Here is a 56,486-nt window from a genome sequence, read left to right on the forward strand (position 1 = left end):
CGAGCCGGGCGGTCCGGCGGCGGTGGCCTAGTCGCCGTCGTAGCGTTGTTCCTGCCACGGGTCTCCGTAGTTGTGGTAGCCGAGCTGTTCCCAGAACCCGGGCTCGTCGTCGGGCAGCAGCTCCAGGCCGCTGACCCACTTGGCGGACTTCCAGAAGTACAGGTGCGGCACGAGCAGCCGCGCGGGCCCGCCGTGCACCGGTTCGAGGGGCTCGCCGTCGAACTCGTACGCGATCCACGCCTTGCCGTCGAGCAGGTCTTCCAGCGGGAGGTTCGTGGTGTAGCCGCCGGAACTGTGCACCATCGCGTAGTCGGCGGCGGTCTCGACGTCGGCCAGCAGCACGTCGAGCGACACGCCACGCCAGGTCGTGCCGAGCTTCGACCAGCGGGTCACGCAGTGGATGTCGACCGTCGGTTCCTCGGCGGGCAGCGCCATCAGGTCGGCCCAGCTCCACGACGTCCGCACGCCGGCTTCCGTGGTGACCGTGAACGACCAGTCGTCGGCGGTCACCGGCGGGGTCGGGCCCGCCGAGAGGACGGGGAAGTCGTCGGTCAGGTACTGACCCGGCGGGAGGTCGGCGTCGCGCTCGCGCCGCCCCTGGAACCCCCGGCTGAACACGGCCAAGGCACTCCCCTCTCGTCGGGCGCCCACCTTAACCCGCTGCCGGCCCGCCAGGGGTGTCAGCCTGATTTATAGTTCGACCGTGGCGAGGCACTCCGCGGTCCACCTGGCGAACCTGGACCTCAACCTGATGGTGGTCCTCCGCGAGCTGCTCGGCGAGCGGAACGTCACCCGCGCGGCGGCCCGGCTCGGGGTCACGCAGCCCGCGGCCAGTGCCGCGCTCGCCCGGTTGCGGCGGCACTTCGGCGACGAGCTGCTCGTGCGGTCCGGGAACGGTTACGTGCTGTCCGCGCTGGCCACGCAGCTGGCCGACCAGGTCGAAGCGGTGTGCGCCGGCGCGGAACGGCTCTTCGGCACCGGGCACGACTTCGACCCCGGCGCGTCCGCCCGCGAGTTCACGCTGGTCATGGCGGACTACACGATCGAGGTACTGGGGTCACGGCTGTCCGCCTTGCTCGCCGACCAGGCACCGGACGTCCGGCTGCACGTCCGGCTGGTCCGGGAGGCCTTCGCCAGCGACATCACCGACACGATCCGGCTGATCGACGGGATGGTCGCGCCCCCGGTCAGCCGGTTCGAGCTGCCCGACGTGCGGTCCGTCGCGTTGTTCACCGACCGCTGGGTCTGCGTCGTCGACGCGGCGAACCCGGCCGTGCGGGGCGACGAGCTCAGCCTCGAGCAGCTCGCCGCGCTGCCGTGGGTCGCGCCGTTCCAGCCGGACCGCGGGTTCCCGCCCGCCGCCCCGATGGGCCGCCAGCTCGCGCTCTTCGGCATCCAGCCGCGCATCCGGGTCCGCGTCGAGAGCTACCAGGCCGTGCCCCACTTCGTCGCGGGCACCGACCGCGTCGCGCTGCTGCAGGAACGCCTCGCCACGCGCGTCGCCGACCGGCTCGGCCTGCGGATCCTGCCGTGTCCCGGCGATCCGGAGCCGATCGTCGAACGGTTCTGGTGGCACTTCGGCCACGACGGCGACCCGGCCCACCGCTGGTTCCGGACCGTGCTGACCGACCTCGCGCGGCAGGTATAACTCGCGCTGATACTCCCGCAGCGCGATTCTCTATTTCCGGGGGCGCGGGCGCCCGACCTAGCGTGTGAGCCATGCCGCACCCCCTCACCGAGCTGAAGGTCCGCACCGTCCGCAAGCCCGCCGGCTCCGCCGCCCACCAGGTCTCCGCCGACGTCTGCGTCGTCGGTGCCGGGATCGCCGGGCTGTCCGCGGCCGTCGAGTCCGCCCGGCTCGGCCGCGACGTCGTGCTCGTCGACGCGCTGCCGGTACTCGGCGGCCAGATGGTCAATTCCCTGATCGGGTTGTTCTGCGGGGTCTTCGGCAACGCGCCGGAGTACCGCCAGCTGACGCACGGGATCTTCGACGACATCTTCCGCGACCTGGGCGCCACGGGCGACCTGTTCCGCCAGCGGCGGCACACGCTCACCGTCGGCTACGACGAAGTGGTGCTCGGCCGGTGGGTCGAAGACACCGTGCGCGAGCACGGCATCCGGGTGATCACCGGCGCGGCGATCACCGGCGTCGTCCGGAGCGGCGACCGCGTCGAGTCGGTCACCTTCGCCACCCGCTACGGCGCCGTGGACGTCGACGCCACCGGGTTCGTCGACGCGAGCGGCGACGCTTCCCTGATCTGGGAAGCAGGTTTGCCGTGCCGCCTGCCGGAGCGCGAGATCTACGGCTCGCAGCAGCTCGTCGTCGAGCACGTCGCCGAAGAAGCCGCGCCCGAGCCGGACGAGCTGGCCGAGCGCGTCGGTGCGAAAGCCGCCGAGTACGGCCTGCGCCGTCATGACGGGCTCGCCTTCCACTTCCCCGGCCGGGGAACGGCGGTGCTCAACATGACGCACATCGAGGCGCCGCTCGAGCCGATCGCCGCGGCCCGAGCCCAGCTCGAAGGCAAGGCCCAGGCCGACCGGGTGGTGACGTTCCTGCGCGCGGAGTTTCCCGAAGCGTTCGGGACCATCCGCGTCCGGGCCTACGGGCTGCCCGGCCGGCGGCAAACCCGCTGGGCGCAGGGAGTTCACCAGCTGACCATCGACGAGGTGCGCGCCGGCACCCGCTTCCCCGACGCCGTCGCGCGCACCGCCTGGCCGGTGGAACTGCACGACAGCCCCGAAGGCTACGTGTGGGAGACGTTCGGGCCCGACCACGTGCACTACGTCCCGCTGCGTTCGATGACTCCCCCGGACGTCCACAACGTCCTGGTCGCCGGCCGGTGTATCGACGGCGACGCGGCCGCGCTGTCGAGCGTGCGCGTCATGGGCCCGTGCGGGGCGATGGGCATGGCCGCCGCGCACGCGCTGGACCTGGCCGGGAAGGACAGCGTGCACGACGTCGACCACGGCGAGCTCGCCACCCGTCTGGTCCGCAACCTCGAGTCCTGAACGGAGGAAAGTCATGGTCCGCAGCGACTTCCCGCCCGGCACGGTCCGCTGGGCCACCCGGCGCGCCCAGTGGCGGGCACTCGGGCTCACCGACGAAGACCTCCGCAAGCCGAAGATCGCGGTCGTCAACTCCTCGTCGGACCTGGCGATCTGCTTCAGCCACCTCGACCCGATCGCGGCCAGGATCAAGCAGGGGATCGCCGCCGCGGGCGGGCTGGCGTTCGAGGTGCGCACCACCGCGCCGAGCGACTTCATCCACTCTGCCGGGCACGGCGGCGGGTACATCCTCTCGGCGCGCGACCTCATCGTGAACGACATCGAGGTCGGCGTCGAGGGTGCGCAGCTGGACGGGATGGTGTGCCTGGCCAGCTGCGACAAGACCGCGCCGGCCCAGCTGATGGCCGCCGGGCGGCTGAATCTCCCGACCCTGCTCCTCGCCTGCGGCTACCAGCCCAGCGGCTGCTTCCGCGGCGGTCACTGCGACATCGAGGACGTCTTCCTCCACGCCTGCGGTACGTCCACTGTGGACGAACTCGCCGAGATGAGCGACAGCGCCGTCGGCGGCCCCGGCGTGTGCCCGGGCATGGGCACGGCCAACTCGATGCACGTCGTCGCCGAAGCACTCGGCATGGCGCTGCCGGGCACCACCCCCGTCGCGGCGAACTCGCCGTCGATGTGGGCCGCGGCCGACGCCGCCGCGACACGCGTCGTGGAGATGGTGGCCGAGGACTTGCGCCCGCGCCGCATCATGACGGCGGCCGCGTTCCGCAACGCCGTCCGCGTCGCCCTGGCGGTGGGCGCCTCGATCAACACGATCAAGCACCTCCAGGCGGTGGCCGAAGAGTCCGATGTGGACGTCGACGTTCTCGGCCTGTACGCCGAGCTCGGCCGGGACACCCCGGTCGTGTCGGCGGTCCGGCCGAACGGGCCGTACCTCATCGAGCAGTTCGAGGCCGCGGGCGGCGCGCGAGCGGTGCTGAAACAGCTCGGCGACCTGATCGACCCGACACCGATGACGGTCAGCGGCTCCGCAGTGGGCGACAACCTGTCCTCGGCCGAAGTCGCGGACCCCGAAGTCATCCGCCCGGCCGACCGTCCCTTCGCGACAGAGCCGCTGATCGTGGTCCTGCGCGGGTCACTCACTCCCGAGGGCGGCATCGTCAAGCTCGCGGTCGGCGACGAGCGCCCGGCCGCGTTCACCGGCCCGGCCCGCTGCTTCGAGAACCAGGAGGCCGCGGTCGCCGCCCTGGCGGACGGCGGCATCACCGCCGGCGACGTCGTGGTCGTCCGCGGGCTCGGGCCGCGCGGCCGGCCCGGCATGGGGATGGCGTCGCAGATCGTCTTCGCCCTCGACCGCGCCGGGCTCACCGGCGAAGTCGCGGTGGTCACCGACGGCCAGCTGTCCGGGCTCGTCAACCGCGGCATCGTCGTCGGCGAGGTCCGCCCCGAAGCCGCCGACGGCGGTCCCCTGTCCCTCGTCCGCGACGGCGACACCGTCCACATCGACCTGCCCGGGCGGGTGTGCGAACTGCGCGTCGACCCGGCCGAACTCGGGGCGAGGCAGCCGGTGCCCGCCGAAGACCACCACGAAACCGGCTGGCTGTCGGTCTACCGGCGCACCGTGCGCCCCCTCGGCCACGGCGCCGTGCTCCGCCCCTAGCGCGGAGGCGGAGCTTTCACGTGAAAGCTCCGCCTCCGCGCTAGGGGCGGAGCACGGCGCCGTGGCCGAGGGGGCGCACGGTGCGCCGGTAGACCGACAGCCAGCCGGTTTCGTGGTGGTCTTCGGCGGGCACCGGCTGCCTCGCCCCGAGTTCGGCCGGGTCGACGCGCAGTTCGCACACCCGCCCGGGCAGGTCGATGTGGACGGTGTCGCCGTCGCGGACGAGGGACAGGGNCGTCATCACCGAGGCCGACGAACGGCGCTCCGCCCGCGGTGGCGCGTTCTCGATGTTCGTCGACAGCTTCGACGTCTATCTCCCGGCGCTCGTGCTGCCGGCCGCCATGGCGTACTTCATGCCCGCGAACCTGTCGCCGACGATCCGCGCGACCTTCACCACGCTGCTGTTCACGGTCGGGCTGCTGGCGCGGCCGATCGGCAGCGTGATCTTCGGCAACCTGTCCGACCGGATCGGGCGCAAGCCCGTCACCATGATCAGCGGCTGGGGCTTCACGATCGTCACCCTGCTGATCGGCCTGCTGCCCGGCTTCGCGACCTGGAACTACGGCGCGATCGCCGTGTTCGCCGTGCTGCGGCTGATCGGCGGGATCTTCCTCGCCGGCGGGTATGCCGCTCCGATGCCGCTCGCGCTGGAACAGGCGAAACCCGCGCGGCGCGGCCGGGTCGGCGGGCTCATCGGCGTCGGCGCGCCCGGCTCGTTCCTGGTGATCAACCTGCTCCTGCTCGGCCTGCTCGACGTGCTGCCCCACGGCGGTTTCCTGGCCTGGGGCTGGCGGATCCCGTTCTTCCTCGGGTTCGTGCTCGGCCTGGTGTACCTGTGGCACTACCGCGGCGTGAAGGAGGACGACTCGGTGTTCCGGCGGCGCCGCACGGGACGGCAGCCGGTCGCGGAGCTGTTCACCACCCACCGCGCGCTGTTCTTCAGCGTCTTCCTGTTCACCTGCGGGTACTGGTTCGCCACCCAGATGTCGGTGTCGTTCCTGCCGACCCTGCTGGTGCAGGTGCTGGACCAGAGCCCGCGGCTGTCGTCCACGGTGGAGATCATCAGTTCCGTCCTGACGATCGTGCTGATCCTGGTGCTCGCCGCGGTCGGCCAGCGGATCGGCCGGCGCGCGCTGCTGATGCGCTGGGCGCTCGTGCTCACGTTCGTGGTGGGCGGCGCGTTCGCGGTGCTCGCGGTGGCCGGCCGGGCCGGGGCGCCCGCGTGGCTGATCGGGCTGATCGCCGTGGTGGCGAAGGTCCTGCCGTCCGCGCCGCTCGGCGTCATCCTCGTGTACCTCAACGAGCGGTTCCCGGCGTCCGTGCGGGCGAGCGGGTACGGCATCGGCTACATGTTCGGGCTGATCCTGCCCGGGCTCTACACCTTCTGGCTGCTGGCGCTCAGCTCGATCATGCCCTACGAGTTCACGCCGATCGCGCTGATCGTCTTCGGCGGCCTGCTGATGTTCGAGGCCGTGCGCCGGGGCCCGGAGACCAACGGCGTCGCCGATCCGGTCCCGGCGGTCTCCCGGCAGGAGGTCGCGCGGTGATCCTCACCGACGACGAGAAGGCGATGCGCGACGGCGCCGACGGGCCGGCCGTGGCGGCGGCCATGGACCTGCTCGTCCGCTACGGCGAGGCCCTGGGCGCGGAACACCTGTGCGACACCCGCAACGTCGCCGGGACGAGCACCCAGCCGTCGCCGGTGAAGGCGAAGCTGGTGGCCGAAGGCGGCTGGAACAAGGCGTTCGCGGTGCTCAACCTCGACTGCGACGACGTCGTCGAGATCCCCGACATGCGAGTGCCGACGTGCCAGCTGCAGCAGGGCTTCGGCCCGGACTCGGTCGGCACCGTGCCCTACCCGAAGGAGTTCGTCGAGCTGCAGAGCGACGCCGAAGCGTTCTACGGGCGGCGCGGGGTGAACATCCTCGCCACCTGCACGCCGTACCAGGTCGGCAACCTGCCGGTCCGCGGCGAGCACTGCGCGTGGATGGAGTCCTCCGCGGTCGTGTACGCCAACTCCGTGCTCGGCGCCCGGACCAACTGCGAAGGCGGGACTTCGACCGGCGCGGCGTCGCTGACCGGGAAGATCCCGTGCTGGGGCAACCACCTGCCCGAGAACCGCTTCGGCACGCACCTCGTCGAAGTCGACGCGGGCGTCCGCGACTTCATGGACTGGGGCATGCTCGGCTACTTCGCGGGCGGGCTGGTCCAGGACGAGCGCCCGGTGGTCACCGGCGCGTACCCGCGTCCCGACCTCGTCGACCTCAAGCACTTCGGCGCGGCCGCCGCGTCTTCCGGCGGCGTCGAGCTGTACCACCTGCCGGGAATCACGCCGGAGGCGCCGACGGTCGAAGCCGCCTTCCGCAGCCGCCCGCCCGCCGCCGTCCACTATGGACTTCGGGAACGGCGCGAGGTCTACGAGACGCTGAACGACCAGGGCCGCTCGACCGACGTCGACTTCGTGCTGCTGGGCTGCCCGCACGCATCGATCGACCAGATCCGCGCCGCCGCCCGCGCCCTGGACGGCAAGCGGCTGCACTCGGGCACGCAGCTGTGGATCATGGCGCCTCGGGCGCTCAAGGCGGTCGCGGACCGCAGCGGCTACACGGCCGTGATCGAGGCCGCGGGCGGGCGGCTGCTCGCCGACTCGTGCCCGGCGATGTCCCGCGTCGCCCCGCCGGGCACCCGCGTGTTCGCCACCGACTCGGCGAAGCAGGCGCACTACCTGCCCGCGATCCTCGGGATCGAGGCGTGGTTCGGTTCCCTGGAGGACTGCGTGGACGCCGCCGTCACCGGGCGCTGGCGAGGTGACCTGCGGTGACGATCCTGCACGGGCGGACGATCGTCCCCGGTGTCGTCGAGGGCGAAGCGCTGGTGTCCCACGAGACGATCTCGGGCTGGGGCGGCATCGACCCGGCCACCGGCACGATCATCGAGCGCCGCCACGAACTGCACGGCGTGTGCTTCACCGGGAAGATCCTCGTCTTCCCGGGCGCGAAGGGGTCGTCCGGCTGGTCGGGGTTCTTCCAGTCGACCCGCCTGCTCGGCACCGCGCCGCTGGGCATGATCTTCACGGTGGTGACGACCAAGGTGGCACTCGGCGCGGTGGTGACCCGGGTGCCCGCGCTGAGCGACTTCGACCGCGACCCGGTCGAGCTGATCCACACCGGCGACCGGCTCCGCCTCGACGCCGGCCAGGGGTTCGTGGAGATCGTCGAGCGGGCCGCGGCACAGCGGACGCCCTCGGCGCTCAGGACCTGAAGGCGAACGCGTTGTCGCGCGCCCAATCGGCGAAGGTGCGGGCGGGCCGGCCCAGGAGGTCTTCCACCGTTGTGGTTGTCGGACCCGGACGATCGCTGTAGTCGGCCAGGGAACCGAGCAGGCGGGCCGGGACTTCCTCGGGCAGTCCCTGCGCGAGCATCCCGGCGCGCACCTGCTCCGGCGGAAGCTCCCGGAACGACAGCGTCCGGCCGACGGCCTCGCCGATCAACCGCACCTTCTCCCCTTGGTCCAGGGACTGCGGCCCGGTCAGGGTGTGGACCGCCCCGGCCCCGCTCCGGAGGGCGCGCACGGCCACCTCGGCGATGTCGGCCTCGTGGATCGGCGAGGTGGCAGCCTTGGCATACGCGCCGCGGACCACGTCGCCCGCCTTGAGCTGCGGTGCCCAGGCCAGCGAATTGGCGGCGAAGTCGGCCAGGCGCAGGACCGTCCACTCCAGACCGGACTGGACGACGAGGTCCTCGGCGAGCTTGAACTGGGCGGCGAAGCGCGCCTCCCCCGCCGGGAACTCCACCGTGGTGGCCGACAGCAGCACCACGCGCCGCACGCCCTGCCCGGCCGCCAGTTTCAGCAGCTCGCCCAGGCCGGGACCCGTTGCGCGCGGACTGATCTGGATCGCCTCGAACCCTTCCAGGTCAAGCCACTGTGGACGGAACAGGTCTCCATTGAGGACTCTCGCGCCGTCGGGAAACTCCGGCTTGCCGAGGCCGCGAGTGACCGCGGCGACGGCAGCGCCTTCGCGCAGGAGCAGGTTCACGACCTGGCGTCCGACGACGCCGTTGGCTCCGGTGATCAGCATCATGATGGTCTCTCCTCAGCTCGACGGGTCACGCGGAAACCGCGACGGGCACCGGATCGATGTGCCGGCGACGCACCGGCACCATCGACGTCGGGTGGGCGACGCTCCACGCCGCGGCCCGGCAGATCATCTCCTTGATCCGCGCGGCCGTCCGGCCGGTCACCGCCGACGGCTTGGGCCGGTCGTCCGGCGTCACCCACTGCACGATCGCGTCGCGGCGGCCGAGGCTGATGCACTGCCCGGTGTAGCCGATCTTGTTCTCCGGCAGCCCGCCCCCGGTCAGGCGGGCGGCGATCGCGTCCGCCGCCTGGTAGGCCGTCGGGACCCCCGAGGCGCAGGACATCCGCAGCGGCGCGCCGCTCGCGCCCGGGGCGAACGCGGCGTCCCCGACCGCGTAGACGTCCGCGTGCGAGACCGACCGCATCGTTTCGTCGACGACGATCTGGCCCGTCGCGGAAACTTCCAGCGTCGAAGCCGCGGCGATGGGGTGCACGGCGAACCCGGCCGTCCAGACCGTCACCCGCGCCGGGAGCACGCGGCCGTCCGCGGTCACCGCGCCGTCCGCCTCGACACCCGCGATGTCCGTGTGCTCGTGCACGGTGATCCCGAGCCGGTCGAACGCCTTGCGCAGGTGGCGCTGGGCCTTCTCGCTCAGCCAGTCGCCGAGGCCGCCGCGGGCGGCGAGGGCGACCTCGAGGTCCGGGCGGGCTTCGGCGATCTCGGTGACGGCTTCGATCCCCGTGAGACCACCGCCGACGACGAGCACCGCTTCGCCCGCGGCAAGGCCGGCCAGCCGCGCCCGCAGCCGCAGCGCCTGCTGTTTGCCCGCGACGAAGTGGGCGTGCTCGGCGACGCCGGGCACGCCGCAGTCGGCGGCCGCGCTGCCGAGGGCGTAGACGAGCGTGTCGTAGGCGATCTCGCCGGCGTCGGCGAGGGCGACGGTCTTGCGGTCGACGTCCACGGCGGTCACCCGCGCGATCCGGACCTGCACGCCCGTGCCCGCGAAGAGGTCGGTCAGGGCGCGGGGCCGCGGGTCCTGGCCGGTCGCGAGCTGGTGCAGGCGGACGCGCTCGACGAACTCGGGGTCGGCGTTGACGAGCGTGATCTCGGTGTCGGCGGGGTGCAGCCGCTTGGCCAGGCGCCCGGCCGCGTTGGCTCCGGCGTACCCGGCCCCGAGAACGACGATGCGGTGCTTCATGGCTTCCCTCATTCCTGTCCGGCTGGTGTGTCGCTCCCTGAACCGGGCAGCGGCGCGAAACCTGACAGCAGTGAGGTGTGATCCGGGTCACCAGGCGGCGAGCGGCTCCCCGTGTTCGGCGGCGGCCCACTCGCGCGCCACGCGTTCGAGCTTGCCGGGGTTCACCTGGGCGTGGACGGCCGCGATGCCGTCGGCGGTCACGTCCAGCGAGACGACGCCGGCGACCCGGTCGCCGACCACCAGCACCAGCGCGGGCACGCCGTTGGCGACCGCGGCGAACAGGACGGGCTTGCCGCCGATCAGCTCCCACTTGGCTTCGCTGGGCTCGAACAGCCCGCGCAGGAACCGCGCCACCCGCACCGCACCGGTGACCGGCCGCGGCAGCGAGAAGAGCACGCCGCCGCCGTCGCCCACGCTGGTCGCGTCGTCGGTCAGCAGCTTGACCAGCGAGTCGGTCCGGCCGCTGAGCGCCGCGGCGAGGAACTCCTCGACGATCTTGCGGGCCGCGGCCGCGTCGACCGCCACCCGGCGCCGGTCGGTGGCCAGGTGCTGCTTGGCGCGCCGGTAGATCTGCTGGCAGTTCGCCTCGGTCAGGTCGAGCACCTCGGCGATCTCGCTGTGCGCGTAGCCGAACGCCTCACGCAGCACGTACACGACGCGTTCCTTGGCCGAGAGCCGTTCCATCAGCGTGAGCATCGCGATCGAGACCGATTCACGCTGCTCGACGGTGTCCGACGGGCCGAGCATCCGGTCGCCGGCGAAGACGGGCTCGGGCAGCCACTGGCCCACGTAGGTCTCCCGCTTCGCCCGCGCGGCGGTGAGCCGGTTGAGGCAGAGGTTGGTGAGCACCTTCGTCAGCCACGCCTCGGGCGTCTCGATGAGCTCCCGGTCGGCGGACTGCCAGCGCAGGAACGTGTCCTGCACCGCGTCCTCGGCGTCGGTGGCCGACCCCAGCAGGCGGTACGCGATCGCCTCCAACCGCGGCCTGGCCCTCTCGAACACCGCGACTTCGTGCGCGCCCACCAGCATGGTGCCAAGCTAACACCGCCGTCCTCAGGTCACCGTCACGCGCACCGGCATCATGAGCGTGGCCGGCGTCCGGCGAGGCCGTGGTGGGCGGCGAGGCTACCGACCATGCCACGCAAGAAGGTCGCCAACGCCTCGGCCGCGGGCAGTGTGGTGCCCACGCCGGCCGGCCGGGCGAAGTCGTCGAAGCGCAGGTCGTAGCAGCTTCCGGCGCGGCTCGCACGAGCTTCGAGGCACCCAGCGACCCGGCCGCCGAGGAACCGCGAGCCGCCTAGCGGAAGCACGCCGGCTGGGCGTCGCGGTCCCGCGACTGGAAGCCGCCGAACCGCACTTCGCCACCGCGCCACCGAACCATCGCAATTCCGGCACCCTGGCCGGCTTTCACCGGCGCAGCAGTGTCTCCGGCACGTCGACCTCGCGGCTGCGCAGGTATTCGCCCAGACCCTTCGCCTGCGGGTCGGGCCGGACCGACGCGGCGACTCCCGCACCGAGGAGCCCGACCACGACGAAGTTGAGCGCCCGCAGGTTCGGCAGCTCGAACCGCCGGACTTCGAGTTCGGCCGCCTCGGGCAGCAAAGCCCGGAAGCGGCCGCCGTCGAGGAACGACCGGAGCCAGGCGTACTCCTCATCGGTCCGGGTCCACAGCCCGATGTTGGCGTTGCCGCCCTTGTCGCCGGACCGCGCACCAGCCACCTCTCCCAACGGCACCCGGCGGGTCGGCCCCGCCACAACGGACGGTTCAGCCGTGCCGGAGTACGTCGCGGCCGGCCCGGACGGTGGGTGCGGGATCACGCGCCGGGTGCCGTCGGGCAGGGTGACGCGGTGCTCGACCTCGGCCGCCGGGACCAGGGTCGGCCAGTAGACGCCGAAACCGCTTTCCGCGGTCGGCGGGGTCGTCGTGTGGAACCCCGGGTAGCCGCCGAGCGCCAGCTCCATCGTCGTGTTCGAGAAGCGGCGGCCCACCTTGGCCTGGTCCGGGTCCTTCACCGTGATCCGAAGGTGGGCGGTGGCTTCGGCGTTCACGGGCGCGTCGGGGTGGTCGAACCGCAGCAGCGTCACGTCGACCTCGGCGAACTGCTCCTTGCCGCCCAGCAGCTCGAACAGCTGCTGCTCGGCCCACGCGGCCTTCTCCTCGATCCGGGTGCCGGTGAGCACCAGCGTCATCGTGTTCCGGTAGCCGCCGTCGTGGTTGAGCGCCACCTTCAGCCGGTCGCCGGGCGGGCTGCCGCGCGTGCCGCTGATTCGCACGCGGTCGGGTCCGGCCTGGCCGAGCCGGACGGTGTCGAAGTGCGCGACCGCGTCGGGCCCGGCGTAGGCCGGTTCGGCGATCTCGTACAGCAGCTGCGCGGTGACGGTGCCGACCGAGACCAGGCCGCCGGTGCCGTCGTGCTTGGTGATCACGCTCGAGCCGTCGGCCTCGACCTCGGCGATCGGGAAACCCGGGTACCGGCGGTCGGTGATCTCTTCGAAGAACGCGTAGTTGCCGCCGGTGGCCTGCGGGCCGCACTCGATCACGTGGCCCGCGGCCACGGCGCCGGCGATCGCGTCGAAGTCCGTCGGCGCCCAGCCGTGCCACCAGGCCGCCGGGCCGACGACCAGCGACGCGTCGGTCACGCGCCCGGTGACGACGACGTCGGCGTCGGCCGCCAGCGCTTCGGCGATGCCCCAACCGCCGAGGTAGGCGTTGGCGGTCACCGGGGTCACCCCGGCTTCGGCGAGCTTGCGGCCGGTGTCGAGGTGGGCCAGGTCGTGTCCGGCCGCCTGCAGCTCTCCGAGCCGGTCGACGAGGTCGTCGCCGTCCACGTACGCGATCTTCGGGTGCAGGCCCAGCCGTTCGCCGAGCGCGGCGATCTCGGCGGCCAGCCCCGGTGGGTTCAGGCCACCGGCGTTGGACACGATCCGGATGCCGCGGTCCAGGCACGTCCCCAGCACGTGCTCGAGCTGGGTGAGGAACGTCTTCGCGTACCCCGCGGCCGAATCCTTCCGGCGCGCCTTCCAGAGGATCAGCATGGTCAGCTCGGCGAGGTAGTCGCCGGTGAGGACGTCGATCGGGCCACCCTCGACCATCTCCCGCGCCGCGGCGAGGCGGTCGCCGTAGAAGCCGGAACAGTTCGCGATCCGGACCGGGCGGCTCACGCGCGGCTCCGTTCGCGGCCGGGCCCGGGTGCCCCGGCGAACGCCTGCGCGATGCCGATCCACTCGCGGGCCACCGGTCCGGTCACGACGAGCCCGGTGTCGTCGACGTGCCGGCGCTGGGTCACCGTCAGGCAGAAGTCGAGCGCGGTGCCTTCGACGCGGTCGGCGGCGTCCGCGTCGCCCCAGGTCCACAGTGGACCGGACGGGGCGCGCAGCTCCACGCGGATCGGCGTCGTCGGCACCGCGCGGCCGTTGAGCCGAAAGCTGAATCCGGTCGTCGAGACGCCGAGGTGGGCGATGTGCCGCAACCGGTCGGTGGCCGGGCGGGTCACGCCGAGCGCGTCGGCGATGTCCTGGCCGTGCGCCCAGGTTTCCATGATCCGCGCGGTGACCGAAGAAGCCACGCTCATGTCGGGCCCGTACCAGGGCAGCCGGGCCCGCGGGTCGCGGCCGCGGAACGCCGTGACGAACGCGGCGCGGGCCCGGGTGAACCACGCTCGGGTTTCGGCCGCGGTCAGTCCCGCGTGCCGCGCGGCGACGCGGTCGGGGAAGTCCATGCCGCCGGCCATCAACGCCGACGCCTCTTGCCGGAAGCCGTCGGGATCGACCGCGGCTCGCGTCGCGGCTTCGTCGAAGAACGCGAGGTGTGTGACCTGGTCGCGGATCGTCCACCCGGCGGCGGGTGTGGGCCGGGCGATCCCGGCGTCGTCCAGCGGGCCGATCATCGTTTCGACGCCGGCGGCTTCGGCGAGCAGGTCGTCGAGCAGCCTGTCCAGTGAGACGGCCATGTCAGCGTCCTTCCCACACGGGCGGGCGCTTCTCGCGAAACGCCGCCGGGCCTTCCTGCGCGTCCCGCGAGCGGTACACCGGAGCCCAGATCTCCTCAGCGCGCTCGTAGACGTCGACGCGGGACAGGTAAGCGGTCCGTTTGGCCGCGCGCACCGAAAGCGGCGCGTTGGCCGCGATCCGCTCGGCGAGCGCCTGGGTCCGGGACCGCAGCTCGGCCGCCGGGACGACGTCGTTGACCAGCCCGACCTCCCGCGCCCGGTACGCGTCGAGCGGGTCGCCGGTCAGCAGGATCTCCAGGGCGACCCGCGGTGGCACCAGCCAGGACAGCGGGGCCGCCCACGGCGCGCCCCGGCCGACCTTCACCTCGGTCACCGCGAACCGCGCGTGCTCGGCCGCGACGACGAGGTCGCACTGCTGGGCCAGCAGGAATCCACCGGCGTACGCGACGCCGTTGACCGCGGCGATCGTGGGCTTGGGCACGTCGATGTTCCGGCCGAACTGCGGCAGGAAGTCCGGCGGCGGGATTTCCAGGGCCGTCTCGGCCATCTCCTTGAGGTCGCCACCGGCGCAGAACGCCTTGTCCCCGGCGCCGGTCAGCACGAGCACCGCGGCCGAGTCGTTGGCGACGAACCGCCGGGTGCCCGCCCAGAGCCCGTCGCGGACCTCTTCGGACAGTGCGTTGCGCGCTTCGGGGCGGTTGATCGTCAGCCAGGCGACTCCATTGTGGACGTCGTAGGAAATCACTCCACCACCGCCAGCACTTGGCCGGTGTCGACCTGGTCGCCGTGGCGCACCCGCAGTTCGGCGACCGAGCCGTCGATCGGCGCGGTGACGGTGTGCTCCATCTTCATCGCCTCCAGGACCACGAGTGCCTGCCCGGCCACGACGCTGTCCCCGGCCTCGACGAGGACCCGCACCACGGCGCCGGGCATCGCGGCGAGCAACGACCCGGCGGCCGCGGCGGCGTCCGGGTCCGCGAAGCGCGGGACCTCGGCCAGTGCCGCCGAACCGTCCGGTCCGTCCACATAGGACGTTCCGGCCTCGGTGTGCACCCGGTAGGTGCGGTGAACGCCGTCGATCTCCAGCTCTACCAGGTCGGGAGCCGCGGAGATCAGCCGCACGGACTCGCCGAGCGGCGCGCCGTTGACCGTGAGCCGGAGACCGGACCGCCGGACCGAGTAGGCGACGTCCAGGGTTTCCCCGCCGTTGAGATACGCCACCCGTTGCGGGACGCCGCCGACGTTGCGCCAGCCGGAAGGCATCTCCGGCACCACCCGCGCGTCCCGGCGGTTTCGGGCCTGCCGGGCCAGCGCCGCCGCGGCGGCCTGCCGGGCGCCGCCGCCTTCGGGCGCGCCGAGAGTGACGGGATCGTGCCGGGTCAGGTAGCCCGTGTCCGTGTGGCCGGCCAGGAACTCGGCCTCGCCCAGGATGCCGGCAAGGAGGTCCCGGTTCGTCGTGACGCCGTGGAGTTCGGCGTGCCGCAGCACGCGGGCCAACGTGCGCGCGGCTTCGCGGCGGGTGCGGCCGTGCGCGATCACCTTGGCGAGCATCGGGTCGTAGTGCGGGCCGACGACCGAGCCGTCGACGACCCCGGAATCGACGCGGATGCCCCGCGGCCCGGGGACGCGGAACCGGTGCAGGGTCCCGGTGGCGGGCAGGAACCCGGCCGGGACGTCCTCGGCGTAGAGCCGGACCTCGATCGCGTGCCCGCTGATCCGGGCCCCGGTGGCCTCGGGCGGCAGCGGCTCCCCCTCGGCGACGCGCAGCTGCAGTTCGACCAGGTCCAGGCCGGTGACCAGCTCGGTCACCGGGTGCTCGACCTGCAGACGCGTGTTGACCTCCAGGAAGTAGAACCGGCCGTCGCGGTCCAGCACGAACTCGACGGTGCCGGCGCCGGTGTAGCCGATGGCCTTCCCGGCGGCAACGGCCGCGGAACCGAGTTCGGCGCGCAGGGCGTCGTCGACCGCCGGGGACGGGCACTCTTCGACGATCTTCTGGTAGCGGCGCTGGATCGAGCAGTCCCGCTCGAACAGGTGCACCACTTCGCCGTGCGTGTCGCCGAGGATCTGGACCTCGACGTGCCGCGGGTCGACGACGAACCGTTCCAGGAACACGGTTCCGTCGCCGAACGCGGACGCGGCCTCGCGACGGGCACCATCGACGGCCTCGGCGAGGGCGGCGGAGTCGTGGACCACGCGCATGCCCCGGCCACCGCCCCCGAACGCGGCCTTGACCAGCACCGGGAAGCCGATGGACGCGGCCACCGCGGCGAGGTCGGTCTCGTCGGTGACGGTCACCCCCGGCAACACGGGGACCCCGGCGGCGTCCATCAGGGCCTTGGCTTCGATCTTCGACCCCATCGCGGCGATGACCTCCGGGGCCGGGCCGACGAACGTCAGCCCGGCCGCGGCGCAGTCGCGGGCGAACCCGGCGTTCTCCGACAGGAACCCGTAACCGGGGTGGACCGCGTCGGCGCCGGTGGCCCGGGCCGCGGCGATGACGAGGTCGCCCCGCAGGTACGTCTCGGACGGCGCGGCGCCGGGCAGCCGGACCGCCTCGTCGGCGAGCCGGACGAAGGGGGCGCCCGCGTCCGGGTCGGAGTACACCGCGACGGTGGCGATGCCGAGGTCGTGCGCGGTGCGCATGACCCGGGCCGCGATCTCCCCGCGGTTGGCGACCAGCAGTTTCGCGATCATCGGCCTCACATCCGGAAGACGCCGAAGCCACGCCGGCCCTCGACGCGGTTGGAGTGGACGGCGGACAGCGACATCCCCAGCACGTCACGGGTGTCGCGGGGGTCGACGATGCCGTCGTCGTAGAGCCGCGCGGTGACGGCGAATGCGTGCGACTCGTTTTCGATCTGGCTCTCGATCGCCGCGGTGCGCTTCCGGTCGGCCTCTTCGTCGAACTCGCGGCCCTGCGAGGCCGCCGAAGCGCGCCCGACTATCGACATCACCCCGGCGAGCTGGGCCGCGCCCATCACCGCGAGCTTCGCGCCCGGCCACGCGAACATCAGCCGCGGGTCGTAGGCGCGGCCGGACATGCCGTAGTTGCCCGCGCCGAACGAAGACGCCATGTTGACCGTCAGGTGCGGCACCGTGCTGTTGGTGACGGCGTTGATCATCTTGGCGCCGTCCTTGATGATCCCGCCCTGCTCGTACTGCGTGCCGACCATGTAGCCGGTCGTGTTCTGCAGGAACACCAGCGGTACGTCGGTCTGGTTGGCGAGCAGGATGAACTCGCTGGCCTTCTTGGCTTCCTCGCTGAACAGCACGCCGCGGTGGTTGGCGAGCACGCCGACCGGATAGCCGTGGATGCTCGCCCAGCCGGTCACCAGCGAGGTGCCGTAGAGCGGCTTGTACTCGTCGAAGTCGGAGCCGTCGACGGTGCGGGCCAGGATCTCGCGCGGGTCGAAGGGCACCTTGGGGTCCGGCGGCACGATGCCGAGGATCTCCTCGGCGTCGTAGCGCGGCGGCTCGGGATTCCGGCGGGGCGCCGGGCCGAGCTTGCGCCAGTTGATCCGGGAGATGACCCGCCGGCCGAGCCGGATGGCGTCGCGCTCGTCCACGGCGAAGTAGTCCGACAGGCCCGAGACGCGGGAGTGCATCTCCGCACCGCCCAGTGACTCGTCGTCCGCCTCCTCGCCGGTGGCCATCTTGACCAGGGGCGGACCGCCGAGGAACACCTTGGCCTGCCGGTCGACGAGCACCGCGTAGTCGCACATGCCGGGCACGTACGCGCCACCGGCGGTGGAGTTGCCGAACACGATGGCCAGCGTGGGAATGCCCATCGAGGACAGCTCGGTCAGCTCGTGGAAGATCCGCCCGGCGGGCACGAACAGGTCGGCCTGCGTGGGCAGGTCGGCGCCCCCGGACTCGACGAGGTTGATCACCGGGAGCCGGTTGACGCGCGCGATCTCCAGTGCGCGCAACGTCTTCCGCAGCGAGTACGGGTTCATCGCCCCGCCGCGGACGGTCGGGTCGTGGCCGATGACCACACACTCCACATCGGACACCACGCCGATGCCGGTGAGCACCGAGGCGCCGACCGTGAAGTCGGTGCCCCACGCGGCCAGCGCGGACAGTTCGAGGAACGGGCTGTCCGGGTCGAGCAGCAGTTCCAGCCGTTCGCGCACCGGCAGCTTCCCGCGGTCGCGGTGCCGCTGGACGTAGCGCTCACCACCGCCGCCGATGGCCAGCTCCAGCTGCTCCTCCAACCGCTCCAGGGCTTCCAGCTGCGCCTTGCGGTTGGTCGCGTAGCTCTCGGCGGAGACGTCGAGCAGGGACTTGAGGACGGTCATGCGGTTCCCCCGTAGTGCCCGGCGTGCCGTTCCCGGACCACGTTCTTCTGGATCTTCCCGGTCGAGGTGCGCGGCAGCTCGTCGGTGACGATCACGGCCTTGGGGACCTTGTAGCCGTCGAGCCGGTCCTTCAGCCGCAGCCGCAGGTCGTCGGCGTCGATCCGGGCGCCCGGCTTCGGCACGACCACCGCCGTGATGGCCTCGGTCCACCGCTCGTGCGGGAGCCCGATCACCACGACCTCGGCAACGTTCGGCTCGGCGTCGTAGACCGCGCGCTCCACCTCGATGGAGGCGACGTTCTCGCCCCCGGTCTTGATGACGTCCTTGTACCGGTCGGCGAACCAGAGCACGCCGTCCGGCCCGAACCACCCGACGTCGCCGGAGTGGAACCAGCCGTGCCGGAAGGCCTCCGCCGTCGCCTCGGGATTGCGCAGGTACTCCTGCATGGTCGACGGCGCCCGGTAGACGATCTCGCCCTGCTCGCCGCGCGGCAACAGGATCCCGTCCGGGTCCATGATCCCGACCTGGACGCCGGTGAGCGGCGTGCCGACCGCGCCGACGTGCGAGAGCTGGTGTTCGGGCCGGAAGAGCGTGGTGATCGGGCTCATTTCGGTCTGTCCGAACAGGAGCGCGAAGTCGCAGCGGAAGCCGTCGAGGCACGCCTTGATCTGCGCTTCCGGCATCGGGGCCATCGCGTACACCGCGCGGCGCAGGGAAGACAGGTCGCGGCCGGCGAAGGACGGATGGTCGAGGGCCGCGCGGTACATCATCGGCAGGCCGAAGACCTGGGTGATGCCTTCGCGTTCGATGGTGTCGAGGAACCGCTCCGGGTCGAAGCCGCGGTGGACGTGGATCGTGGCGCCGACGACGACCGCGGGCGTGCAGAAGGCGTTCAGCTGCGCGGTGTGGAACATCGGCATCATCGCGAGGAACCGGTCGTCGGCGCGCCAGCCCGAGTCGAGCGCGGCCGACATCGACTCGAGGTGGATCGCCAGGTGCGTGCCGACGACGCCTTTCGGCGCCGCGGTGGTCCCGGATGTGTACAAATAGGACAGTGGAGCACGGTCTTCGACGACGACTTCGGGTGCGGTCGTGTCGTCGGAGAGCACGTCGTCGAGGTCCGGTCCGGCGGCGTCACCGCCGGTACCGGGCGCGAGGATCACCTCAGCCGTCTCGGGCACCGCGGGTGCGACGACCTCGAAGAGCTGGCGTTCCACGACGATGCCGCGAGCTCGCGAATGCCCGAGCACGTAAGCGACTTCGTCGGCGCGCCAGCCCAGGTTGATCGGCACGCACACGAGCCCGAGCTTCGCGCAGGCGTAGTAGACAGCGAGGAATTCCGCACTGTTGGCCGAGGCCAAGGCGAGGGCATCCCCGGTCGTGTAGCCGCGGGCGGTGAGGCCGTGCGCGAGCCGGTTGACCCACGCGTCGAACTCGCCGTAGGTCCAGCGCCGGTCGCCGTCGACGACGGCCGGGGTTTCCGGCCGGGCGAACGCCACGCGGGTCAGCGCGTCGCCGACGTTGACCCGGTGGACGAGGTTGTGGTCCGTCATCAGTCCTCCTAATAGGACCGGGGCAGCCCGAGGCTGTGCTGCGCGACGAAGTTGAGGATCATTTCGCGGTTCACCGGGGCGATCCGCAGCAACCGGGCCAGCCCCCAGTACGGCAGCAGCCCGAAGTCCGCCGAGACGCCGTTGCCGCCGTGGGTCTGGATCGCGGCGTCGACGGCGGCCAGCGCCGCTTCCGCGGCGGCGTACTTGGCCATGTTCGACGCCTCGCCCGCGGGCAGGCCGCGGTCGTGCAGGGCGGCCGCGCGGTGCGTCATCAGCGCGGCCAGCTCGGTTTCGATCTTGGCCTTCGCGAGGGCGTGCGAAACCCCTTGGTGAGCACCGATCGGGCGGTCCCACACCGTACGTTCCCGCGCGTAGCGGCTCGCGACCTCGAGGGCGTAGCGCGCGATGCCGACGCAGAGCGCGGCGCCGGTGATGCGTTCGGGGTTGAGGCCGTGGAAAACCTGGCGGAAGCCTTCGCCCTCCCCGCCGACGAGGGCCGTGGCGGGCAGCCGCACGCCGTCGAAGCGCAGGGTGAACTGCTGCTCCGGGAGCATGACGTCGACCGGCAGCCGCGTCACCGTGAGTCCGGGCGCGTCCACCGGGACCAGGAACAGCGAGAGCCGGGCCGGGCCGTCGGGATCGCGGCCGGTGCGGGCGACGAGCAGCAGCGCGTCGGCGGTGTCGACGCCGGAGATGTAGTACTTCTCGCCGTCGACCACCCACTCGTCGCCGTCGCGGCGGGCGGTGGTGGCCAGCTTGTGGGTGTTGGAACCGGCGTCGGGCTCGGTGATGGCGAAGACGACCTTCCGCCGGCCGCTCGCCAGGCCCGGGAGCCACTCCTTGCGCTGCTCCGGTGTCCCGAACTCGGTGAGCACCTCCGCGGAGATGGCTTCGGTGACCAGGAGCAGCAGGATCGGCGCGCCCTTCGCCGCGCTTTCCTCGATGACGACCGTCAGCTCGGCCAGGCCGCGGCCGCCCCCGCCGTACTCCTCGGGGATGTTGACGCCGATGAACCCCGCGTCGCCCAGCGCGTGCCACAGCTCGGTGCATTCCCGGCCCTCGCGGGCGTGCTCGACGTAGTAGCGGCCGCCGAAGGGGGCGGCGATGGCGGCCACCGCGGCGCGGAGGTCACGGGTCTCATCGCTTTCGAGCACGTCCACACCGACGCTCCTTAGTGATTTACTATTCACTAGTAGCGCACCGTAGCGCGCGGCTGCGATGATGACAAGATGACGACGACTCCCCCGGCCACCCGCAGGCGGCGCGATCCCGAGCGGCGCGAGCGGATCCTGACCGCCGCCGCCGAGCTCACCGCGCGGCGCGGGTTCCACGCGATCGGCATGGCCGACATCGGGGCGGAGGCCGGCATCGTGGGCTCCGGCGTCTACCGGCACTTCGAGAACAAGGACGCCATCCTGGTCGCGCTGCTCGACCGCGTGATGGGCCGCCTGCAGGACGGCGCCGCGGCGATCCTCGCCGCCGGCCCGGACGACCGAACCGCGCTGTCCGGCCTGATCAGGGACCATGTCCAGGTCGCCATCGAGGACCGCACCGTGCTCGCGGTCTACCACCGCGAGATCCACAACCTCCCCGAAGACGAGCGGCGGCGGCTGCGGCGGCTGCAGCGCCACTACCTCGAGGACTGGGTCCACGTGCTCGCCCCGCTGCGGCCCGACCTCGCCGACGGCGAGCTGCGGCTGGCCGTGCACGCGGCGATCGGCGCGGTGCAGTCCACGCTCTTCTTCCGCAGCGGCCTCGCGTCCGAGCGGCTCGCCGAACTGCTGGACGAGATGGCGCACGCGTGCCTGGGAGTGTCGCGGGCACCGGCGGCGCCAGTGAATGACGAATAACTATCTTCTTGCGCCGGTGACCTGAGTCACGGCATGCTGGTCGGCGGCAGCGACGGCGAAGGAGCCCCGGCATGACCGCGACCGACCACACCGCAGCCCGGATCGACGTCGAGACCCTGCGCGGCCGCCGCGCCGTGCACCGCTGGGAGCGCACGTCGATCGGCGACGTCTTCGAACGCCTCACCTGGAGCCGCCCGGACCAGGTCGCCCTCGCCTCGGCCGACGGCGCCCACGGTGAAGAGCGATTCGCGGCGGTCACCTACCGGCAGGCCGACGAAGCCGCCAACCAGCTCGCCCACGCACTGGCCGCCGCCGGCCTGGTCCCCGGCGACCGCGTGCTGTTGTTCTGCGAGAACACCGTCGAGGCGTTCCTGGCCAAGATCGGGATCGCCAAGGCGGGCCTGGTCGCCGTCCCGCTGAACCCGGGCCTCGCCCCCGACGTCCTCACCCACCTCGTCCGCCTGACCGAGCCCCGGCTGGCGATCGTCGACGCGGAACTGTGGCCACGGCTGGAAGGCGTCGCGGATCTGCGCGTCGGCGCCACCATCACGGTCGGCGGCGGCCCGGTCGCGGACAGCCCGTCGTTCGGCGCCTTCCTCGACGGGCACCCGGTCACCGAGCCGGACGTCGAGATCCACGGCGACGACATCTTCCAGCTGCTGTTCACTTCCGGCACCACCGCGCTGCCGAAGGGCGTGATGCTGTCCCACAGCTACGTCCACCTCGCCGGGCTGAACTTCGCGCTGTCGCTCACGCGCGGCCTGCGCCACGAGGCCGACCTGCGGGTCTGCACGTTCCTGCCGATGATCTACCACGTCGGCGACGCGCTGTTCACGTACTCGACGTTCTTCGCCGGCGGCACGCTCACGCTCGGCCGCCGTCCCGCGCCCGGCCCGGTCGCCGCGGCACTCGGCCGGTCCCGCGCGACGGCGGTCTGGGCCGGCTCGCCGCAGTTCGTGGCCGCGCTGGCCGACGAGTTCGACGCGCACCCGGACCTGGACCTGACTTCGCTGACGGCACTCGTCTACGGCTGGGGCGCCCTGTCCCCCGCCCTCCTGCGCCGGCTCGAAGCCCGGACTGCGCCGGGGTTCGTCGCGGTCGGGATCTTCGGCCAGACCGAAGCCATCGCCTGCCACCGGTTCTGGCCGAGCGCGTGGCCCGAGGTCCACGCCCGCACGGCTCCCGCGATGAACTACGTCGGCGTGCCGAGCGGCCTGCTCGCCTCGGACGTCGTCGACGAGCTCGGCGAACCGGTCCGCGGCACGCCGGGGGAAGCCGTCTACCGGTCACCGGTCATGACCGCCGGCTACTACCGCGACGCGGCCGCGACCCGGGAGGCGTTCCGCGGCGGCTGGTTCCACTCCGGCGACTCGGCGGTGGTGGACGAGGACGGCTTGCGCGTGATGGTCGACCGCTACAAGGACATCGTGAAGACGGGCGGGGAAAACGTCTCCAGCATGCGCGTCGAAGCGGTGCTGCACGAGCACCCCGACGTCCTGCGCGCGGCGGTGATCGGGCTGGCGCACGAGCACTGGGGCGAGGCGGTCACGGCCGTCGTCGTCCCGCGGCCGGGCGCCGAGCCGGCGGAGACCGACCTGCTCGCGCACTGCAGGGCGCGCCTGGCGGGCTATGAGACCCCGAAAGCGGTCATCTTCGCCGACGCGCTGCCCGAAACCGTCGGGGGAAAGGTCCTCAAGTACAAGCTGCGTGCCCGGCACGCGGATCTGTACCGCTAGGGTCGCGCGGCCGAGGTCGTTGCCGGCCGGAACCGGCTCACCGTCGGGTCGGCCCGGTTCGTCTCGTTGAGGATCTCGTGCCGGGCGCCCGGGTACTCCCGGCGAACGCCGGCATGCGGGGCAGCGCCCGCGGCTCACGACGCCGTCGCCTTCAGCGCCGCCTCGATCGCTCGCGTCAGCGTTTCCGAGTACTCATTGTCGCCCCCCTTGAGCACGAGCATCCGGAACGCCAGCGGTGCGATCAGCGGATCGATGCCCAGCTCCACATCCAGGCCGGACGGAAGCTCGCCGCGGTCGATCGCGGCCTGCAGGATCGCGCGGGCCGCCGCTCGCCGCGGCGCGGCCACGTTCCTGTTCAACCAGCGCACCTTCGACTGGCTCGACACCGTTTGGCCCGCTGAACGACCAGCCTGACACCGGTTGCGGCGACGCGGACGGCGACGGCACCAGGGATGGTGGCAGAGTTGAGCGCGGCCGACGGTCGCCCGGCGTGGACGTGCTGCACCGCGTCGAGGTCGATCGGCTTTTCGTGGTGATCCTGCGCCCGGTCCTGGAAGGCCTCGGATGTGCGATCGGCCCAGCGGGGCGAACAGCCAGTCGCCTACTGCGCGGCCAGGTCCGAGGGGTGCGTGGCCAGCGGGGTGACGTCGATCTTCATGAACGGGTACAGCGGCAGGGCCGAGAGAATGCCGTGCAGCTCGTCGTTCGAAGCGACGTCGAAGACGCTGAAGTTGCTGTAGCGCCCCACGATCCGCCACAGGTGCACCCACACGCCCGCGCGCTGGAGCTCCAGCGCGCGGGCCTTTTCGGCGGCGACCCGGTCGGTGACGTCGACCCCGGGCGGGATCGAGACGTCCATCCGCACGTGGAACAGCATGTCAGCGCCTTTCCAGGCGGCGCACGGCCGCCAGGTCGAGGTCGATGCCCAGGCCGGGGCCGTCCGGCAGGTGCAGCTCGCCGCCGTCGTAGCGCAACGGCGCCGTCAGCAGCTCTTCGCTCATCAGCAGCGGCCCGAACAGCTCGCTCCCCCACGTCACCGCCGGGGTCGCGCAGGCCAGCTGGAGCGTGGCGGCCGTCCCGACCGGGCTTTCGATGGACGTGCCCGCGTGGCACGGGATCCCGGCCGCGGCGGCGACCTCGGCGATGGCCCGCGTCGCGCGCAGGCCGCCGGACTTCGTCGTCTTCAGTGAGAACACGTCGGCCGCGCGGGCCTTGGCCAGCGCCAGCGCTTCGCCCGGGGTGCGCAGGCTTTCGTCGGCCATCACCGGGATCCGCAGCGCACGGTTGATCTCGGCCAGCGCTTCGACCTCCGCGCCCGGCACCGGCTGTTCGACGAGGTCGACGCCCGCGTCCGCCAGCCGCGGCAGGTGCTTCAGCGACGTCAGCAGGTCCCAGCGCGCGTTGAGGTCCACCCGCACGCTCGCCACCCCGACCAGCTTTTCCGCCACCGCGCACACCCGAGCGACGTCTTCGGCCGGGTCGAGGGCACCCATCTTGAGCTTGAAGCTCTTGTGCCCGGCGTCGAGCTTCGCGAGGGCTTCGTCGGCAACCACCGGCGCCGGCTCGGTGCCCAGCGCCCAGGTCACCGGCACCGACCGGCGCGCGAGACCGCCCAGCAGCGTGTGGATCGGCACGCCGAGCGCGCGGGCCCACGCGTCGTGCAGGGCCACCTCGACGGCGGCCTTGGCGTAGAGGTTGGCCGCGACGACGTCGGCGAGGTCGCGCTGGATCCCGGCGACGTCGTCGACACACCGGCCGAGCAGGACCGGCGTGAAGTACCGCTCCACGACCAGCGCCATGGTTTCCACCGACTCGCCACCCCACCACGGACCGCCGGGAACCACACCCTCGCCCACCCCGACGGTGCCGCCACGGGTGTGGACGAACACCAGCAGCACCGGCTGCGCGGCCATGCCGGTGCGGGCGAAGCGGTGCGGCCGGCGCAGGGGCACGTCCAGCAGCACCGTTTCGACGCGCTCGATCGCCAGGTCTGTCATGTCTCCTCGTTCCGGGGAAGAGCCGGGCCGGGCCCCGCGGGGGCCCGGCCGGCGTGGCTGTCAGGCGCGTTCGAGCACGAAGTCGTAGGTCGCGCGCAGGCCGCCGTCGCCGGCCGGCCGCGGGTCGAGCACGAGCTCCGGTTTGGTGGCTTCGGCGACGTCGCTGTCGAGCCACTCCCCGCCCTGGAAGTACAGCTGCGTGGTGATCGTGCGATGGCCCGGCGCGCGCACCATCAGGTGCAGGTGCGCGGGCCGCCACGCGTGCCACCCGGCGGCGGCGACGAGCTTGCCGGTCGGTCCGTCGGTCGGGATCTGGTACGGCGCGGGCTGGATCGTGGCGATCTCGAACCGGCCCTCGCCGTTGCTCACGACGACGCCCCGCAGGTTTCCGGCGGGGATGTCCGGCGCGAAACCCGAGTAGTAGCCGTCGTCGTCGGCGTGCCAGATGTCGAGTTCCGCGCCGGCCACGGGATTGCCGTCGAGATCGCGGACCTGCCCGGCGAAGACCAGCGGGGTCCCCTTTTCGCCGGATCGCATCGGCAGCGCCGTCTGCCACGGCAGCTTCTCCTGGTCCGGCAGGTAGTACGGGCCCTGGATGCTGCCCTTCGTCCCGTCCTGGGTCCGGGCGGCGACCTCCTCGACGACGTGCTCGACGAACACGTCGAGGAACAGCGGCCACTCACCGCCTTCGCCGACGTCCATCAGCCACTGCTTCGCGGCCTGGAACTCCGCGTAGGTGACGTCGTGGTCGCGGATGGCCTGGTGGACGCCGTGCAGCACGGCGCGGGCGACTTCGTCGACGCGCTCGGGCGGCACGTCCTGCGTGGTCCGGGCGGCCGCGCGGAAGGCGGCGCTGGCGGAGCTGCCCGAGCCCGCCGCGGTGGGTGCGTGGTGTTCGGTGGTGGTCATGGCCGGTCCTTCGTCAGCGGGAAAGGGAGGTGGCGCCGGGGTTGTAGAGGTCGGGTACGGTCCAGCCGTCCAGGTCGTACTCGGCCATGCACTGCTCGGCGAAGCCCTTCATCGCTTCGGCCGAGCCGGACTGCTGGGACGCGAAAAGCAGCTCGGCGCGCACGCCCTCGTGGTTGCCGGAGTAGTTGCGCTCGTAGAGTTCGTGCCGGCCGCCGAATTCGCTGCCGATGGAGTCCCAGATCAGCTTCATCAGCTTGACGCGCTCGACGGCGCTGTAGCCGTTGGAGCCGCGCACGTACTGGTCGAGGTACGGCCGGATTTCCGGTGCGGAGAAGTCTTTCGCCGACGACGGCAGGTAGATCAGCGCGGACCCGAGGTCCTGCATGATGATCTCGCGGATGCGCGGGTAGCCGAGCGTCATGAACCAGCGGTAGGCGAGGCCGTAGTCCAGGTGCGGCAGGACCGCGCCGTTCTTCCACCCGTCCGGGTTGGCGGCCATCGCGTCCGAGAGCGCCCAGAAGAGGTTGCGCCAGCCGATGACCTCGCCGACGCGGGTCTGGATGCCGCGGAAGTCCTTGGTGCCGGTGACTTCGACGCCCTTCATCAGCAGCCCGGCGATGAAGTCGAGCTTGACCGCCAGCCGCGCGACGCCGTGGAAGGTGAAGCGGTGCAGGAAGCCCGAGCCGGGGAAGAACGTGCTCGCCTTCTCGGCGTCGCCGTAGATGAAGACGTTTTCCCACGGGATCTTCACCTTGTCGAGGATGAAGATCGTGTCGTTCTCGTCGAACCGGCTCGAAAGCGGGTAGTCGAACGGGCTCGCCGTCTTGTCCGCGACGTTCGAGTAGGAGTTGCGGCAGATCAGCTTCATGCCCGGCGCGCCCATCGGCACCGTGCAGACGAGCGCGAACTCGCGCTTCTTGATCGGCAGGCCGTAGTGGGCGATGAAGTTGTAGTTGGTGATGGCCGAGCCGGTCGCGACGACCTTGGCGCCCGAAACGATCAGGCCGTCGTCACGCTCCTCTTCGACGTGGATGAACAGGTCCTTGACGTCGTCGGGGTTGCGGTCGCGGTCCACCGGCGGGTTGATGATCGCGTGGTTCCAGTAGAGGACCTTTTCCTGTGACTCGGTGTACCAGCGCCGGGCGTTGTCGGCGAAGGGCTCGTAGAAGTCGGAGTTCGCGCCGAGCGTGCCGAGGAACGCGGCCTTGTAGTCCGGGCTGCGGCCCATCCAGCCGTAGGTCATCCGCGCCCAGGCGACGATCGCGTCGCGGTCGGCGAACAGGTCCTCTTTGGACCTCGGCGTCCGGAAGAACGGGTGGGTGAAGCCGCTGCTGCCGGTGTCGGTCGGCGCGGTGAGCACGGACTGCCGGTCCGGGTCGTGCAAGGCGTCGTAGAGGCGCGCGGTCATCCGGACCGAGTTGCGGAACGCTGGGTGCGTGGTGACGTCGTCGACCTTGTCGCCGTAGATGAACACCTCCCGGCCGTCGCGGATGGACTCGACGTACTCGTCGCCGGTCATCGGCCGGGTGGTGCGCACCTTCGCGGGCGCGTCCTGCTCTTGGATGCTCATCGATGAGCCCTTCGTCGGTTTCTAGGAAGCTGCGGTGAGGGGGGCGAATTCGGCGGCCGAGCCGAACCAGCCGAGGTCGGGGCAGTCGACCGAGGCCGACCAGTGGGCGTGGCCGCGCGGGCCGAGTTCGCGGAACCCGCCGGCGAAGAACAGCAACGGGTCGGCGTCGCTGGTTTCCAGGTGTTCGACCTCGCCGACGACGATGAGGTGGTCACCGCCGTCGTAGAGCCGCCACGGGCGGCACGAGATGGTGGCCGCGGTGCCGGTCAGCACCGGGGCGAGGACGCCTTCGGCCCACGCCGGCGCCCGGTCCTGCGGGCGGCCGGCGAAGTGCCAGGCCGTGTCGAGCTGGTCCGCGGCGAGGACGTTCACGGCGAACGGGGCGCCGTCGAGGTAGCGGCAGGCCTTCGACTTGCGGGTCAGCGTCACCTGGCACAGGGCGGGTTCCAGCGAGACGGCGGTGAAGGCGTTGACCGTCGCACCGTGCGGCTCGCCCTGCTCGTTGCGGCAGGTCACGACCGTGACGCCGGTGGCGAAGCGGCCGAAGGCGTTACGGACTTCGCGTTGATCGAGCGTCATTGCTCTTACCTCCTGTACGCTGTGCGTACATGCTGAACGCTATGCGGACACGTTAAGGAGGCTCCCCCGGCGCGTCCGTGTTGTCAAGCCGGGTGCGGAAAGATGAGGCGATGGAGACCGACCGCGACCACATCCAGAGCATCGAGCGGGGCTTCGCCGTGCTGATGGCGTTCGACGCCGAGCGCGCGAACCCGACGCTCGCCGAACTGGCGTCCGCGACCGGCCTGTCCCGTCCGGCCGTCCGGCGGATTCTCCTGACGCTGCAACGGCTCGGGTACGTCCGCGGCGACGGGCCGCGCTGGTCGCTGACCCCGCGCGTGCTCAGCATCGGCCAGCACTACTCGGCCTCGCACGGCATGATCGAGATCGCCCAGCCGCGCCTGCTGAGCCTCGCCGAGGAAACCGGCGAATCGGCGTCACTGGCCGCGCTGGACGGCGCCGAGGTCGTCTACGTCGCCCGCGTCCCGGTGCGGCGGATCATGAGCATCAACGTCTCGATCGGCACGCGCGTGCCTGCACACGCGACATCGATGGGCCGGGTCCTGCTGGCCTGGGCGCCGCCGGCGCTGGTGGACGAGGTCGTCGCGGCCGGGCTGCCGCGGTTCACCGCGCGGACGATCACCGGCGAAGGCGACTTCCGGAAGGCGCTGCGAACGGTCCAGGACCAGGGCTGGTCACTGGTCGCCGAGGAGCTGGAGGACGGCCTGCTCTCGGTGTCGGCCCCGGTCCGCGACGCGAGCGGCGCGGTGGTGGCGGCGCTGGCGTCGTCGACCTCGAGCGGCCGGTCGGACGTCGGCAAGCTGCGCCAGGAGGTCGTGCCGCTGGTGGTCCGGACGGCGGCGCGGATCAGCGCCGACCTCGGGCACCGCGTCCCGCCCGGCGCCGGCCGCGAAGGGTTCTTTTAGACGCGAAGCCGGCTCGGTGCGGAGTGCGACCGCACCACGCTGGTCGCCGACGCACTCCCCGCCTTCAGCGCCGACGTGGCTCCCTTGCCCGATACGGGCGACATCGAAGCCGACCTCGTCGACTTCCTCGAGTCGCTCGCCGCCGCCCTGTCCAGCACGCGAGGACGGGCTCTGCTCAACGTCGTGGGCGCCGCCCGCGACGATCCCGGTCTCCGATTGCCGGCTGCTCGTCGGCGGGCGGGGCGGCGGCGTCAGGAATCCGCCGACGACGACGCCGGGCCCGGCCGGAGTCCGTCCATCAGGAGGTCCAGCAGGCGAGCCGCCATCGCTTCGTGCTCGGGCGCCCCGGCCACGGTGAAGATGCCGATGAGCGCGGCGGCGATGTCCCCGGCGGGGACGTCGGCGCGCAGTTCCCCGCTCGCGCGGCCGGCTTCGAGGATGCCGTCGATGGCCGTGAGCAGCTCGGTCCGGGTGTCGGCGTGGGCGATCTCGCCCGATTCGACCATCGCGAGCAGCGTGTCGAGCATCCCGTTCTTGGTCGCGATCCAGTCCCCGAACAGGTCCATCCAGCGGCGCAGCGCTGCGGGTGGGTCGAGCCGGGCGAGCAGCTCGCGGGCCCCGGTGGTGAGCCGCGAAACCTGGTCCCGGTAGACCGCGTCGACCAGTGACTCCCGGGTCGGGAAGTGCCGGTAGAGGGTGGCGATGCCGACCCCGGCTTCCTGGGCGATCGCGCGCATCGACGGCTCGTCCTCGGCCGAGGCGAACATGCGCGTCGCCACGTCCAGCAGCTGCTGGCGGTTGCGGGTCGCGTCCGCCCGCGGTCGGCGGGGCTCTGCGGCAGCCAAAACGGATCACGCTCCACTTGTGCTAGGCTCGACAGTAACCGAAGCATAGTCCGTTTACTGCTTCACGAGCCGCTCCAGGAGAACAAGTGAGCTTGAAAGAACCCGACGTCACCTCGGCGGCCACGGGCCGGGCGGTCCGGTTCGAGGCCTTCGGCGGACCCGAGGCCTTGGGCGTCCGCGAGGTCCCCGTGCCGCACCCCGGGCCGGGGCAGATTCGCGTGCGGGTCACCGCGGCCGGCTTGAACCCGATGGACTGGTTCATGACCTCCGACGCGGAAACCGCCGCGCGCTTCGGCCTGAGCCTGCCGTGCGGGTTCGGCACCGACTACGCCGGGATCGTGGATCAGGTCGGTCCCGGTGTGACCGGGTTCGCGGCCGGTGACCGGGTGTTCGGCGGCGTGCTGTCCCGCGCGGTCGCCGACCACGTCCTCGTGGACGTGGCGGGGACCATCGCGCGGGGCGGCGAGGCGCTCCACACGCCCGACGGCGTCGACGACCGCACCGCGGCCACCTTGGCCATCGCGGGCCGGACGGCCGCCGCGGCGCTCGCCGTGGTCGACCCGGGTCCGCAGGACACGGTGCTCATCGGCGGCGCGGGCGGCGGGGTGGGCGTGTTCGCCGTCCAGCTCGCCCGCCTCGCGGGCGCACGGGTGATCGGGACGGGCTCGGCCACCTCGGCCGACGCCCTGCGCGACCTCGGGGCCGAACCGGTCACCTACGGCGACGGCCTGGCCGACCGGGTCCGCGCGCTGGCCCCCGGCGGCGTCACCGCGGTCATGGACCTGCACGGCACGGACACGGTCCGGGTGGGCCGCGAACTCGGCGTGCCCGACGAGCGCATCACCCTCATCGCCGCCCAGGTCGACGGGATCACGTCGGCGAACGGCGCCACCACGACCCCCGGCGCCCTCGAGGAAATCGCCCGCCTGGTCGCGGCGGGCCGGATCCGGGTGCCGATCGCGGCCACCTTCCCGATCGAGCGGATCCGCGCCGCGGCCGAACTCCAGGCGGGACGCCACGTGCACGGCAAGGTCGTCATCGACCTCTGAGAACCGCGGTCGACACCTTGGGAGCCGCCGGGCGTCGATCGCGCCGGCCGTCGCCGAAACGCACTCCCCTGCCCGGGCTCGGTGCAGTGCGGACTGTCTGACGTCCGGGCTGAACAGCCGCCCGCAGCCGGGCATTTCGCGCACGGCGTCAGCCCGTCCTCGACCCGTGCGCGAAAGGCGGCCTGCTGGCGCTGACCGGCGGCGGCGAGTCGGGGCCGGCCTCGGCGCCGGTGGCCCGGCAGAGCGCCAAGCCGACGGTTCAGGAGCTGTACCGGGAGTTCCTGGTGGGCCTGCGAAGGCGCCGTCGACCGCGCCGCCGCGCGGTTCGGCGACATGAGCGACGTCATCGCGAAAGCCGGGCGAGAAGAAGATCAAGGAGACGAACGGGGTCGCCGAGTTCGGCAGCGACTCCTGCACCCCCGGCCGGAGCGCCGCGATCGACCCCGCGCCCGATGACCGTGCGCAGCGCGTCCGCGGCCGGGCGGCCGATCGACGCGCCCGCGGCCTCGCGCAGCTCACCGTTCCGCGGCGACTCCCCCGGCACGCGAGCGTTCGACGGCGTCACAGCTGGGTGCCGCCACCGTCCACCACGAGCTCGGCGCCGGTGGTATAGGTCGCGTCGAACGCGAGGAAAAGGGCGGCACGCGCGACCTCGTCCGGGTTCCCGACGCGCAGCATGGGAATCCGGGCGGCGAATCCCGCCAGCATTTCCTCCGCGACTTCGCCGGGCAGCGTCTTACGCAGAATGCCCGTGTCGATCGGCCCGGGGCTCACGGCGTTGACCCGGACGCCGCGCGGCAGCAGTTCGCGAGCCCAGGTCCGCGCCATCGACCGCAGGGCCGCCTTGCTCGCCGAGTAGACGCTGTGGTCCGGCTGCCCGAGCCCGTTCGAAACCGAGGTGGTCAGCACCACGCCGCAGCCCTCGGCGAGCAGCGGAATCAGTCGCTGCAACGTGAAGTAGGGCCCTTTGGTGTTGGCCGCGAAGATGTCGTCGTACACCTGCTCGGTCGTCGCCTCGAACGACACCATGGCGGTGGTGCCCGCGTTCAAGAACACCGCGTCCAGCCGACCCAACGTCTCCTCGACCCGGCTCGCGAGGGCGTCGACGTCGGCTTGCACGGTGACGTCGCTGCGCACCGCGATCAGCCCCTCCTCGCTCGCCGTTTCGAGCGCGGCTTCGTCGCGTCCCGTGACCACCACCCGAGCGCCTCCGGCGGCCAGCAGCCGCGCGATCGACAGGCCGATTCCGCTGCTGCCGCCGGTGACCAGGGCGCGTTTTCCGTCGTAGTTTCCCATGCCTTGATCGAATCCCGGTCCGGCGACGGCGTCCAAGACCTGTCCGGCAACCCGTTATGCCTGCGCCGTATGGCGTAGAGTCGAAGTGTGCCTGTTCCCGGATCGGAGCTCGATCTCCGGCTTGTCGGCTACTTCACGGTCGTCGCGGAGCACGCCAACTTCGCCCGCGCCGCCGCGGTGCTGCACGTCGCGCAGCCGTCCCTGAGCCGTCAGATCCAGCGCCTCGAGCACCATCTCGGCGTGCGCCTGTTCGATCGCACTCCCCAGGGCAGCCGGCTCACCGAAGCCGGTCACGCTTTTCTGCCCCAGGCGCAGGCGCTGCTTCAGGCCGCCCGGCAAGCCGAGGCCGTCGCCCGCGACGCCGGCGCACCGCGCGAATTCACCATCGGGTACGTCGAAGACCTGGTGATCACCCACGCGGTCCGCCGACTGCGGCGTCGGCATCCCACGGTCGACATCCGTACTCGCCACGTGGCCTGGAACGACGCCCACGCCCTCACCGACCGCCGGGTGCACGCCCTGGTCGCCCGCGCCCCGCTGCCCTACCCCGCCGACCGCCTGCGGCTGACCGAGCTGTGGACCGAGCCACGGGTCCTGGTCGTCCCGAAAAGCCACCGCCTGGCGGGAAAGGAGTCGGTGGCTTTCGACGACCTCCGCGACGAAGCCCTCCCCGAATGCCCGAGCGCCGTCCCGCAGTGGAGCGACTTCGCCCGCCTGGAGCCCCGTCCGGACGGCGTCGCGGCCCGGAACGCGCCGACCGGCTACGAATCGTTCGAGGACAAGCTCGACCTCGTCGCCGAGGAGGGCGCGGTGTTGATCCTGGCCGCCGGCGACCGGCGGCCGCAGCTGCGCCCCGACTTGACCACCGTGCCCATCGAGGGCATAGCGCCGGTGCGGGTCGTCCTGGCCACCCGTGTGGACGACGCCAACCCGCTGATCACCGACTTCCTGAACGCCTGGCCGGCCGGTGCACCTGCTCCTGCCGCCTAGAGGCCGGTCAGGATCTTGGCGGCCCACGCCGGGTCGGCCGGCAGGGGACAGCCCACGGCGATCATGTCGAACTCGTCGGCCTCAATCGGCGCGCCGCGGCCGGCAGCGAGGACGAGACCGAGCGGCGCAGAGGCGCCCACCGGCCGGATGTCGGGACTCGAAGTCCGGTCGCCGGGTCGATGAGGGACGCGGGAAGTGTCAGTGGCGGATGACGACCTTGCCGAAGTGCGCTCCCTTGGCGAAGTAAGTGAACGCGTCAGCTGCTTCGGCGAACGGAAAGACGCGGTCGATGACGGGCCGCAGCCGGTGTTGGCCGATGACCCGGTTCATCCGCTCGAAATCACTGCGGCTGCCGACGGTGACGGTGCGCAGCGTCGCGCCGCGGTTCAGGAACTGCGTCAGGTCCATGCCGTCGCCGGCCGCGAGGTTGCCGACGAGTGAGATCCGGCCGCCTTGGGTGAGTGCGGTGATCGATTGGGAGATCGTTCCGGCTCCGCCGATCTCGACCACGAGATCGGCGCCACGGCCGTCGGTCAGCTCGCGGACCCGCGCTCCCCATTCGGGAGTGCTGGAGTAATCGATGACGTCGGAGGCACCGAGGGCGCGAAGACGCTGCGCCTTCTCGGCACTCGAGGTGGTGGCCAGCACTCGCGCGCCGGCCACGCGCGCGAACTGCAGCGCGAAGATCGACACTCCGCCGGATCCTTGCAGGAGCACGGTTTCACCCGGGCCGATGCCGGACAACGCGGACCACGCGGTGAGCGCGGCGCACGGGAGTGTGGCCGCTTCCTCGAACGAGAGGTGCTCGGGCACCGGGACCAGGCTCTGCTCGCGGACGGCGATGTATTCGGTCAGCCATCCGTCGAGCTGCACCCCGTAGAGCTCACCCCACCCGTCCAGGGAGCCGTAGAGCCAGCTGGGGTGGAAGCTGCTCGTCACGCGATCCCCGACCCGGAACCGCGAGACCCCGGCGCCGAGTGCTTCGACGACGCCGGCACCGTCGGAAAGGGGGATGCGTCCGGGTGGCACCGGACGCGAATACCGTCCGCTGACGATCGGCAGATCCCGGGCGTTGAGCGAGCTGGCCTTAACCCGCACCAGCACTTCACCTGCCGCCGGAACGGGTACGGGACGGTTCTTCTCGATGACCGGCCGGCCGTCGGTCTGCACCTGGAACGTCCGCGCCACTGTCTCTGTTTCCACAAGTCGACCGTAGGCGTCCCTGATTGGACGGGCTGTATCCTTCAGTCCGTAATATCCTTCCGATCGTCCAGGAAGTGACTACGGATGACCGTGGCCCCGGTAGACGACCTGCTCGCCACGATGAAGATCGAGAGCTCGCGCTACGTTCGGGTGACCGCCCGCGCGCCGTGGGGGATCTCCTTCCCCGCCCGTCACCTCGCACGGCTCGTGTTGATCTCGCGGGGATCGTGCTGGCTCACCGGGGCGGCCCTGGACGAGCCGCAGTACCTGACGGCGGGCGACTGCTTCCTGGTCCGTGCGGGTGTCGAGTTCGCGCTGCAGGACGAGCAGGGCCGCGTACTCGTCGACTGCGACGGCATGGCCGACCGCGGACCGCGTGGCGCGGAGGTCGGTGGCGACGGCGCGCTGACCGAGATCGTCTCCACGCGGTTCACCTTCGACGCCGTGGCGGCGGAGACGCTGTTCGCGCTCCTGCCGCCGCTGTTCCGGTTGAGCCCCGGCACGACCTCCGGTCATCTCCTGCGCACGACGTTCGAGCTCATCGCCCAGGAGACCGCGGCGAACGGCCTGGGCTCGGGTTTCGTCACCAGCCGCCTGTCCGACGTGCTGTTCGTCCAAGCGTTGCGCGCGTGCTGCAGTGACGTGGGCAGCGGCACGATCGGCTGGCTCGCGGCCCTGCGAGATCCCCAGCTGGCCACCGCCATCCACGAGCTGCACGCACGCCTCGACCACCCGTGGACGGTCGAAGCGCTCGCGCGTACCGCCGGCATGTCGCGCTCGGCGTTCGCCGCCTCGTTCAAGGAGAAGACCGGTGACACGCCACTGGGCTACCTCACGTCGTGGCGCGTGTACCGGACCAAGACGCTGCTGCGGGACACCTCTTTGAGCGTCCAGGAAATCGCCGTGCGGGTCGGTTACCACACCAGTACCGCGCTCAGCCGCGTATTCCTTCGCAGGGAAGGCGTCACGCCGGGTACGTGGCGGAAGCTGGCGCGCGATCGCGCGGTGACCGCACCTCGGGAAACATCGAGCCCGCCGGAGCACGCCAAGGGCTGACCGGCCGCGCTCACGAACGAAGGGACCGCCCGGCGGATTCCAGGTACCGCGCCAGTTCCGCCACCGTCGGCGCGTCGAAGACCACCGCCGCCGGCAGGTCGAGGCCCGACGACTCCGTCAGCCGGATACGCAGCTCCACCACCGTCAGCGAATCGAACCCCAGCTCCGGGAACGGCCGGTCGTCGGCGATCACGGCCGGGTCCGGGTGCCCCAGGACGGCCGCGACCTCCACCCGGACGAGCTCGCGCAGCTCGGCGCCACGCGGGTTCGCCGGCCACTGGGCCCGTGCCGTGACCGGGCGGCCGCCGGTCGGCGGGGCCAGCGACGCCGTCGGATCGAACCGGACCGGGACCAGGACGGGTTCCGCCGAGCCGAGGGCCGCGTCGAACAACGCCAGCCCCTGCTCCTCGGTCAGTCCCTCGACGCCGGACGCGCGCATCCGCCGCCGGGCCGTCTCCGAGATCCGGTCGCCGAGGCCCGTGCCCAGCTCCCACAGGCCCCACGCCAGCGACAGCGCGGGCAGTCCCGCCGCCCGGCGCCGGCACGCCAAGGCGTCCAGGAACCGGTTGGCCGCCGCGTAGTTCGCCTGCCCGGCTTTGCCGAACACGCCCGCGACCGAGGAGAACAGGACGAACGCCGTCAGCGGCAAGTGCCGGGTCGCCTCGTCGAGCACCAGGGCCGCGTCCGCTTTCGGGCGCAGCACGGTGTCCAACCGTTCCGGTGTCTGGGCGGCCAGGACGCCGTCGTCGACCACGGCCGCGCCGTGCACGACCGCCGTCAGCGGCGGGTCGCAAGCGACCAGTCGGTCCACAGTGGACCGATCGGCCACGTCGGCCGCGACGATCCGCACGTCCGCGCCGAGGTCCCTCAGCGTCGCCCGCAGCTGGTCCGCGCCGGGCGCCGCCGGGCCGCGCCGGCTCGCCAGCAGCAGGTGCCGGACACCGTGCTCGGTGACCAGGTGCCGCGCGAGCGCCGCACCGATCCCGCCGGTGCCGCCGGTGATCAGCACCGTGCCGGAGGTGTCGAGCGGCCGCGTGTCCGACGGGGCCGCCCGCGTGATCCGCAGGACGTGCGGCACGCCGTCGCGGACGGCGATCTGCGGTTCCGCGCTGCCGCCGGCCAGATCGGCCACGCGGGTCAGCGGGAAGCCCGGTTCGAGGTCGACCAGGCCGAACCGGCCGGGGTGTTCCGCGGCGGCCGCGCAGCCCAGGCCCCAGACGGCCGCCGCGGCCAGGTCGGGCACCGGGCCGGTCGCGTTCCTCGTGACGAGGATCAGCCGTTCGCCCGCGTGCTCTTGGAGTACCGCGAGTGCCCGGTTCACCGCCGCCCGCACGTCGCCGGCCGAGGCATCGACCTCGACCACGTCCGCCGGCCCCGGCACCGGCGCGACCGGAATCCACTGTGGACGGTAGAGCATCGTGTCACGCGGCGCCATCGGCCGCGTCGTCAGCGACTCGACCCGGGCCACCGGGGTCCCGTCGTCGCCGAACAGCTCGACCCGGATGGTTCCGGCACCGAGGCGGACGCCGTGCACCCGCACCCGGCGGGCCCCGGGCGCGTAGACCTCGACGCCGTTCCAGAGGAACGGCACGCGCGGCTCGGCCGGCCCCTCGGCGAGCGCGGCCGCGTGCACGGCCGCGTCCAGCAGGACCGGGTGCAGCGCGAACCGCCCGCCGACGTCCGGGCGCAGCTCCACCTCCGCGAAGAACTCGTCGGCACGCCGCCACAACCGCTGCACCGCCTGAAAAGCCGGCCCGTAGGCGTGCGCGCGATACGCCTCGGCGACGTCGGCCTCCACCGCACCGGCCGGCGGCCACTCCCCGGCCCACGCGGCCGGGACGGGACCACGCGGGCGCAGCCGTCCACTGGCGTGCTTGCGCCAGCGATCGTCAGTGGGACGCCGCGCGTAGACGTCGATCCGTGGCTCGTCCACGACGACCTGGACGTGCACGTCGTCCGCGTCCAGGCGCAGCGGCGCTTCGATCGTGAGCTCCTCGACGGCGGCCCCGCCGGCGTGCAGGGCCAGCTCGACGAACGCCGTCCCGGGAGCCAGCACCGCTCCCCCGACGACGTGGTCGGCCAGCCACCGCCGGCCGCGGACCCCGAGCGAGCCGCCGAACACGACCCGCGGCGAGTCGGGCGCGGCCAGCGCCGGGCCGAGCACGGCGTGGTCCCCGCCTGCCGGTTCCGGAGCCGGCGGATCGAGCCAGTACCGGGTGCGCTTGAACGGGTACGTCGGCAAGGCCGTGATGCGGGCGCCGCTGCCCGCGAAGGCAGCGGACCAGTCGACGCGGACGCCCGCGGTGTGCAGCGCGGCCGCCGCGGCCAGCACGCCCGCGCCCGTCATCGAACCGGGCGCCACTGGCAGCACGTCCGTGCGGCCGAGCACCGGGGCCGGGCCGATCTCCAGCCCGACCACGGGCCCGGCCGCGACGGCGGTGGCGAGCGCGTCGGCGAACCGGACGGTCGCCCGGGCGTGCCGCCGCCAGTGGCCCGGATCGATCTCGTCCACCAGACGCCCGGTGACGCACGAGACGAGCGGGAGGTTCGGCCGGTGGTGGCGCAATCCGGCGGCGATCTCGTGGAACTCGTCGAGCATCGGCTCCAGCAGCGGCGAATGGAACGCGTGGCTGACGCGCAGGCGCGTCCCGCCGCCGAAGCGGGCGGCCAGCGCCGTCGTCGCCGCCTGCTCCCCGGAGAGGACCACCGAACGCGGGCCGTTGACCGCGGCGATCGCGACGCCGTCGTCCGCCCACGGCGCCACGTCCGCTTCGGTGGCTTCGACGGCGATCATCACCCCGCCGGCGGGCAAGGCGGCCATGAGCCGTCCCCGCGCCGCGACGAGCGTCGCCGCGTCTTCGAGTGACAGCACCCCGGCGACGTGTGCGGCGGCGATTTCGCCGACCGAATGTCCGATCAGGACGTCCGGTCGCAGTCCCCACGACTCGAACAGCCGGTATTGCGCGACTTCGAAGGCGAACAGCGCGGGTTGCGCGTGCTCGGTGCGGTCAAGCGCACCGCCCAAGTCGACGTCACCGAGCACCTTGAGTGCCTCGTCGAATGCCTCGGCGAACACGGGAAACCGTTCGGCCAGCTCCTCCCCCATGCCGGCCCGCTGCGCACCCTGCCCGCTGAACAACACCGCCAGCCGTGGCGCGCCGCGGACGGTCCGGCCGGGTACCCGCCCCTCGGCGACGGCCCGCAGAGCCTCGGGATTCCCCGCGGGCACCAGCACCCGGTGCGCGAGCGGCGTCCGGCTCGCGAGGGTGTAGGCCACGTCGACGGTGTCGGGCGTCTCGGCCAGACCGGCCGCGACCAGCCGCAGCCCTTCGTCGTCGGCCGCGCTGAGCAACCACGGCACGGCCGGGAATCCCTTCCGCACCGGCACTTCGGGAGCCGCGGCCTCTTCGAGGATCACGTGGGCGTTGGTGCCGCCGATCCCGAACGCCGACACCCCGGCCCGCCGGACGCGGTCCGCGCGCGGCCACGGCCGGGCCTCGGCCAGCAGCTCCACCCCGCCGGCCGCCCAGCCGACGTGCGGGCTCGGCTCGTCGGCGTACAACGACGGCGGCAGTTCCTCGTGCTGCAGGGCCGCGACCATCTTGATCACGCCCGCGACCCCGGCGGCGGCCTGGGTGTGTCCGATGTTGGCTTTCACCGAGCCCAGCCGCAGCGGCTCGGCCCGGCCGCGGCCGTACGCCGCGATCAACGCTTCCGCCTCGATCGGATCGCCCAGCGCGGTCCCGGTCCCGTGGCCTTCGACGGCGTCGACGTCGGCCGCGGCCAGCCCCGCGTCCGCGAGCGCCGCCGCGATCAGCGCCTGCTGCGCGCGCCCGTTCGGCGCGGTCAGCCCGTTCGACGCGCCGTCGGCGTTCACGGCCGTGCCCCGCAGCAGCGCCAAGACCGGGTGCCCGTTCCGGCGGGCGTCGGACAGCCGCTCCAGCAGGAGGACGCCGGCGCCTTCGGACCACGCCGTGCCGTCCGCGCCGGCGGCGTAGGACCGGCACCGGCCGTCCGGGGACAGGCCGCGCTGACGGCTGAAGGCGAGGAATGTGCGCGGGGTCGCCATCACCGTCGCTCCGCCGGCGACCGCGAGCGAACATTCCCCGGCGCGCAGGGCTTTCGCGGCCAGGTGCAGCGCGACGAGCGACGACGAACAAGCCGTGTCGACCGTGAGCGCCGGCCCGGTCAGGCCGAAGGTGTAGGAGATCCGGCCCGAGGCCACCGCGTGCGAAGACCCGATGCCCAGCCACGCCTCGAGTTCGTGCGCGGCGGTGAACCGGCTCGCGTAGTCCTCGTTCATCACCCCGACGAACACACCGGTGTCGCTGCCGCGCAGCGTCGTCACGTCGATGCCCGCCCGCTCGAACGCTTCCCACGACGTCTCCAGCAGCAGCCGCTGCTGCGGATCGGTCGCCAGCGCCTCCCGCGGGGAGATACCGAACAGGCCGGCGTCGAACTCCCCGGCGCCGTCGAGAAACCCGCCGCGCCGGGTCACCGACGCGCCGATGCGGTCCGGGTCCGGGTCGAGGGGCACGTCCCAGCCGCGGTCGGCCGGGAACTCGCTCGTCGCGTCGACCTCGTTCGCGACGAGCCGCCACAGGTCCTCCGGCGAGCGCACCCCGCCGGGGAACCGGCAGGCCATCGCGACGATGGCGACCGGTTCGGCGGCCGGCGCCGGCTTCGCTCGCGGCGGCGTCTCCTGGTCGCCCGAGGTGAGGCGCGTCAGTTCGGCGATCACCGCGCCCGGCGTCGGGAAGTCGTAGATCAGCGAAGCCGGGACGGGCACGCCGGTCAGCGCGGTGATCCGGTACCGGAACTGCACGCCGGCCAGCGACGACAGCCCGAGGTCGCTGAACGGCCGATCGCGCCAGCCGTCACCGCCGTCGTGCCCGCACAACGTGACCAGCTCGGCCCGCACCAGCGCGGTCAGGTCGGGCCGCTCCGGCGCGTTCGCCAAGGCGTTCCGCCGCGGCTTGCCCGACGCCGTCCGCGGGATCTCGCCGATCTCGAGGTAGGCCACCGGCACCTTGTGCAGGGAAAGCCGGCTCAGGCACAGCCGGCGCAGCTCCTCGGCGTCGAACCCGTCCGGCCCGGGCACCACGAACGCCACCGGCACCTCGCCGACGACGTCGTCGGGCCGCCCGGTGACCAGCACGTCCCGCACCGACGGTGACTCCTGCAGCACCGCCTCGATCTCGGTCGGGTGGACGTTCTGGCCACCGCAGACGATCACGTCGTCGACCCGGCCCTCGAGCACGAGCTCGCCGTCCGCGAACCGGCCGGCGTCCCCCGTGCGGTACCAGCCGTCGCGCAGCGGTGCCCCGGCCCAGCCGTGGTAGCCGAGCATCAGGCCCGGACCGCGGACGAGCACCTCGCCGTCGTCGATCCGGACGTCCATGCCGGGCACCGGCACCAGTCCCGGCGAACCGGGGACCTCGACGGCGACCTTCCCGCCCGTCTCGGTGCTGCCGTAGCCGTCGACGACCGGGACACCGAACAGGTCCCGGACCGCCGCCCGGGTCGCCGGCGTACACGGCGCTCCCCCGGACAGGCACAACCGCGGTGCGCCGATCCGGCCGTCGACCTCCTGGCGAAGCCGCAGGTAGACAGCGGGAACGCCGCCGACCACACAGCCCGGGTACCGCGTGATCAGGTCCGGGGTGAGGCCGTCGGCGAGCCGGGTGTGCGAGCCGAGCGCGATGGTCGCGACGAAGGCGAGTGAGAGGGCGTAGGCGTGGTGTGTCGGCAACGGCCACAGCAGCGTGTCGTCGCGGTCGATCCCGAAGACCGGAGCGTAGGCGGCGGCCGTCGACCACAGCATGGCTCGCTGCGAGAGCAGAACGCCCTTCGGCCGGCCGGTGGTGCCGGAGGTGTAGAGCAGCCAAGCCGCTTCGTCGAGGCCGAGATCGTCCCGCAGGGTGCCCGCGTCCGCCGGCGGCGGGTCTTCGACGAACAGCACGCGCAAGCCGAGCCGGGCGGCGAGTCCGGCATAGCGGGCTTCGGTGACGAGGACCGTCGCCCCGGAGTCCTCGGCGAGGTGCGCGAGTTCGGTCTCGGTCGCCCGGACGCTCACCGGCACCCCGACGGCCGCGGCCCGCACCACCGCGAGCAGCGCGACGGCGAACTCCACCCGGCTGCCGACGAGGACCAGCACGCGATCCCCACGCGCCACCCCGAGCCCGGCGGCGAGATCGGAGCCGGCGCTCGCGAGCTGCCCATAGGTCAGGGTTCGCCGGTCGTCGGAGTACGCGAGCCGTCCGCCGGGATGCGACGACAGCGCTGCGGTCAGCGGGCGGATCAGCTCGGTCCGGGTTTCTTCCACTGAACCGGGTATACCGCAACCAGGCCGGCCGTGGGTGATCACGGCCGACGGTGACCCGGCCGCTCGTGCAGCGCGTTCCGCGTCCCGGCCACCGTCAGGAAGTGAATTCGGCGGTGATCCCGCCGATGTTCGCGAACTCGGCGTGCACCGACATTCCTGCGGTCACCGAAATGGCCGCGTGGAGCGCGCCGGCCAGCACGAGATCACCCGGCCGCAAGGAAACTCCGAACTCGGCCAACTTGTTGGCGAGCCAGACAAGCCCGCGGATCGGGTTCCCGAGCACGGCAGCTCCGGCCGCCGTTGATACGACCTCGCCGTTGATCGTGAGGACCATTCCGATGGTGCGCAGATCAATTTCCGCGATCGGCGTCACGACTTCACCGCGGACAACCTTCGCGCAAGACGCGTTGTCGGCGATCGTGTCGGTCAAGCCGATCTTCCACGCGCTGATGCGGCTGTCGATCACCTCGATCACCGGAAGCGCGCCCGCGATCGCTTCGAGCGCGTCAGCTTCCGTAACGCCTGGTCCGCGCAGTTCGCGTGCCATGATGAAAGCCACTTCCGCCTCGACCCGCGGCTGGATCAGACCGGATACCGGGATCGGCTGGCCGTCGTCCACGAGCATGTCGGCGAAAAGGACCCCGTAGTCGGGCTCGTCGACGCCGAGTTGTTCCTGCATGGCCACGGAGGTCAGGCCGACCTTCTGACCGACGATGACACCGCCGTCCCGCAGGCGGCGAGAGACGTTCAGCTGCTGGATCCGGTAGGCGTCCGCGACGCTCAGCCCCGGGACTTGCTCTGACAACGGTGGGATGGTGCGGCGGGTCAGCTCCGCATCGTGGAGGTGCGCCGCAAGGTCCGCCAGGCTCGGGGCTGCTGCTCGGCCGGTGTCGACGCTGATGGTCTTCAACTCGCCGAGCACGGACATCGCCTTGCGCCGAACGGACTGGTGCAGGTCGTCGCCGAGATATTCGTTTTTGTCTTCCCAATCTTCGAACGTAAGGATGGCAGCATGGGTGAACGGGGCAGACGACTCAGGAAAACCCCGGTTCTCGCTGATCGAGACGTCCCTGACGGCGGGGATGGTGGCGAAACTCCGGATACCCGCCAGGACCTCCTCCACCTCCGCTTGCGGCGAGTCCTTCCGGAACCAGAAGAACATCACGTGGTGAATCACTACGTACTCCACTCCTTCAGACGACGCACCAGCTCGGGGGCGTCGTCACCGACAGGGGTCACCTGGAGGTTGGTCACGCCCGACTCACGGAAGGCCTCGATCCGTTCCTTGACGTACGACGCCGGGCCGACGAGGTTGACCCGTTCCAGCAGCTCGAGCGGTACGGCGGCCTCGGCCTCCCGCTTCTTGCCGTCGAGGTAGAGCTCCTGGATCCGCCGGGCCTCGTCCTCGTAGCCGTACCGGCGAACGAGGTCGTTGTAGAAGTTCGTGCCGCGACCGCCCATGCCGCCGATGTAGCGGGCGAACATCGGACGGACGAGGTCGAGGACGCCCTTCACGTCTTCTCCGACGGCCACCACGCCACCGGCCACGATCTCCAGCGGCGCGAGATCCGCGGAGCGCGCGGCCGCGCCGGCGGCGAGCGCGTCGCCCCACACCTGAGCGGCGTCCTCGGGCGAGTAGAGGAACGGCAGCCAGCCGTCGGCGTACGAGGCGGCGCCCTCGACCGACTTCGGGCCCAGGGCGGCGAGGTAGATCGGGACCGAGGGACGCGGCGGCCTGCTCATCAGCTTGAGCGGCCTGCCGGGGCTCCCGGGGAGCGGCACCCGGAAGGACGGGCCGTCGTGCTCGACCGGCTCACGGCGCAGGGCGGCGCGCATGATCTCCACGACCTCCTTGGTCCGACCGAGGGGCCGGGCGTGGGGCACGCCGTGCCAGCCCTCGACGACCTGCGGTCCGGAGGCACCCAGGCCGATGACGGCGCGGCCGCCGGAGACGCTGTCGAGGCCCGCCGCGGTCTGGGCGAGCAGGGCCGGCGTGCGGGAGTAGACGTTGAGGATCGCCGACCCGATCTCGACGGTCGAGGTGCGCGCCGCGAGGTAGCCCATCAGCGTCGGGGAGTCGAAGCCGTAGCCCTCCGCGACCCACACCGTGTCGAGCCCGGCGGCCTCGAAGGCAGCGACCTGCTCGGCGGCCGCCCGCGGATCGCCGCCGGAGGTCAGCATGGTCGACAGCCGCACTACCGGACGCCCTTCGGCGCGGGAGCCGCGGAGTCGAAACTGGCGCCCAGCCCGACGCTGGCGCCTCCGTCGACCGGGGTCACCGTGCCGGTCACGAACCTCGAGCCCGGTGAGACCAGCGTGGCGACGAGGTCCGCGAACTCCCGGGGTGCGCCGACGCGTCCCAGCGGCGCTGTGCTCCCCAGCCGCTCCTTGGACAGCTCGGGCTGACGCTCGATGGTCTTGGCGAGCAGCGACGTGTCGAAGTAGCCGGCCAGCAGCGTGTTGACGCTGATGTCCTGCGCGCCGACCTCGAGTGCGAGGGTTTGCGCGTAGCCGATCACCGCCGACCACACCGTCGTCGGCGCGGCCATGCCGACCGCGGGACGCCGGGCGACCGCCGACACGACGTTGAGGATGCTGCCGCCCTCGGCCGTCATGTGCGGCAGCGTGGCCCGCACGGACCTGACGACGTAGAAGAAGTGCCGTTCGAAGGCCTGCAGCCAGACCTCGTCGGTGAGCTCGGAGATCCGCCGGATCGGTGGTCCGCCGTCGTTGGTCACCAGCACGTGGACGGCGTCCCCGAAGCGCTCCACTGTCGAGGCGGTCACCCCCTCCAGGTCCGCGGCGCTCGAGCAGTCGGCCGCCAGGCCGAGGACCCGCTCCTCGCCGTACCGCTCGGCGAGCTGCCTCTCCGCCGCGGCGACCTTCTCCGCGCGCCGTGCGAAGAAGGCGACGTAGGCGCCCTCAGCCAGGAGGCGGTCGGCGATCGCGAAGCCGAGCCCGTCGCTCCCGCCACCGACGATGGCGACCTTGCCGGTCAGTCCCAGGTCCATCACGCCACCCCGATCTCGGCAAGGAAGGCCTCGGCATTGCCCGTGAAGACGTCGTCGAGGACTTCAGCGGGATAGCCCTGCTCGCGCCAGTCGGCGACCAGCCGCTCGTGGCTGAGCATCGGGTAGTCGGCGCCGAAGAACACGCGCTTGCGCAGCCGCTTCCCGATCTCACGCTTGAGCTCGTCGGGGAAGTAGCGCGGGGACCAGCCGTGGAGCTCCATCCAGACGTTCCCCTTGTGCAGGGCCGTCGCGATCATCTCCGCCTGCCAGGGCCAGGCCACCCGGCCCGCGATCACGTTGAGGTCGGGGTGGCGCGCGGCCACCCGGTCGACGTACCGCGGGTGGCTGCCCTCCAGGGTGATGCCCATACCGCCGCGGGTGCCGGCGCCGGTCGCCGACATCCCGACGTGCACCAAGACGGGACGGCCGGCCTCACGGCACAGGTTCAGGCAGGCCTCCCAGCCCGGCTCGTCCGGCGCGCCGGCCGGGGTGAACGAGTGCACCGCCAGCCCGATCAGCCCGGGTCCGTCGCCGAGGCAGCGCACCAGCTCCTTGACGTGGGCCGGCTGCGTGGGATCGATGCCGATCCAGTGGCCGAGGACGACGTCGGGGTGCCGGCGCGCGAAATCGAAGGCGTAGTCGTGCTGCTCCCGGACGGCGCCGGCCTCCAGCTTGTAGGTGAAGGCGAAGTCCAGCATCACCCGGGCGTTCGCCGCACGGAACTGCTCGGCCTGCTCCTCGTCGCTGACGAAGTTCATGCCCCACTTGAAGTAGCCCCGCAGCGCTTCGCGGTCCGCCGCGGTCTCATACGGACTGCCTCGCCACCCTCGTTCGGTGCCCCAGTGGGAGTGGAAGTCGATCAGGCGGGGGGTCGTGTCTGTGCTCAACGCCGAGCGCCTTTCCTTGATATCGCGGGGTTGCTCTGTCAGTGGATGTTGCGCGTCGAGTCGCGCCAATAGGGGGCTCGCAGTGCCTTCTTGTCGACCTTCCCGACCGCCGTCTGGGGCAGCGAGTCGACGACCACGACCTGCTTGGGCGCGTACATCGAGCCCTTGGCCCGCTTGACGAAGTCCTGGAGCGCGGGCCCGTCGATCTCCTGCCCCGAGCGGGCCACCACGAACGCGGTGACGATCTCGCCCCACCGCTCGTCGGGTACGCCGATGACCGCGGCCGAGCTCACCGACGGATGGCCGGTCAGGGCCGCCTCGACCTCGCTGGCGTAGATGTTGAAGCCGCCGGAGATGATCATGTCCTTCTTGCGGTCGACGATGTAGAGCAGGCCCTCGTCGTCCTGGCGAGCGAGGTCGCCGGTGTGGAGCCAGCCGTCCTTGAGTGCCTCGCCGGTCTGTTCGGGCAGGTTCCGGTAGCCGAGCATGACGCCGCGGTTGCGCATGACGATCTCGCCGACCTCGCCCACGGGCACGTCGTGGCCGTCGTCGTCGACCAGCCGGATGCGGTTGCCGAGGACCGGCCGGCCGCAGGACCCGAGCCGCTCGAGGTCAGCGGTCTCGTGAGCGGCCTTGGGCAGCACGGTCCCGAGGCCGGTCGACTCGGTCTGGCCGTAGAGCTGGGAGAAGACCGGCCCGATGCGCTCGCGCGCCTCGGCCAGCCGCACCGGCGACATCGGCCCGGTGGCGTACCAGACCACCTCGAGGCTCGACAGGTCCCTGGTCTCCGGCCGGGCGTGGTCGAGCAGCGCGTAGATCATCGTCGGCATCCCCATGAAGCAGTTGACGCGCTCCGCCTCGATCACGTCGAGGAAGCGGCCGGGCTCGAAGCCCTGCTCGACGACGACCGTCCCGCCGCGCAGCAGGGTCGGGACGACGCTGAGCACGGTGGCGTGGGTGAGCGGCGCCGCGGCCAGGTAGCGCGGCAGCTGCGGCTGCTCGAAGTCCACCAGGTGCGAGAGCGCCAGCTGCGCCATCGCCCGGTGCGGCAGCATCACGCCCTTGGGCCGGCCGGTCGTGCCGCCGGTGTACTGCAGCCACGCGACGTCGGACTCGGTGGCCGGCCCCGCATCGAGCGCTCGCGCGGCGTAGGACTCGCCCTCGGGCAGGCCCCCGCCGGCCGGCACCACCAGCAGATGGCGCAACGAGTCGACCTGGTCGAGGATCTGCCGGCCGTGTTCCTCGAGAGGCGCCGACACCACGAGCACCGTTGCCTCGGCGTCCTCGCAGACCATGATGTGGTCCTGCACCGAGGCCAGGGCCTGGAGTCCCGTGAAGCGCCCTCCGAGGAGGTACGTCGCGGCCTGCACGATCCAGGACTCGGGCATGTTCGGGCTGAGCATGGTGACGCCCACCCCCAGGCCGACGCCACGCCGGCCGAGCGCACCCATGTACTGCGAGACCAGGTCCCGCACCTGGGCGTAGGTCAGTCGCCGGGCGCCCGCGACGAACGCCTCCGACGAGCTGTGCCGCGTCAGCGACTGGACGATGAGGTCGCTCAGCGTCGCACCGGCCGAGGCCGCCGACGCCGGCGAGGAGCTCTGGGTGGTGGCGGAGGGAGTCACCCTTGCAGCGTCGGCTCCCGCACCATGGGGCTGCCACCGGTGTTCCGCCAGGAAATACGGCTAACCCGCCGACCTCTCACCCCTGGGAGGTGCGGGAGGACCGAGCCGACGAGCGATAGCGGCCGGGTGTCTGACCGACCAGCTCGGTGAAGGCGTCGATGAAGCTGCTGGGGTTCGACCAGCCCAGCCGGATCGCCGTGTCGGTGACCGAGGCACCGTCGCCGAGCTCGATCAGCGCCCGTTGGGTGCGCAGCAGGGTGCGCCACTGGTGGAAGCTCATCGACAGCTCGCTGCCGAACAGCCGGCTCAGGGTGCGTTCGCTGGCACCGGTGCGGTGGCCCAGCTCGGCCAGGGTCGCCGGGCTTGCCGGGTCCCCGTGGAGCAGGTCGGTGACCGCCTTGAGCCGCCGGTCCCTCGGCTCCGGGAGGCGCAACGGCTCCTGTTCGGCGCGGGCGAGCTCGGCGAGTACGACGTCGATCAGCAGCCGCGCGCGGGGGCTCTCCAGCGGCTCGCCCTCGCTCATCAGCGCCAGATAGGCTTCGCGCAGCAACGCGCTCGCCACGAAGACCGACGGCTCGGCCGGCAGCTGTCCGGTCAGCGTCACGGGCAGTGACAGCACCCGGATGTCCGTCTCGCCGTACGCCTTGCTGCTGTGCACCGCGAAGGGCGGCACCCACATGATCCGGCTGGCCGGCGCCACCCAGGTGCCCACCTCGGTCGCGGTGACCAGGGCCCCACGCGCGGCGTAGCGGAGCTGGCCGTAGTCGTGGAAGTGCGCGGCCACGTCCGCGCCGTGGGCCAGCGCCGCCGACAACGGCGCGTCGTCGGTGCAGAAGCTCGGCTCGCCGCTGGGGTCGGACACGCGATCGAGGCTACCCGCGATTGGCGGGTTATCGGAAGAACCTGGCGTGTTACCGGTGGTACGCCTGGTGCCGCGGACCGCATCGTGGAGACATGTCACACCAGATCAAGCCCGAGGACGCCGGCACGATCGCGGTCTTCGGCGCGACGGGGCAACAGGGCGGGGCGGTGGTCGACGCGCTGCTGGACCACAAAGCCCCGGTGCGGGCCCTGGTCCGCAACCCGCGGTCCGACCGGGCTCAGGCGCTGGCCGCCCGCGGCGTCGAACTGGCGGCCATCCGGACCGACGACCCGGCGTCGTTGACCGCCGCGCTGACGGCGGTCAAGGCGTTCTCCTTCATGACCCCGGAGGCGAACACCCTCGAAGAGGTCGAGACGGAGATCCGCATCGGCACCGCGCTCGTCGACGCGGCGGTCGCCGCACGCGTCCCGCACGTCGTGTTCAACTCGGTCTTCGGCGCGGACCGGGAGTCGGGGGTGCCGCACCACGACTCGAAGCACTCGATCGAGCAGTACCTGAGGAAGTCCGGTCTCCGGGCCACGATGGTTCGCCCGGCCCCCTTCATGGAGGTGATGGCACCGAGCCTGGAGCACGGAGAGCTCGTGCTGAAGCTGCCGCTGCCGGAGGACGCCGCCCTGAAGATGATCTCGCTCCGGGACGTCGGCCGGGTCGCCGCCGCGCTCCTGCTCGGCACCGCGGAGGCACCCGGCGGAGCCGTCGAGATCGTCGGCGACGAGCTGACGGGCCCGCAGATCGCCGCGGCGTTCGGCGCGCGCGCCGGGCTCCCGGCACGGTACGAGGCCCTCCCGCTGAGCGTGCTCCCCAGCGACCTCGACCGGGCGATGTTCCGCCAGTTCGCGGAGGCGGCGGAACACCCGTCGGATCTCGCGGTGGCGCGGGCGATCGAGCCGGCCACCCTCGACCTGGCCGAGTGGATCCGATCCACCGGCTGGACCGCGCCCGCCGGTCCAGGCCGAGGTTGAGCTTTCCCCTGGAGCGTTGATCTTTCCCTCGCGACGAGCACTGGAGCAGGACATGAAGGCGATCACCTACACCGAGTTCGGCGGCCCGGAAGTCCTCCGCCTCGAAGAGGTCGACGAGCCGCACGCCGGACCCGGACAGGTGCGGCTGAAGGTCGTGGCGGCCGGGGTCAACCCGCTCGACTCCAAGATCCGCAACGGGTGGCGGCCGCAGGTCACGCCGCCGTTCCCGGTGATCCCCGGCGTGGAGGCGGCCGGCGTCGTCGACGAGGTCGGCGAAGGCGTGACCGGCGTCGCGGTGGGTGACGAGGTCCTCGGCTGGACCGTCACCGGCGCCTACGCCGAGCACGCGCTGGCCGTCGACTTCGGCCCGAAGCCCGCGGACCTCGACTGGGACCTCGCCGCGGCCCTGCCCGTCGCGGTCGAGACCTCGGTCCGCGTGCTCGACGCCCTCGGCGTCGGGGCAGGCGACACGCTCCTGCTGCACGGAGCCGCCGGGGTGTCCGGCGCCGTCGGTGTCCAGCTCGCCCTCGCCCGCGGCGCCACGGTCATCGGCACCGCTTCCCCCGGCAACCACGACTACCTGCGCTCGCTGGGCGCGATCCCGGTCGCCTACGGAGCCGGCCTCGCCGACCGGGTCCGCGGGGCCGCACCGCAGGGGATCGACGCCGTGTACGACGCCGCGGGGGCGGGCGACCTGGAGGTGTCGATCGACCTGCGCGGCGGCACCGACCGGATCATCACCATCGCCGACACGAAGGCCGCCGAACTGGGCGTCACCTTCTCCGGCCCCGGCGCCCCGTTCGGGTCCCGCCTCGGCGAGTACGCCCGCCTCGCAGCCGACGGCAAGCTCACGGTGCGCATCGCGCAGAACCTTCCGCTGGAAGACGCCACGAAGGCGCAGGAGCTGAGCGCGAGCGGGCACGCCGCCGGGAAGCTCGTCCTCCGGCCGTAGCTCAGCGCCCGGCCGGCTCGGTTCCGTCGTACCCGCGTTTCATCGTTTGACTGATCACGGGTCAGCCAATCGATTTACCACTTCGCCAATCCCGCCAGCTGCGCAAATTGCAAGGCCGGCAGGCTGCCGGCGGCGACACCGCCGCACAGGATTGCGCGGAGGGCGTGTTGGTGCGAGTCTGGCCGAAACACTCGACGCATCGGACACGACATGGAATTGCTGATGCCCTGGGACGGCTCGAGGGTCGGGTTGGACCAGGAGGAGATGCGTCGGCACAATCGCGGTGCTTTTCTCCGCCTTGTGCACCTGAGCGGTGGAATCTCGCGGGCTGACCTCGCGCGACGGATGAACCTCAACCGAAGCACGATCAAGACGTTGACGGCGGAACTGAGCGCGGCGGGCCTGGTCCGGGAAGTGCCGCAGACGGACAACCGGCACCAGGGCCGCCCGTCGTTCATCGTGCGGCCGGAGACCCGGCGTTTCCACGTATTGGCGTTCGACGTCGCGGTGGACCGGTTGGTCGCCGCCCGGATCGGCCTCGGCGGGGTCGTCCTGGACCGCAAGGTCGCTGCCCGGCGCCGGTCCGTAGTCGATCTCGACTACGTGGTCACGACGCTCGCGGAACTCGGCCGGCAGCTGGCCGAGGCGGCGCCGCCGACGTCGACTTGCGTGGGGCTCGGGGCCTCGTACTGCGGAATGATCCGTCCCCACGACGGGACCGTCCGGTTCGGACCCGACCTCGGCTGGGTCGACCAGGCGTTCGGCGCCGAACTGGCCCGCCGGCTGGGGCTGGGACTGCGGGTGCCGGTGGGGAACGAGGCGCATCTCGGAGCGCTCGCGGAGCACCTTCGCGGGGCCGGGATGGGCGAGCAGAACCTCGTCTACCTGCACGGCGACGTCGGCGTCGGTGGCGGGATCATCGTCGGCGGCACGGTGCTGGACGGCGACGCGGGGTACGGCTGCGAGCTGGGCCACATGATCGTCAACCCGCACGACGGGCGGCCTTGTGGCTGCGGCTCCAGCGGGTGCCTGGAGGCGGAAGCCGGTGAACGGGCCTTGCTGGACGCCGCACACCGACCGGCGGAGGTCTTCGGGCGTGCCGCCGTGCGGGCGGTGGCCGACGACGCGGCCGCGGGCGACGCCGACGCTCGAGACGCGCTCGACTACGTCGGGGATTGGCTGGGCATCGGCGTGGCGAATCTCATCAATCTCTTCAATCCGGCCGTGGTCGTCTTCGGCGGGATGTTGCGGGATGTGTACGCCGGTGTGCTGCCGCGAGTACGCAGTCGCGTCGCCCGCAATGTGCTGCCGGTGGCGAAGGAGAAAGTGCGCCTGAGTGTGTCGGCCCTCGGGGACGACACCACCCTGATCGGCGCCGGCGAGCTCGGATTCTCGCGGCTGCTGCACGATCCGCTGGGCGAAACGCCGCGGGTTTCACCGACCGCTTGCTGATCCGGCCGCGGCCTCGGCGACGGGCCATCCCCCGTATGTCATCCCCGAAAACGGGATGGTTCCCCCAAAATCTCGGGTTAGCGCTCGCTTACAATGGGCACGACCGAAGCCGGCCATCCCGGGCGGTGGGGTCTGGGAGGATCACCGGATGACGACGTCGCTGTCGGCCGAACTCTGGCCGGATGTGCAGCCCGAGACCGCTCGCCGGTTGATGCTGGCCGGGGTGGAGGCCTTCGCCAAGCGGGGCTACCACGCCACCACCACGCGGGACATCGCCGGAGCCGCCGGGATGAGCCCCGCCGCGCTCTACGTTCACTTCCCCTCCAAGGCCGCGCTGCTGTTCGCCATCAGCCGGTACGGCCACGAGCAGACCCTCGCCCTGGTGGAGAACGTCGTCGCGAAGGAGTCCGATCCCGTCGAGCGGATCCGGCTGATCGTCGAGGACTTCGTCGCCTGGCACGCGCGGCGCCACACCGTCGCCCGGGTCGTCCAGTACGAGCTGCAAGCCCTCCCGCAGCAGGAGTTCGAGGTGGTCGCCGAGCTGCGGCGGCGCATCGAGCGGATCGTCCGCGAGGTCATCGCCGACGGCGTCGAGGAGGGCGTCTTCACGGTGTCCGACCCGCACACTTCGGCCCGCGCGGTGCTTTCCCTCGGCGTCGACGTCGCCCGCTGGTACACCGAGCGCGCCCGCCAGACCCCGGCCGCGCTCGGCAAGGAGTACGGCGGCCTCGTGCTGCGCATGCTCGGCGCGACGCAGCCCGACACACCGGTCACAGACTGAACGATCTCGTTGTGCGGACGCCTGCGTTCAGTCCACAGCGGTGGGGATGGATCGTCCTCCTGGCCGGGCTGGGTCTCGCCCTCCTGACCGCCTGCACGACGGTCTTCCCGGTCCTGATCGTGCGCGCCGAGGTCACCACCGCACAGCTCACGGCTATGTCGCCGGCCGACTACGTGAAAGCCGTCAACGACGCGCGGGCAACGCTCCTGCAAGGCGTCGCGGGAGCGGTTCTGCTCCTCGGTGCCTACGGCACGTGGCGCCAGCTGAGGTACAACGTCGAAGACAGCCGGCAACAGCGGGAGATCGACGCCACACCCCCGCTGCGCGTTCGGTCCACGGCGCGAACCTCGCCCAGGCCAATTTCCGTTCCGCGGACGTCCGCGGGGCGGATCTGGAAGAGACCATCATCGACGACACCGCCTTCGAGGGCGCCTTGGCGGACGAGACCACGTGGTGGCCGCCCGGTTTCGACCCCGGTTCGGCCGGGGTGCGAGACGATGGCTGAGCGCACTCGATCGCAGGCGCAATAGCGGACACTCCCTGTCCGCTATCCCTGACACGCTGGGCGCATGATCACCGATACCGAGCGCGACGACCTGATCGCCGAGCTGGCCACCGCGCGTGCCGCCCTGCTCGCCACCACCGACGGCCTCACCGACGAGCAGGCCGGCGCGACCCCGACCGTCAGCGCCCTCTGCCTCGGCGGGCTCCTCAAGCACGTCACGTCGATGGAAGACAACTGGCTGCGCTTCGTCGTCGAAGGCCCGTCGGCCATGCGGTTCGACCTCCCCGACGGCGTGACCTGGGCGGACATCGTCGCCGGGACCGCCCGTGAGTACCCCCAGTGGATGATCGACCACCAGAACGAGTTCGCCATGCGGCCCGGGGACACCCTGGCGACCATCCGGGCGCGTTACGAAGATGTCGCCAAGCGCACCGAGGACGTCATCCGCACGCTGCCTGACCTGTCCGTGACGCACCCGGTGCCCGACGCGCCGTGGGACGACCGGCCCGGGCAGCGGTGGACCGCGCGGCGGGCCGTCCTGCACGTCATCGCCGAGACCGTCCAGCACGCCGGGCACGCCGACATCCTCCGCGAGACACTCGACGGGCAGAAGTCGACGTGACCGTGCTCGGCACCGAAGCCCTCAACCGCGCGACGCTCGCCCGGCAGCTCCTGCTGGACCGCGCCGACCTGCCCGTGCACGACGCCGTCGCGCACCTCGGCGGCCTCCAGGCGCAGGAACCGCAGGAGCCGTTCACGGGGCTGTGGTCGCGGCTGCGGAACTTCGCCCCGGCGGCGCTGTCCGGCCTGCTCACCGGACGGCGCGTCGTGCGGACGCACCTGATGCGCCGGACCGTCCACCTGCTCACCGCCGACGACGTCCTGGCGTGGCGGGCGCGTTTCGACGCCATGCTGCGCCAGCGCGTCCTCGGCGTGTACCGCCGCGAGCTCGACGGCGTCGACCTCGACGAACTCGCCGAGGCGGGCCACGCCGTCCTGGCCGACGGCGAGCCGCGGTCGATGGGCGACCTCGCGCGGGCCGTCGCCCCTCGGTGGCCGGAAGCCGGGCCGCGGCCGCTCGGCGAGATGCTCGTCGCCGCGCTGATTCCCGTCGCGCAGCTGCCGCCGCGGGGGCTGTGGCGCGTCAAGGCCGGTGTGCGGAACCTGCCGCTGTCGACGTGGCTGGGCCGCGACGTCGACCCCCTCGATCCGGACGACGCGGTCGGGCGGGCGCTCGTGCGGCGCTACCTGGCGGCGTACGGCCCGGCGGCGACGGCCGACCTGCGCGCCTGGTCCGGTCTGGCCGGGCTGCCCGCGGCGGTGAAAGCCGTGCGCGACGAGCTGGTGGTCTTCCGCGACGAGCGCGGCCGCGAGCTGCTCGACCTGCCGGACGCGCCGCGGCCCGACCCGGGCACGCCCGCCCCCGTGCGGTTCCTGCCCGCGTTCGACAACGCGATCCTCGGCTACGACGACCGGACCCGCGTCATCGACGACGCCCACCGCGGGCTTTCGGTGGCCGGTGAGCGGGTGGTGCTGGTGGGCGGCCGCGTCTCGGCGACGTGGACGGTCGAGGACGACACCGTAACCGTGCGGCCCCTGCGAAAACTGACCAAGACCGAAGGCCGCGAACTGGTGGCGGAAGGCAGTGAGCTGGCCGCCTTCCTGAGCGACGGCGAAAGCGATCGCGTCCGGCTCGGAGGGGGCTAGCCGACCGCGCGGGCGAAGCGCTCCGCCACCTCCCGCAGCCGCTCGACCAACCCCGGCGGGGCCTCCTCGACCACGAAGTCGTACCCCCACTGCGCCAGGTAGTACGGCACCGTGTCCAGGGTGTTCGCCCCGGTCCGGACCCGGCAGCTGTGCTCGTCGATCGGCTCCACCGCCCCGGTGGTCGGCGGCACCCGCGCCGCCACCACCGCTGCCGGCGCCGCCACGCGCAGCACGAGCTGGTGCGGGTACGGCGCCGACGAGATCTGCCGCGACACGTACGCCGCCAGGTCCTCGGCCGGCGGCTCGCGGGGCGTGAACCGGAAGCTCGGCGCCGGCACCCCCGTGATCCGGTCCACCCGGAACGTGCGCCAGCCGGCCCGGTCCAGGTCGTAGGCGACCAGGTACCAGCGCCGTCCCGTGTGGACCAGCCGCAGCGGCTCGACCGACCGCTCGGTCTCGGTGCCGGCGCGGTCGCCGTAGGGGAACCGCAGCCGCTCGTGGTCGCGGCAGGCCGCCGCGATCGCCGTCAGCACCGACGCGTCCACCACCGGGCCGCCGCCCGGGAGCGACACCGTCGCCGCGCCCAAGGCGCCCACGCGCGGCCGCAGCCGCGCCGGGAGCACCTGCTCGAGCTTCGCCAGCGCGCGCACCGACGTCTCCTCGATGCCGCTGACGGTACCGTTCGCCGCCGTGCGCAGGCCGACCACCACCGCGACCGCCTCGTCGTCGTCCAGCAGCAACGGCGGCAGCGCGGCCCCCGCGCCGAGCCGGTAGCCGCCGGCGACGCCGGGCGTCGCGTGCACCGGGTACCCCAGGGACCGCAGGCGCTCGACGTCGCGGCGGATCGTGCGGACGTCGACCTCGAGCCGCGACGCGAGGTCCGCGCCCGGCCAGTCGCGGCGGGCCTGCAGCAGCGACAGCAGCCTGAGCAGGCGTTCCGATGTCCCGTACATGGGACGCAGTGTGCCAGACATCGAGGACAGCTTCGGTCCGCGATCCGCCGGAAGGTGCGGTTGAATCGTCAAACACTTGCCACGGACCGCGTCGGGCGGAAAGAGTGACGCATGCCGATCGACCCGGACGCCCTGCTGGCCGTCGCCCGTGAAGAAGCCGAACTGGGCAAAGCCGAAGGCGGCGTGCCGATCGGGGCCGCGCTGTTCGACACCACGGGCACGCTGCTCGGCCGCGGGCACAACCGGCGCGTGCAGGACGACGACCCGTCGATGCACGCGGAGACCTCGGCCTTCCGCAACGCCGGCCGCCGCCCGCACTACCGCGACACGATCATGGTCACCACGCTTTCGCCGTGCTGGTACTGCTCCGGGCTCGTCCGTCAGTTCGGGATCGGGCGCGTCATCATCGGCGAGGCGACGACGTTCCACGGCGGGCACGACTGGCTCGCCGGGCTCGGCGTGGAGATCACCCTGCTCGACGATCCCGCCTGCACCGCGCTGATGACGGAGTTCATCGCCGCGCGCCCGGACCTGTGGTTCGAAGACATCGGGGTCGAAAAGTCCGAACAGGACAGTGTTTGAGGAGCCGGTATGCCGTCAACCGTTCCGCTCGTGGACCTTTCACCGTGGTTCGCGGGCACGTCCGAGGGCCGGGCCGAGGTGGCGACGCGCATCGACGCCGCGCTGCGGGAGTCCGGGTTCCTGCTGG

At 72.1% G+C, this 56,486-nt stretch carries 52 protein-coding genes and 1 pseudogene (2 of these 53 cut by a window edge); 22 read left to right on the plus strand and 31 right to left on the minus strand.

Going from position 1 to position 56,486, the window contains the following annotated elements:
- Together ABFJ78_RS20005 and ABFJ78_RS20010 are read right to left on the minus strand one after the other, a co-directional pair.
- Positions 1 to 58, minus strand: partial view of a ferredoxin reductase gene (locus ABFJ78_RS20005; protein WP_436387883.1) — the 5' end (the start) only. Its footprint begins 662 nt before the window's first position; only the first 58 of its 720 coding nucleotides appear in the window; it begins with the start codon at positions 56 to 58; its stop codon lies beyond the left edge, outside the window.
- The gene (locus tag ABFJ78_RS20010) at positions 28 to 624 is read right to left on the minus strand and encodes a sulfite oxidase-like oxidoreductase (protein ID WP_436387884.1); all 597 of its coding nucleotides are present in this window, start codon (positions 622 to 624) and stop codon (positions 28 to 30) included. Before ABFJ78_RS20010 ends, ABFJ78_RS20005 begins: the two co-directional genes overlap by 31 nt.
- Positions 625 to 703: 79 nt before the next feature.
- Between ABFJ78_RS20010 and ABFJ78_RS20015 the strand changes: the two genes are divergently transcribed.
- From ABFJ78_RS20015 to ABFJ78_RS20025, 3 genes are all read left to right on the plus strand, one after another.
- A complete protein-coding gene (locus tag ABFJ78_RS20015; protein ID WP_436387885.1) occupies positions 704 to 1,648 on the plus strand; it encodes a LysR substrate-binding domain-containing protein in 945 nt (314 codons plus the stop codon).
- 71 nt (positions 1,649 to 1,719) lie between these two features.
- The gene (locus ABFJ78_RS20020) at positions 1,720 to 3,009 is read left to right on the plus strand and encodes an FAD-dependent oxidoreductase (RefSeq protein WP_436387886.1); all 1,290 of its coding nucleotides are present in this window, start codon (positions 1,720 to 1,722) and stop codon (positions 3,007 to 3,009) included.
- A gap of 13 nt (positions 3,010 to 3,022) precedes the next feature.
- Positions 3,023 to 4,669, plus strand: a complete 1,647-nt coding sequence (locus tag ABFJ78_RS20025) for a dihydroxy-acid dehydratase (protein WP_436387887.1) — start codon at positions 3,023 to 3,025, stop codon at positions 4,667 to 4,669.
- Between the two features lie 40 nt (positions 4,670 to 4,709).
- Here the strand turns inward: ABFJ78_RS20025 and ABFJ78_RS20030 are convergent, their stop codons facing one another.
- Positions 4,710 to 4,910 carry a hypothetical protein gene (locus ABFJ78_RS20030; RefSeq protein WP_436387888.1) on the minus strand — a complete coding sequence of 67 codons (201 nt, stop codon included), beginning with the start codon at positions 4,908 to 4,910 and terminating at the stop codon, positions 4,710 to 4,712.
- Positions 4,911 to 4,956: 46 nt separating this feature from the next.
- On the opposite strand from ABFJ78_RS20030, the gene ABFJ78_RS20035 reads away from it, so the two are divergent.
- From ABFJ78_RS20035 to ABFJ78_RS20045, 3 genes are read left to right on the plus strand one after another with little or no spacing between them, the layout of a single operon-like run.
- Entirely contained in the window at positions 4,957 to 6,216 is a 1,260-nt protein-coding gene (locus tag ABFJ78_RS20035; protein ID WP_436387889.1) for an MFS transporter, read from the plus strand.
- Positions 6,213 to 7,490 (plus strand): aconitase X, encoded by a 1,278-nt coding sequence (locus ABFJ78_RS20040; protein ID WP_436387890.1) that lies wholly within the window; start codon positions 6,213 to 6,215, stop codon positions 7,488 to 7,490. Before ABFJ78_RS20035 ends, ABFJ78_RS20040 begins: the two co-directional genes overlap by 4 nt.
- A complete protein-coding gene (locus tag ABFJ78_RS20045) occupies positions 7,487 to 7,930 on the plus strand; it encodes an aconitase X swivel domain-containing protein (protein ID WP_436387891.1) in 444 nt (147 codons plus the stop codon). The genes ABFJ78_RS20040 and ABFJ78_RS20045 overlap by 4 nt, the downstream gene beginning before the upstream one ends.
- Here the strand turns inward: ABFJ78_RS20045 and ABFJ78_RS20050 are convergent.
- The 10 genes from ABFJ78_RS20050 to ABFJ78_RS20095 form a co-directional block, all read right to left on the minus strand.
- The gene (locus ABFJ78_RS20050; RefSeq protein ID WP_436387892.1) at positions 7,920 to 8,750 is read right to left on the minus strand and encodes an NAD(P)H-binding protein; all 831 of its coding nucleotides are present in this window, start codon (positions 8,748 to 8,750) and stop codon (positions 7,920 to 7,922) included. The genes ABFJ78_RS20045 and ABFJ78_RS20050 overlap by 11 nt on opposite strands.
- Positions 8,751 to 8,775: 25 nt before the next feature.
- Positions 8,776 to 9,945: an NAD(P)/FAD-dependent oxidoreductase gene (locus ABFJ78_RS20055; protein WP_436387893.1), complete on the minus strand. Its 1,170-nt coding sequence runs from the start codon at positions 9,943 to 9,945 to the stop codon at positions 8,776 to 8,778.
- A gap of 87 nt (positions 9,946 to 10,032) precedes the next feature.
- Positions 10,033 to 10,974, minus strand: a complete 942-nt coding sequence (locus ABFJ78_RS20060) for an RNA polymerase sigma-70 factor (protein WP_436387894.1) — start codon at positions 10,972 to 10,974, stop codon at positions 10,033 to 10,035.
- Between the two features lie 378 nt (positions 10,975 to 11,352).
- A complete protein-coding gene (locus ABFJ78_RS20065; protein WP_436387895.1) occupies positions 11,353 to 13,107 on the minus strand; it encodes an acyclic terpene utilization AtuA family protein in 1,755 nt (584 codons plus the stop codon).
- Entirely contained in the window at positions 13,104 to 13,895 is a 792-nt protein-coding gene (locus tag ABFJ78_RS20070; RefSeq protein ID WP_436387896.1) for a TIGR03084 family metal-binding protein, read from the minus strand. Before ABFJ78_RS20070 ends, ABFJ78_RS20065 begins: the two co-directional genes overlap by 4 nt.
- Before the next feature lies 1 nt (position 13,896).
- Positions 13,897 to 14,640 carry an enoyl-CoA hydratase/isomerase family protein gene (locus ABFJ78_RS20075; protein WP_436387897.1) on the minus strand — a complete coding sequence of 248 codons (744 nt, stop codon included), beginning with the start codon at positions 14,638 to 14,640 and terminating at the stop codon, positions 13,897 to 13,899.
- Positions 14,637 to 16,592: an acetyl/propionyl/methylcrotonyl-CoA carboxylase subunit alpha gene (locus tag ABFJ78_RS20080; protein WP_436387898.1), complete on the minus strand. Its 1,956-nt coding sequence runs from the start codon at positions 16,590 to 16,592 to the stop codon at positions 14,637 to 14,639. Before ABFJ78_RS20080 ends, ABFJ78_RS20075 begins: the two co-directional genes overlap by 4 nt.
- A 5-nt stretch (positions 16,593 to 16,597) precedes the next feature.
- The gene (locus tag ABFJ78_RS20085; protein WP_436387899.1) at positions 16,598 to 18,196 is read right to left on the minus strand and encodes an acyl-CoA carboxylase subunit beta; all 1,599 of its coding nucleotides are present in this window, start codon (positions 18,194 to 18,196) and stop codon (positions 16,598 to 16,600) included.
- Positions 18,193 to 19,749, minus strand: coding sequence for an AMP-binding protein (locus tag ABFJ78_RS20090; protein ID WP_436387900.1), 1,557 nt, complete (start codon positions 19,747 to 19,749; stop codon positions 18,193 to 18,195). Before ABFJ78_RS20090 ends, ABFJ78_RS20085 begins: the two co-directional genes overlap by 4 nt.
- 8 nt (positions 19,750 to 19,757) lie before the next feature.
- Positions 19,758 to 20,909, minus strand: coding sequence for an acyl-CoA dehydrogenase family protein (locus tag ABFJ78_RS20095; protein WP_436387901.1), 1,152 nt, complete (start codon positions 20,907 to 20,909; stop codon positions 19,758 to 19,760).
- 69 nt (positions 20,910 to 20,978) lie between these two features.
- Between ABFJ78_RS20095 and ABFJ78_RS20100 the strand changes: the two genes are divergently transcribed.
- Together ABFJ78_RS20100 and ABFJ78_RS20105 are read left to right on the plus strand one after the other, a co-directional pair.
- On the plus strand, positions 20,979 to 21,599 hold the full coding sequence (locus ABFJ78_RS20100; protein ID WP_436387902.1) for a TetR/AcrR family transcriptional regulator: 621 nt from the start codon (positions 20,979 to 20,981) through the stop codon (positions 21,597 to 21,599).
- A gap of 71 nt (positions 21,600 to 21,670) precedes the next feature.
- Positions 21,671 to 23,335 (plus strand): AMP-binding protein, encoded by a 1,665-nt coding sequence (locus ABFJ78_RS20105; RefSeq protein WP_436387903.1) that lies wholly within the window; start codon positions 21,671 to 21,673, stop codon positions 23,333 to 23,335.
- A 134-nt stretch (positions 23,336 to 23,469) separates the two neighbouring features.
- Here ABFJ78_RS20105 and ABFJ78_RS20110 read toward each other — a convergent pair whose 3' ends face one another.
- From ABFJ78_RS20110 to ABFJ78_RS20135, 6 genes are all read right to left on the minus strand, one after another.
- Positions 23,470 to 23,694 carry a TetR/AcrR family transcriptional regulator C-terminal ligand-binding domain-containing protein gene (locus ABFJ78_RS20110; RefSeq protein ID WP_436387904.1) on the minus strand — a complete coding sequence of 75 codons (225 nt, stop codon included), beginning with the start codon at positions 23,692 to 23,694 and terminating at the stop codon, positions 23,470 to 23,472.
- A gap of 242 nt (positions 23,695 to 23,936) precedes the next feature.
- On the minus strand, positions 23,937 to 24,212 hold the full coding sequence (locus ABFJ78_RS20115) for a muconolactone Delta-isomerase (protein ID WP_436387905.1): 276 nt from the start codon (positions 24,210 to 24,212) through the stop codon (positions 23,937 to 23,939).
- A 1-nt stretch (position 24,213) separates the two neighbouring features.
- Positions 24,214 to 25,332: a muconate/chloromuconate family cycloisomerase gene (locus tag ABFJ78_RS20120; RefSeq protein WP_436387906.1), complete on the minus strand. Its 1,119-nt coding sequence runs from the start codon at positions 25,330 to 25,332 to the stop codon at positions 24,214 to 24,216.
- Between the two features lie 60 nt (positions 25,333 to 25,392).
- Positions 25,393 to 26,241, minus strand: coding sequence for a catechol 1,2-dioxygenase (gene catA / locus ABFJ78_RS20125; RefSeq protein WP_436387907.1), 849 nt, complete (start codon positions 26,239 to 26,241; stop codon positions 25,393 to 25,395).
- Between the two features lie 13 nt (positions 26,242 to 26,254).
- On the minus strand, positions 26,255 to 27,811 hold the full coding sequence (locus ABFJ78_RS20130) for a 4-hydroxyphenylacetate 3-hydroxylase family protein (protein ID WP_436387908.1): 1,557 nt from the start codon (positions 27,809 to 27,811) through the stop codon (positions 26,255 to 26,257).
- Between the two features lie 21 nt (positions 27,812 to 27,832).
- The gene (locus tag ABFJ78_RS20135) at positions 27,833 to 28,390 is read right to left on the minus strand and encodes a flavin reductase family protein (RefSeq protein WP_436387909.1); all 558 of its coding nucleotides are present in this window, start codon (positions 28,388 to 28,390) and stop codon (positions 27,833 to 27,835) included.
- A 110-nt stretch (positions 28,391 to 28,500) separates the two neighbouring features.
- Here ABFJ78_RS20135 and ABFJ78_RS20140 point away from each other — a divergent pair, with 110 nt between their 5' ends.
- Positions 28,501 to 29,295 (plus strand): IclR family transcriptional regulator domain-containing protein, encoded by a 795-nt coding sequence (locus ABFJ78_RS20140; protein WP_436387910.1) that lies wholly within the window; start codon positions 28,501 to 28,503, stop codon positions 29,293 to 29,295.
- Positions 29,296 to 29,370: 75 nt separating this feature from the next.
- A pseudogene (locus tag ABFJ78_RS20145) lies at positions 29,371 to 29,493 on the plus strand (hypothetical protein); the annotation flags it as partial.
- 53 nt (positions 29,494 to 29,546) lie between these two features.
- On the opposite strand, the gene ABFJ78_RS20150 reads toward ABFJ78_RS20145, so the two are convergent.
- Positions 29,547 to 30,140 carry a TetR/AcrR family transcriptional regulator gene (locus tag ABFJ78_RS20150; RefSeq protein ID WP_436387911.1) on the minus strand — a complete coding sequence of 198 codons (594 nt, stop codon included), beginning with the start codon at positions 30,138 to 30,140 and terminating at the stop codon, positions 29,547 to 29,549.
- Positions 30,141 to 30,232: 92 nt separating this feature from the next.
- Here ABFJ78_RS20150 and ABFJ78_RS20155 point away from each other — a divergent pair, with 92 nt between their 5' ends.
- Entirely contained in the window at positions 30,233 to 31,189 is a 957-nt protein-coding gene (locus ABFJ78_RS20155) for an NADP-dependent oxidoreductase (RefSeq protein ID WP_436388407.1), read from the plus strand.
- 561 nt (positions 31,190 to 31,750) lie between these two features.
- On the opposite strand, the gene ABFJ78_RS20160 is transcribed toward ABFJ78_RS20155, so the two are convergent.
- Positions 31,751 to 32,521 (minus strand): SDR family oxidoreductase, encoded by a 771-nt coding sequence (locus tag ABFJ78_RS20160; protein ID WP_436387912.1) that lies wholly within the window; start codon positions 32,519 to 32,521, stop codon positions 31,751 to 31,753.
- Between the two features lie 51 nt (positions 32,522 to 32,572).
- On the opposite strand from ABFJ78_RS20160, the gene ABFJ78_RS20165 reads away from it, so the two are divergent.
- Positions 32,573 to 33,475, plus strand: coding sequence for a LysR family transcriptional regulator (locus ABFJ78_RS20165; RefSeq protein WP_436387913.1), 903 nt, complete (start codon positions 32,573 to 32,575; stop codon positions 33,473 to 33,475).
- On the opposite strand, the gene ABFJ78_RS20170 is transcribed toward ABFJ78_RS20165, so the two are convergent.
- Both ABFJ78_RS20170 and ABFJ78_RS20175 read right to left on the minus strand, forming a co-directional pair.
- Positions 33,472 to 33,615 carry a hypothetical protein gene (locus ABFJ78_RS20170; protein WP_436387914.1) on the minus strand — a complete coding sequence of 48 codons (144 nt, stop codon included), beginning with the start codon at positions 33,613 to 33,615 and terminating at the stop codon, positions 33,472 to 33,474. The two genes, ABFJ78_RS20165 and ABFJ78_RS20170, sit on opposite strands and share 4 nt — an antisense overlap.
- 58 nt (positions 33,616 to 33,673) lie before the next feature.
- Positions 33,674 to 34,678, minus strand: coding sequence for a zinc-dependent alcohol dehydrogenase family protein (locus ABFJ78_RS20175; RefSeq protein WP_436387915.1), 1,005 nt, complete (start codon positions 34,676 to 34,678; stop codon positions 33,674 to 33,676).
- An 84-nt stretch (positions 34,679 to 34,762) separates the two neighbouring features.
- Here ABFJ78_RS20175 and ABFJ78_RS20180 point away from each other — a divergent pair, with 84 nt between their 5' ends.
- On the plus strand, positions 34,763 to 35,734 hold the full coding sequence (locus ABFJ78_RS20180; RefSeq protein ID WP_436387916.1) for a cupin domain-containing protein: 972 nt from the start codon (positions 34,763 to 34,765) through the stop codon (positions 35,732 to 35,734).
- A gap of 10 nt (positions 35,735 to 35,744) precedes the next feature.
- On the opposite strand, the gene ABFJ78_RS20185 is transcribed toward ABFJ78_RS20180, so the two are convergent.
- The 7 genes from ABFJ78_RS20185 to ABFJ78_RS20215 form a co-directional block, all read right to left on the minus strand.
- Complete coding sequence (locus ABFJ78_RS20185; protein ID WP_436387917.1) at positions 35,745 to 42,059, minus strand: SDR family NAD(P)-dependent oxidoreductase; 6,315 nt, start codon at positions 42,057 to 42,059, stop codon at positions 35,745 to 35,747.
- A 94-nt stretch (positions 42,060 to 42,153) separates the two neighbouring features.
- A complete protein-coding gene (locus ABFJ78_RS20190) occupies positions 42,154 to 43,236 on the minus strand; it encodes a fumarylacetoacetate hydrolase family protein (protein WP_436387918.1) in 1,083 nt (360 codons plus the stop codon).
- Positions 43,236 to 44,255: an LLM class F420-dependent oxidoreductase gene (locus ABFJ78_RS20195; RefSeq protein WP_436387919.1), complete on the minus strand. Its 1,020-nt coding sequence runs from the start codon at positions 44,253 to 44,255 to the stop codon at positions 43,236 to 43,238. Before ABFJ78_RS20195 ends, ABFJ78_RS20190 begins: the two co-directional genes overlap by 1 nt.
- Positions 44,255 to 45,070 carry an SDR family oxidoreductase gene (locus ABFJ78_RS20200; RefSeq protein WP_436387920.1) on the minus strand — a complete coding sequence of 272 codons (816 nt, stop codon included), beginning with the start codon at positions 45,068 to 45,070 and terminating at the stop codon, positions 44,255 to 44,257. The genes ABFJ78_RS20195 and ABFJ78_RS20200 overlap by 1 nt, the downstream gene beginning before the upstream one ends.
- Positions 45,070 to 45,957: an amidohydrolase family protein gene (locus ABFJ78_RS20205; RefSeq protein WP_436387921.1), complete on the minus strand. Its 888-nt coding sequence runs from the start codon at positions 45,955 to 45,957 to the stop codon at positions 45,070 to 45,072. Before ABFJ78_RS20205 ends, ABFJ78_RS20200 begins: the two co-directional genes overlap by 1 nt.
- 38 nt (positions 45,958 to 45,995) lie before the next feature.
- Positions 45,996 to 47,582: an AMP-binding protein gene (locus ABFJ78_RS20210; protein ID WP_436387922.1), complete on the minus strand. Its 1,587-nt coding sequence runs from the start codon at positions 47,580 to 47,582 to the stop codon at positions 45,996 to 45,998.
- A gap of 76 nt (positions 47,583 to 47,658) precedes the next feature.
- Positions 47,659 to 48,444, minus strand: coding sequence for an AraC family transcriptional regulator (locus ABFJ78_RS20215; protein WP_436387923.1), 786 nt, complete (start codon positions 48,442 to 48,444; stop codon positions 47,659 to 47,661).
- Positions 48,445 to 48,536: 92 nt separating this feature from the next.
- Here ABFJ78_RS20215 and ABFJ78_RS20220 point away from each other — a divergent pair, with 92 nt between their 5' ends.
- From ABFJ78_RS20220 to ABFJ78_RS20250, 7 genes are all read left to right on the plus strand, one after another.
- Positions 48,537 to 49,427 carry an NmrA/HSCARG family protein gene (locus ABFJ78_RS20220; protein ID WP_436387924.1) on the plus strand — a complete coding sequence of 297 codons (891 nt, stop codon included), beginning with the start codon at positions 48,537 to 48,539 and terminating at the stop codon, positions 49,425 to 49,427.
- Positions 49,428 to 49,479: 52 nt separating this feature from the next.
- Positions 49,480 to 50,379, plus strand: coding sequence for an NADP-dependent oxidoreductase (locus ABFJ78_RS20225; protein WP_436387925.1), 900 nt, complete (start codon positions 49,480 to 49,482; stop codon positions 50,377 to 50,379).
- 345 nt (positions 50,380 to 50,724) lie between these two features.
- Complete coding sequence (locus tag ABFJ78_RS20230; RefSeq protein WP_436387926.1) at positions 50,725 to 51,831, plus strand: ROK family protein; 1,107 nt, start codon at positions 50,725 to 50,727, stop codon at positions 51,829 to 51,831.
- A 148-nt stretch (positions 51,832 to 51,979) separates the two neighbouring features.
- Positions 51,980 to 52,612, plus strand: a complete 633-nt coding sequence (locus tag ABFJ78_RS20235) for a TetR/AcrR family transcriptional regulator (RefSeq protein WP_436387927.1) — start codon at positions 51,980 to 51,982, stop codon at positions 52,610 to 52,612.
- Between the two features lie 46 nt (positions 52,613 to 52,658).
- Complete coding sequence (locus ABFJ78_RS20240) at positions 52,659 to 53,117, plus strand: pentapeptide repeat-containing protein (RefSeq protein WP_436387928.1); 459 nt, start codon at positions 52,659 to 52,661, stop codon at positions 53,115 to 53,117.
- 64 nt (positions 53,118 to 53,181) lie between these two features.
- The gene (locus ABFJ78_RS20245) at positions 53,182 to 53,739 is read left to right on the plus strand and encodes a DinB family protein (RefSeq protein WP_436387929.1); all 558 of its coding nucleotides are present in this window, start codon (positions 53,182 to 53,184) and stop codon (positions 53,737 to 53,739) included.
- Complete coding sequence (locus ABFJ78_RS20250) at positions 53,736 to 54,824, plus strand: winged helix DNA-binding domain-containing protein (RefSeq protein ID WP_436387930.1); 1,089 nt, start codon at positions 53,736 to 53,738, stop codon at positions 54,822 to 54,824. Before ABFJ78_RS20245 ends, ABFJ78_RS20250 begins: the two co-directional genes overlap by 4 nt.
- Here the strand turns inward: ABFJ78_RS20250 and ABFJ78_RS20255 are convergent.
- Positions 54,821 to 55,777 carry a helix-turn-helix transcriptional regulator gene (locus ABFJ78_RS20255; RefSeq protein ID WP_436387931.1) on the minus strand — a complete coding sequence of 319 codons (957 nt, stop codon included), beginning with the start codon at positions 55,775 to 55,777 and terminating at the stop codon, positions 54,821 to 54,823. The genes ABFJ78_RS20250 and ABFJ78_RS20255 overlap by 4 nt on opposite strands.
- Before the next feature lie 111 nt (positions 55,778 to 55,888).
- On the opposite strand from ABFJ78_RS20255, the gene ABFJ78_RS20260 reads away from it, so the two are divergent.
- Entirely contained in the window at positions 55,889 to 56,359 is a 471-nt protein-coding gene (locus ABFJ78_RS20260; protein ID WP_436387932.1) for a nucleoside deaminase, read from the plus strand.
- A 9-nt stretch (positions 56,360 to 56,368) separates the two neighbouring features.
- On the plus strand, positions 56,369 to 56,486 hold the start of the coding sequence (locus ABFJ78_RS20265) for an isopenicillin N synthase family dioxygenase (protein WP_436387933.1). 848 nt of this gene lie beyond the right edge of the window; 118 of the gene's 966 nt are visible here — the first part of the coding sequence; its start codon is at positions 56,369 to 56,371; its stop codon lies beyond the right edge, outside the window.

This window comes from Amycolatopsis sp. MEPSY49, from assembly GCF_051337345.1.
In the GTDB taxonomy this organism is placed as follows: Bacteria; Actinomycetota; Actinomycetes; order Mycobacteriales; family Pseudonocardiaceae; genus Amycolatopsis.

Excerpts from the sequence above, each read along its gene's own strand:
- ABFJ78_RS20020 (WP_436387886.1), top strand. The coding sequence starts at position 1,720 with ATGCCGCACCCCCTCACCGAGCTGAAGGTCCGCACCGTCCGCAAGCCC.
- ABFJ78_RS20025 (WP_436387887.1), top strand. The coding sequence starts at position 3,023 with ATGGTCCGCAGCGACTTCCCGCCCGGCACGGTCCGCTGGGCCACCCGG.
- ABFJ78_RS20035 (WP_436387889.1), top strand. The coding sequence starts at position 4,957 with ATGTTCGTCGACAGCTTCGACGTCTATCTCCCGGCGCTCGTGCTGCCG.
- ABFJ78_RS20050 (WP_436387892.1), bottom strand. The coding sequence starts at position 8,750 with ATGATGCTGATCACCGGAGCCAACGGCGTCGTCGGACGCCAGGTCGTG.
- ABFJ78_RS20055 (WP_436387893.1), bottom strand. The coding sequence starts at position 9,945 with ATGAAGCACCGCATCGTCGTTCTCGGGGCCGGGTACGCCGGAGCCAAC.
- ABFJ78_RS20060 (WP_436387894.1), bottom strand. The coding sequence starts at position 10,974 with ATGCTGGTGGGCGCGCACGAAGTCGCGGTGTTCGAGAGGGCCAGGCCG.
- ABFJ78_RS20070 (WP_436387896.1), bottom strand. The coding sequence starts at position 13,895 with ATGGCCGTCTCACTGGACAGGCTGCTCGACGACCTGCTCGCCGAAGCC.
- ABFJ78_RS20080 (WP_436387898.1), bottom strand. The coding sequence starts at position 16,592 with ATGATCGCGAAACTGCTGGTCGCCAACCGCGGGGAGATCGCGGCCCGG.
- ABFJ78_RS20085 (WP_436387899.1), bottom strand. The coding sequence starts at position 18,196 with ATGACCGTCCTCAAGTCCCTGCTCGACGTCTCCGCCGAGAGCTACGCG.
- ABFJ78_RS20090 (WP_436387900.1), bottom strand. The coding sequence starts at position 19,749 with ATGACGGACCACAACCTCGTCCACCGGGTCAACGTCGGCGACGCGCTG.
- ABFJ78_RS20100 (WP_436387902.1), top strand. The coding sequence starts at position 20,979 with ATGACGACGACTCCCCCGGCCACCCGCAGGCGGCGCGATCCCGAGCGG.
- ABFJ78_RS20105 (WP_436387903.1), top strand. The coding sequence starts at position 21,671 with ATGACCGCGACCGACCACACCGCAGCCCGGATCGACGTCGAGACCCTG.
- ABFJ78_RS20115 (WP_436387905.1), bottom strand. The coding sequence starts at position 24,212 with ATGCTGTTCCACGTGCGGATGGACGTCTCGATCCCGCCCGGGGTCGAC.
- ABFJ78_RS20120 (WP_436387906.1), bottom strand. The coding sequence starts at position 25,332 with ATGACAGACCTGGCGATCGAGCGCGTCGAAACGGTGCTGCTGGACGTG.
- catA (WP_436387907.1), bottom strand. The coding sequence starts at position 26,241 with ATGACCACCACCGAACACCACGCACCCACCGCGGCGGGCTCGGGCAGC.
- ABFJ78_RS20130 (WP_436387908.1), bottom strand. The coding sequence starts at position 27,811 with ATGAGCATCCAAGAGCAGGACGCGCCCGCGAAGGTGCGCACCACCCGG.
- ABFJ78_RS20135 (WP_436387909.1), bottom strand. The coding sequence starts at position 28,390 with ATGACGCTCGATCAACGCGAAGTCCGTAACGCCTTCGGCCGCTTCGCC.
- ABFJ78_RS20140 (WP_436387910.1), top strand. The coding sequence starts at position 28,501 with ATGGAGACCGACCGCGACCACATCCAGAGCATCGAGCGGGGCTTCGCC.
- ABFJ78_RS20180 (WP_436387916.1), top strand. The coding sequence starts at position 34,763 with ATGACCGTGGCCCCGGTAGACGACCTGCTCGCCACGATGAAGATCGAG.
- ABFJ78_RS20200 (WP_436387920.1), bottom strand. The coding sequence starts at position 45,070 with ATGGACCTGGGACTGACCGGCAAGGTCGCCATCGTCGGTGGCGGGAGC.
- ABFJ78_RS20220 (WP_436387924.1), top strand. The coding sequence starts at position 48,537 with ATGTCACACCAGATCAAGCCCGAGGACGCCGGCACGATCGCGGTCTTC.
- ABFJ78_RS20225 (WP_436387925.1), top strand. The coding sequence starts at position 49,480 with ATGAAGGCGATCACCTACACCGAGTTCGGCGGCCCGGAAGTCCTCCGC.
- ABFJ78_RS20230 (WP_436387926.1), top strand. The coding sequence starts at position 50,725 with ATGAACCTCAACCGAAGCACGATCAAGACGTTGACGGCGGAACTGAGC.
- ABFJ78_RS20235 (WP_436387927.1), top strand. The coding sequence starts at position 51,980 with ATGACGACGTCGCTGTCGGCCGAACTCTGGCCGGATGTGCAGCCCGAG.
- ABFJ78_RS20240 (WP_436387928.1), top strand. The coding sequence starts at position 52,659 with ATGGATCGTCCTCCTGGCCGGGCTGGGTCTCGCCCTCCTGACCGCCTG.
- ABFJ78_RS20245 (WP_436387929.1), top strand. The coding sequence starts at position 53,182 with ATGATCACCGATACCGAGCGCGACGACCTGATCGCCGAGCTGGCCACC.
- ABFJ78_RS20255 (WP_436387931.1), bottom strand. The coding sequence starts at position 55,777 with ATGTACGGGACATCGGAACGCCTGCTCAGGCTGCTGTCGCTGCTGCAG.
- ABFJ78_RS20260 (WP_436387932.1), top strand. The coding sequence starts at position 55,889 with ATGCCGATCGACCCGGACGCCCTGCTGGCCGTCGCCCGTGAAGAAGCC.